At 62.4% G+C, this 55,595-nt stretch carries 61 protein-coding genes and 1 tRNA gene (1 of these 62 running past the window's edge); 32 read left to right on the top strand and 30 right to left on the bottom strand.

The window, feature by feature from the left end; all coding sequences use genetic code 11:
• Positions 1-332 precede the first annotated feature (332 nt).
• Genes HP556_RS02255 through HP556_RS02265 form a run of 3 tightly spaced genes read right to left on the bottom strand, consistent with a single transcriptional unit; the run spans position 333 to position 2,339 of the window.
• Positions 333-938, bottom strand: coding sequence for a hypothetical protein (locus HP556_RS02255; RefSeq protein ID WP_175365772.1), 606 nt, complete (start codon positions 936-938; stop codon positions 333-335).
• A 4-nt stretch (positions 939-942) separates the two neighbouring features.
• Positions 943-1,581, bottom strand: a complete 639-nt coding sequence (locus tag HP556_RS02260; RefSeq protein WP_175365773.1) for a hypothetical protein — start codon at positions 1,579-1,581, stop codon at positions 943-945.
• The gene (locus tag HP556_RS02265; RefSeq protein ID WP_338117521.1) at positions 1,578-2,339 is read right to left on the bottom strand and encodes a MotA/TolQ/ExbB proton channel family protein; all 762 of its coding nucleotides are present in this window, start codon (positions 2,337-2,339) and stop codon (positions 1,578-1,580) included. Before HP556_RS02265 ends, HP556_RS02260 begins: the two co-directional genes overlap by 4 nt.
• A gap of 194 nt (positions 2,340-2,533) precedes the next feature.
• Between HP556_RS02265 and HP556_RS02270 the strand changes: the two genes are divergently transcribed.
• Both HP556_RS02270 and HP556_RS02275 read left to right on the top strand, forming a co-directional pair.
• A complete protein-coding gene (locus HP556_RS02270) occupies positions 2,534-3,913 on the top strand; it encodes a sensor histidine kinase (RefSeq protein WP_175365775.1) in 1,380 nt (459 codons plus the stop codon).
• Complete coding sequence (locus HP556_RS02275) at positions 3,910-4,560, top strand: response regulator (RefSeq protein ID WP_068736182.1); 651 nt, start codon at positions 3,910-3,912, stop codon at positions 4,558-4,560. The genes HP556_RS02270 and HP556_RS02275 overlap by 4 nt, the downstream gene beginning before the upstream one ends.
• Before the next feature lie 78 nt (positions 4,561-4,638).
• Here HP556_RS02275 and HP556_RS02280 read toward each other — a convergent pair whose 3' ends face one another.
• From HP556_RS02280 to HP556_RS02295, 4 genes are all read right to left on the bottom strand, one after another.
• Positions 4,639-4,857, bottom strand: a complete 219-nt coding sequence (locus tag HP556_RS02280) for a DUF3126 family protein (RefSeq protein WP_068736180.1) — start codon at positions 4,855-4,857, stop codon at positions 4,639-4,641.
• Positions 4,858-5,031: 174 nt separating this feature from the next.
• Positions 5,032-5,859, bottom strand: a complete 828-nt coding sequence (cysE, locus tag HP556_RS02285; protein WP_068736178.1) for a serine O-acetyltransferase — start codon at positions 5,857-5,859, stop codon at positions 5,032-5,034.
• Between the two features lie 226 nt (positions 5,860-6,085).
• A complete protein-coding gene (locus tag HP556_RS02290; protein WP_175365776.1) occupies positions 6,086-6,838 on the bottom strand; it encodes an alpha/beta fold hydrolase in 753 nt (250 codons plus the stop codon).
• 69 nt (positions 6,839-6,907) lie between these two features.
• Positions 6,908-8,116: a hypothetical protein gene (locus HP556_RS02295; protein ID WP_246297348.1), complete on the bottom strand. Its 1,209-nt coding sequence runs from the start codon at positions 8,114-8,116 to the stop codon at positions 6,908-6,910.
• Between the two features lie 229 nt (positions 8,117-8,345).
• Between HP556_RS02295 and HP556_RS02300 the strand changes: the two genes are divergently transcribed.
• On the top strand, positions 8,346-8,591 hold the full coding sequence (locus tag HP556_RS02300) for a zinc-finger domain-containing protein (RefSeq protein ID WP_089265655.1): 246 nt from the start codon (positions 8,346-8,348) through the stop codon (positions 8,589-8,591).
• A gap of 9 nt (positions 8,592-8,600) precedes the next feature.
• Positions 8,601-9,767, top strand: coding sequence for an FAD-dependent monooxygenase (locus HP556_RS02305; RefSeq protein WP_175365777.1), 1,167 nt, complete (start codon positions 8,601-8,603; stop codon positions 9,765-9,767).
• 11 nt (positions 9,768-9,778) lie between these two features.
• Here HP556_RS02305 and HP556_RS02310 read toward each other — a convergent pair whose 3' ends face one another.
• Positions 9,779-10,195, bottom strand: coding sequence for a twin-arginine translocation pathway signal (locus tag HP556_RS02310; RefSeq protein ID WP_175365778.1), 417 nt, complete (start codon positions 10,193-10,195; stop codon positions 9,779-9,781).
• A gap of 148 nt (positions 10,196-10,343) precedes the next feature.
• Here HP556_RS02310 and HP556_RS02315 point away from each other — a divergent pair.
• Positions 10,344-10,429: transfer RNA gene (locus HP556_RS02315), tRNA-Leu, on the top strand.
• A gap of 4 nt (positions 10,430-10,433) precedes the next feature.
• On the opposite strand, the gene HP556_RS02320 is transcribed toward HP556_RS02315, so the two are convergent.
• From HP556_RS02320 to HP556_RS02355, 8 genes are all read right to left on the bottom strand, one after another.
• Positions 10,434-11,198 carry a DeoR/GlpR family DNA-binding transcription regulator gene (locus HP556_RS02320; RefSeq protein ID WP_120292610.1) on the bottom strand — a complete coding sequence of 255 codons (765 nt, stop codon included), beginning with the start codon at positions 11,196-11,198 and terminating at the stop codon, positions 10,434-10,436.
• 147 nt (positions 11,199-11,345) lie between these two features.
• On the bottom strand, positions 11,346-12,347 hold the full coding sequence (gene pdxA, locus HP556_RS02325; protein ID WP_120292612.1) for a 4-hydroxythreonine-4-phosphate dehydrogenase PdxA: 1,002 nt from the start codon (positions 12,345-12,347) through the stop codon (positions 11,346-11,348).
• A complete protein-coding gene (locus HP556_RS02330; RefSeq protein ID WP_120292614.1) occupies positions 12,344-13,606 on the bottom strand; it encodes a four-carbon acid sugar kinase family protein in 1,263 nt (420 codons plus the stop codon). The genes pdxA and HP556_RS02330 overlap by 4 nt, the downstream gene beginning before the upstream one ends.
• A 1-nt stretch (position 13,607) precedes the next feature.
• A complete protein-coding gene (locus HP556_RS02335; protein ID WP_120292616.1) occupies positions 13,608-14,636 on the bottom strand; it encodes a 2-keto-3-deoxygluconate permease in 1,029 nt (342 codons plus the stop codon).
• Positions 14,637-14,914: 278 nt separating this feature from the next.
• The gene (locus tag HP556_RS02340; RefSeq protein WP_120292618.1) at positions 14,915-15,871 is read right to left on the bottom strand and encodes a PDR/VanB family oxidoreductase; all 957 of its coding nucleotides are present in this window, start codon (positions 15,869-15,871) and stop codon (positions 14,915-14,917) included.
• The gene (locus tag HP556_RS02345; protein ID WP_120292620.1) at positions 15,868-16,389 is read right to left on the bottom strand and encodes an MOSC domain-containing protein; all 522 of its coding nucleotides are present in this window, start codon (positions 16,387-16,389) and stop codon (positions 15,868-15,870) included. The genes HP556_RS02340 and HP556_RS02345 overlap by 4 nt, the downstream gene beginning before the upstream one ends.
• A gap of 87 nt (positions 16,390-16,476) precedes the next feature.
• Positions 16,477-17,733 (bottom strand): MFS transporter, encoded by a 1,257-nt coding sequence (locus HP556_RS02350; RefSeq protein ID WP_374725737.1) that lies wholly within the window; start codon positions 17,731-17,733, stop codon positions 16,477-16,479.
• Positions 17,734-17,954: 221 nt separating this feature from the next.
• Positions 17,955-18,302 (bottom strand): RidA family protein, encoded by a 348-nt coding sequence (locus HP556_RS02355; RefSeq protein WP_093756398.1) that lies wholly within the window; start codon positions 18,300-18,302, stop codon positions 17,955-17,957.
• Between the two features lie 329 nt (positions 18,303-18,631).
• Between HP556_RS02355 and HP556_RS02360 the strand changes: the two genes are divergently transcribed.
• A complete protein-coding gene (locus HP556_RS02360; RefSeq protein WP_068736144.1) occupies positions 18,632-19,195 on the top strand; it encodes a helix-turn-helix domain-containing protein in 564 nt (187 codons plus the stop codon).
• 109 nt (positions 19,196-19,304) lie between these two features.
• Here HP556_RS02360 and HP556_RS02365 read toward each other — a convergent pair whose 3' ends face one another.
• Positions 19,305-20,930, bottom strand: coding sequence for an ABC transporter substrate-binding protein (locus tag HP556_RS02365; RefSeq protein WP_175365779.1), 1,626 nt, complete (start codon positions 20,928-20,930; stop codon positions 19,305-19,307).
• A 169-nt stretch (positions 20,931-21,099) separates the two neighbouring features.
• On the opposite strand from HP556_RS02365, the gene HP556_RS02370 reads away from it, so the two are divergent.
• Positions 21,100-21,330 (top strand): hypothetical protein, encoded by a 231-nt coding sequence (locus tag HP556_RS02370; RefSeq protein ID WP_175365780.1) that lies wholly within the window; start codon positions 21,100-21,102, stop codon positions 21,328-21,330.
• Here the strand turns inward: HP556_RS02370 and HP556_RS02375 are convergent.
• Complete coding sequence (locus HP556_RS02375) at positions 21,327-22,946, bottom strand: ABC transporter substrate-binding protein (protein WP_175365830.1); 1,620 nt, start codon at positions 22,944-22,946, stop codon at positions 21,327-21,329. The two genes, HP556_RS02370 and HP556_RS02375, sit on opposite strands and share 4 nt — an antisense overlap.
• Before the next feature lie 331 nt (positions 22,947-23,277).
• On the opposite strand from HP556_RS02375, the gene HP556_RS02380 reads away from it, so the two are divergent.
• The 8 genes from HP556_RS02380 (at position 23,278) to HP556_RS02415 (ending at position 32,751) form a co-directional block, all read left to right on the top strand.
• Positions 23,278-24,411, top strand: coding sequence for a M20/M25/M40 family metallo-hydrolase (locus HP556_RS02380; protein ID WP_175365781.1), 1,134 nt, complete (start codon positions 23,278-23,280; stop codon positions 24,409-24,411).
• A 246-nt stretch (positions 24,412-24,657) separates the two neighbouring features.
• Positions 24,658-25,599, top strand: a complete 942-nt coding sequence (locus tag HP556_RS02385; protein WP_089264942.1) for an ABC transporter permease — start codon at positions 24,658-24,660, stop codon at positions 25,597-25,599.
• Between the two features lie 13 nt (positions 25,600-25,612).
• Positions 25,613-26,497 carry an ABC transporter permease gene (locus HP556_RS02390; RefSeq protein ID WP_089264943.1) on the top strand — a complete coding sequence of 295 codons (885 nt, stop codon included), beginning with the start codon at positions 25,613-25,615 and terminating at the stop codon, positions 26,495-26,497.
• Positions 26,494-28,179, top strand: a complete 1,686-nt coding sequence (locus HP556_RS02395; RefSeq protein WP_420878637.1) for an ABC transporter ATP-binding protein — start codon at positions 26,494-26,496, stop codon at positions 28,177-28,179. Before HP556_RS02390 ends, HP556_RS02395 begins: the two co-directional genes overlap by 4 nt.
• Positions 28,180-28,209: 30 nt before the next feature.
• Positions 28,210-29,733 (top strand): M81 family metallopeptidase, encoded by a 1,524-nt coding sequence (locus tag HP556_RS02400; RefSeq protein ID WP_175365782.1) that lies wholly within the window; start codon positions 28,210-28,212, stop codon positions 29,731-29,733.
• A gap of 12 nt (positions 29,734-29,745) precedes the next feature.
• Positions 29,746-30,906: a M20 aminoacylase family protein gene (locus tag HP556_RS02405; RefSeq protein WP_089264945.1), complete on the top strand. Its 1,161-nt coding sequence runs from the start codon at positions 29,746-29,748 to the stop codon at positions 30,904-30,906.
• 274 nt (positions 30,907-31,180) lie between these two features.
• Entirely contained in the window at positions 31,181-32,071 is an 891-nt protein-coding gene (locus HP556_RS02410) for a crotonase/enoyl-CoA hydratase family protein (protein WP_175365783.1), read from the top strand.
• Between the two features lie 8 nt (positions 32,072-32,079).
• Positions 32,080-32,751 carry an alpha/beta fold hydrolase gene (locus HP556_RS02415; protein WP_175365784.1) on the top strand — a complete coding sequence of 224 codons (672 nt, stop codon included), beginning with the start codon at positions 32,080-32,082 and terminating at the stop codon, positions 32,749-32,751.
• 4 nt (positions 32,752-32,755) lie between these two features.
• On the opposite strand, the gene HP556_RS02420 is transcribed toward HP556_RS02415, so the two are convergent.
• The 3 genes from HP556_RS02420 to HP556_RS02430 form a co-directional block, all read right to left on the bottom strand.
• Positions 32,756-33,733 carry an NADPH:quinone oxidoreductase family protein gene (locus tag HP556_RS02420; RefSeq protein ID WP_175365785.1) on the bottom strand — a complete coding sequence of 326 codons (978 nt, stop codon included), beginning with the start codon at positions 33,731-33,733 and terminating at the stop codon, positions 32,756-32,758.
• Entirely contained in the window at positions 33,733-34,344 is a 612-nt protein-coding gene (locus HP556_RS02425; protein ID WP_175365786.1) for a 2-hydroxychromene-2-carboxylate isomerase, read from the bottom strand. Before HP556_RS02425 ends, HP556_RS02420 begins: the two co-directional genes overlap by 1 nt.
• 61 nt (positions 34,345-34,405) lie before the next feature.
• Positions 34,406-35,110, bottom strand: coding sequence for a glutathione S-transferase N-terminal domain-containing protein (locus HP556_RS02430; protein ID WP_175365787.1), 705 nt, complete (start codon positions 35,108-35,110; stop codon positions 34,406-34,408).
• Between the two features lie 134 nt (positions 35,111-35,244).
• On the opposite strand from HP556_RS02430, the gene HP556_RS02435 reads away from it, so the two are divergent.
• Entirely contained in the window at positions 35,245-36,267 is a 1,023-nt protein-coding gene (locus HP556_RS02435; RefSeq protein WP_175365788.1) for a methionine synthase, read from the top strand.
• Between the two features lie 57 nt (positions 36,268-36,324).
• Here HP556_RS02435 and HP556_RS02440 read toward each other — a convergent pair whose 3' ends face one another.
• The 3 genes from HP556_RS02440 to HP556_RS02450 all read right to left on the bottom strand — a co-directional run bounded on the left by HP556_RS02440 (position 36,325) and on the right by HP556_RS02450 (position 38,397).
• Positions 36,325-36,948 (bottom strand): hypothetical protein, encoded by a 624-nt coding sequence (locus HP556_RS02440; RefSeq protein ID WP_175365789.1) that lies wholly within the window; start codon positions 36,946-36,948, stop codon positions 36,325-36,327.
• 116 nt (positions 36,949-37,064) lie between these two features.
• Positions 37,065-37,589: a xanthine phosphoribosyltransferase gene (gpt, locus tag HP556_RS02445; protein WP_068736116.1), complete on the bottom strand. Its 525-nt coding sequence runs from the start codon at positions 37,587-37,589 to the stop codon at positions 37,065-37,067.
• A 73-nt stretch (positions 37,590-37,662) separates the two neighbouring features.
• Positions 37,663-38,397 carry a competence/damage-inducible protein A gene (locus tag HP556_RS02450; RefSeq protein ID WP_175365790.1) on the bottom strand — a complete coding sequence of 245 codons (735 nt, stop codon included), beginning with the start codon at positions 38,395-38,397 and terminating at the stop codon, positions 37,663-37,665.
• A gap of 221 nt (positions 38,398-38,618) precedes the next feature.
• Between HP556_RS02450 and HP556_RS02455 the strand changes: the two genes are divergently transcribed.
• From HP556_RS02455 to HP556_RS02485, 7 genes are all read left to right on the top strand, one after another.
• Positions 38,619-40,037, top strand: a complete 1,419-nt coding sequence (locus HP556_RS02455; protein WP_175365791.1) for a circularly permuted type 2 ATP-grasp protein — start codon at positions 38,619-38,621, stop codon at positions 40,035-40,037.
• 62 nt (positions 40,038-40,099) lie between these two features.
• A complete protein-coding gene (locus HP556_RS02460) occupies positions 40,100-41,044 on the top strand; it encodes an alpha-E domain-containing protein (protein WP_068736110.1) in 945 nt (314 codons plus the stop codon).
• Between the two features lie 40 nt (positions 41,045-41,084).
• Entirely contained in the window at positions 41,085-41,927 is an 843-nt protein-coding gene (locus HP556_RS02465; protein ID WP_175365792.1) for a transglutaminase family protein, read from the top strand.
• Between the two features lie 79 nt (positions 41,928-42,006).
• The gene (locus HP556_RS02470) at positions 42,007-42,753 is read left to right on the top strand and encodes a proteasome-type protease (protein ID WP_093756417.1); all 747 of its coding nucleotides are present in this window, start codon (positions 42,007-42,009) and stop codon (positions 42,751-42,753) included.
• 11 nt (positions 42,754-42,764) lie between these two features.
• Complete coding sequence (locus HP556_RS02475; protein ID WP_175365793.1) at positions 42,765-43,283, top strand: GNAT family N-acetyltransferase; 519 nt, start codon at positions 42,765-42,767, stop codon at positions 43,281-43,283.
• A gap of 22 nt (positions 43,284-43,305) precedes the next feature.
• Complete coding sequence (locus HP556_RS02480; RefSeq protein WP_175365794.1) at positions 43,306-44,064, top strand: SDR family oxidoreductase; 759 nt, start codon at positions 43,306-43,308, stop codon at positions 44,062-44,064.
• A gap of 80 nt (positions 44,065-44,144) precedes the next feature.
• Positions 44,145-45,395, top strand: a complete 1,251-nt coding sequence (locus tag HP556_RS02485; protein WP_175365795.1) for a NupC/NupG family nucleoside CNT transporter — start codon at positions 44,145-44,147, stop codon at positions 45,393-45,395.
• A 19-nt stretch (positions 45,396-45,414) separates the two neighbouring features.
• Here the strand turns inward: HP556_RS02485 and HP556_RS02490 are convergent, their stop codons facing one another.
• The 3 genes from HP556_RS02490 to HP556_RS02500 all read right to left on the bottom strand — a co-directional run bounded on the left by HP556_RS02490 (position 45,415) and on the right by HP556_RS02500 (position 47,518).
• Positions 45,415-46,476 carry a dipeptidase gene (locus HP556_RS02490; protein WP_175365796.1) on the bottom strand — a complete coding sequence of 354 codons (1,062 nt, stop codon included), beginning with the start codon at positions 46,474-46,476 and terminating at the stop codon, positions 45,415-45,417.
• Between the two features lie 101 nt (positions 46,477-46,577).
• A complete protein-coding gene (locus tag HP556_RS02495) occupies positions 46,578-47,126 on the bottom strand; it encodes a cupin domain-containing protein (RefSeq protein ID WP_175365797.1) in 549 nt (182 codons plus the stop codon).
• A 107-nt stretch (positions 47,127-47,233) separates the two neighbouring features.
• Positions 47,234-47,518, bottom strand: a complete 285-nt coding sequence (locus HP556_RS02500; RefSeq protein WP_089265658.1) for an usg protein — start codon at positions 47,516-47,518, stop codon at positions 47,234-47,236.
• Positions 47,519-47,937: 419 nt separating this feature from the next.
• On the opposite strand from HP556_RS02500, the gene HP556_RS02505 reads away from it, so the two are divergent.
• The 3 genes from HP556_RS02505 to HP556_RS02515 all read left to right on the top strand — a co-directional run bounded on the left by HP556_RS02505 (position 47,938) and on the right by HP556_RS02515 (position 50,718).
• Positions 47,938-48,255, top strand: a complete 318-nt coding sequence (locus HP556_RS02505; RefSeq protein ID WP_089264960.1) for a co-chaperone GroES — start codon at positions 47,938-47,940, stop codon at positions 48,253-48,255.
• Positions 48,256-48,296: 41 nt separating this feature from the next.
• The gene (groL, locus tag HP556_RS02510; RefSeq protein WP_093756421.1) at positions 48,297-49,940 is read left to right on the top strand and encodes a chaperonin GroEL; all 1,644 of its coding nucleotides are present in this window, start codon (positions 48,297-48,299) and stop codon (positions 49,938-49,940) included.
• A gap of 382 nt (positions 49,941-50,322) precedes the next feature.
• Positions 50,323-50,718, top strand: a complete 396-nt coding sequence (locus HP556_RS02515; protein ID WP_210269036.1) for a RidA family protein — start codon at positions 50,323-50,325, stop codon at positions 50,716-50,718.
• Here the strand turns inward: HP556_RS02515 and HP556_RS02520 are convergent.
• Entirely contained in the window at positions 50,715-51,029 is a 315-nt protein-coding gene (locus HP556_RS02520) for an ArsR/SmtB family transcription factor (RefSeq protein ID WP_116664309.1), read from the bottom strand. The genes HP556_RS02515 and HP556_RS02520 overlap by 4 nt on opposite strands.
• A gap of 83 nt (positions 51,030-51,112) precedes the next feature.
• On the opposite strand from HP556_RS02520, the gene HP556_RS02525 reads away from it, so the two are divergent.
• The gene (locus HP556_RS02525) at positions 51,113-51,865 is read left to right on the top strand and encodes an SDR family NAD(P)-dependent oxidoreductase (RefSeq protein WP_175365798.1); all 753 of its coding nucleotides are present in this window, start codon (positions 51,113-51,115) and stop codon (positions 51,863-51,865) included.
• Between the two features lie 98 nt (positions 51,866-51,963).
• Here the strand turns inward: HP556_RS02525 and HP556_RS02530 are convergent, their stop codons facing one another.
• Together HP556_RS02530 and HP556_RS02535 are read right to left on the bottom strand one after the other, a co-directional pair.
• Positions 51,964-52,317, bottom strand: coding sequence for a hypothetical protein (locus HP556_RS02530; RefSeq protein WP_175365771.1), 354 nt, complete (start codon positions 52,315-52,317; stop codon positions 51,964-51,966).
• A gap of 127 nt (positions 52,318-52,444) precedes the next feature.
• Positions 52,445-53,272: a transglutaminase domain-containing protein gene (locus tag HP556_RS02535; RefSeq protein ID WP_175365799.1), complete on the bottom strand. Its 828-nt coding sequence runs from the start codon at positions 53,270-53,272 to the stop codon at positions 52,445-52,447.
• A 278-nt stretch (positions 53,273-53,550) separates the two neighbouring features.
• Between HP556_RS02535 and HP556_RS02540 the strand changes: the two genes are divergently transcribed.
• The 5 genes from HP556_RS02540 to HP556_RS02560 all read left to right on the top strand — a co-directional run.
• Positions 53,551-53,814: a hypothetical protein gene (locus HP556_RS02540; RefSeq protein ID WP_068736091.1), complete on the top strand. Its 264-nt coding sequence runs from the start codon at positions 53,551-53,553 to the stop codon at positions 53,812-53,814.
• The gene (locus HP556_RS02545) at positions 53,811-54,107 is read left to right on the top strand and encodes a hypothetical protein (protein WP_068736086.1); all 297 of its coding nucleotides are present in this window, start codon (positions 53,811-53,813) and stop codon (positions 54,105-54,107) included. The genes HP556_RS02540 and HP556_RS02545 overlap by 4 nt, the downstream gene beginning before the upstream one ends.
• A gap of 62 nt (positions 54,108-54,169) precedes the next feature.
• Entirely contained in the window at positions 54,170-54,349 is a 180-nt protein-coding gene (locus HP556_RS02550; RefSeq protein WP_093756428.1) for a hypothetical protein, read from the top strand.
• Between the two features lie 15 nt (positions 54,350-54,364).
• Positions 54,365-54,640 (top strand): DUF1488 family protein, encoded by a 276-nt coding sequence (locus tag HP556_RS02555; protein WP_175365800.1) that lies wholly within the window; start codon positions 54,365-54,367, stop codon positions 54,638-54,640.
• A 69-nt stretch (positions 54,641-54,709) separates the two neighbouring features.
• Positions 54,710-55,595, top strand: partial view of a tetratricopeptide repeat protein gene (locus HP556_RS02560; protein ID WP_175365801.1) — the 5' portion only. 29 nt of this gene lie beyond the right edge of the window; the window shows 886 of its 915 coding nt (coding positions 1-886); it begins with the start codon at positions 54,710-54,712; its stop codon lies beyond the right edge, outside the window.

A 55,595-nucleotide genomic window follows, 5' to 3' on the forward strand; every position in this document is an offset into this window, starting at 1 on the left:
CCGAACGCGTTTCGATTTGGTCGTCCGTCACACTGTCCAGGGTCTGTCCATCCGAAGGCCGGCCGTCTCCTTGCCAGTGGCAGTGCTGGCGCAGATCCGTCCTGCCCGAAGACAGACGTCCCCCGTGAACCGCGTGACGCCGCATCTCCGGCGTCCACCGCATCCCACCCCGCGAACGTGACGATCGCGATCGCCCCTCTCGGTGGGGCAGGACGGAGGGGAATATAAACCTGATAGGGATGCTGTCAACGGGAGATAGGAAAAAATGTTTGATGGCTGCATCACCGCCCTACCCCGTCACCCCAAGCGGACCTTCGCGACAGCCATCGTCGCTACGGCACATCTTTGGCTGGCAGGACGGGCACGGGCAGCGGGGCGAATGTGATGGACTGGGAGTCGCCGCGCATGAAAGCGGGGTCCAGCAGACCACCGCCGGATGGATCGCCGCCCGGTTCGCCGCTGGCGAACAACGCACCTGGCGGTCCCCCTGGTGGCAACTCGCCCTCGCCGGATCCGAATTGCGCGGCGCGGCCACCTTGCGGATGCCCCGCGGCGATCTCAGTGCGCGCACGCTCAGCCTTGCGCGCGAGCGCAGTGGAGTAAGGCCGCCGATAGGCCCGCGGCGCCCCGCTCGGGAGATTGTCGTCGTCGAGGGCCTCGACCCACATGTGGATGGCACCGGGCTCGCCCTGGGCGATGTTGGGCTCGACGCTGCGCACCCACAACAACTGGAAGTTCGGCGGCAGCGGATCGTCCGCCGACCAGCCGAGCAGGCCCTGGGTGCGGAAGAACACCAGCACGTAAAACGCCGAAGTCACCGCCACCGCGCCGGCCTTCACCGGCCACGGCAGCCGCGTCCGCACCACCGCCAGCAACAGCAACAGGCCGAGCAGCGCGTAGCCGAATGACAGACCGAGAATGCTGGCTTGCAGGCTCATCGCTTCATCCGGCCTTGCGCTCCCTGTACCGCTTGTTCAGCATCCGCACGAGCGATGTCTGGTCGTGATTGACCTCCGTCACGTTGCCGGCCTTGTCCATGATGAAGCGCACCGCGGTTGTCTCGGCGCCGCCATGATCGACATTGACGGTGTCGTAGTGCACCACCTGTACTTTCGGATTCAACTTCTCGACCTTGACCGTCACTGGCACTGGCTGTCCGGTCAGCGCCGCGAAATGGTAGATGTTGACGATGTATTCGCCGGCCACGATGCCGCGCAGGCTGACGATCTCCTGCCGGATCGGCGAGAGCACCTTCTGGCCATTGACCATGATGAAATCGTTGAGCCCGCCGCGATCATCGCGGTCGAGCACCATGAAGCCGGTCTCGCGCCGCCGGTACCACACGATATTGCCGATCGGGTCCTGCACGAACATGTCGATGTCGTCCGGGTGCTTGTCGGGCCAACTCACCGTGATCAAAAACTCCAGCTTGGGATCGACCTTGCCTTCGTCGTCCTTGGTCTTGATCGCCAGCAGCGCGATGAAGAACAGGAACGCGATCACCTGCAGCGCCTTGAACAGCATGACGCCAAGCGGATCGAACGGCGCTTCCTTGTCAGCGAATTCGAACTCGTCGATCACCTCGCGTGCTCCGCTTCGCGTTCGAGCAGCGACACGGCGTGGACGTCGATGACGCCGACGGCAAAGGCGAACAGTTTGGCCGTTGCGTCCTCCAGCATGTAATACTGGATGCGGATCAGGATCGAACCGATCAGTCCCGCCAGCGTGGTGTACATCGCCACCGCCATACCCTCGCTCATCAGGTTCATGGAGGCCTTGATGGCGCCCTGATTGCCGGTGTCGAGGCCGGCGATCGGCGCCAGCATCATGATGAAGCCAACGATCGTGCCGATCAGGCCGAGTTTCATCAGCGTATCTCCGGCAAAGCCGCCGAAGCCGTTGGAGCCGCGCAGATTGCCGGCGAGACGACGCAGCAGCAGCGTCTGGTCGAGCCGTCGCTCACTTTGCAGCGCGGACTTCACGGCGAGGTCGCGGATATGCGACGCCATCAGGCCTTTCGGCAATGCGCCCACACCATCGATCGCGACACCGTCGCCAGCCACGACGATGCGTTGGCCGCCTTGCGCGAATAGCTGCGCTGCTCCCCGCGCCGCGTCGGCTTCGCGCGACACTGCGATCAGGCGCCACAGGCAATGCAGCGACGCACCGAAATAGAGCAGTACGATCACTGACGAGATATAGGTGCGATCGACGGCAAGCATCTGCCGCACCAGGCCATAGTGCCAGAGCAGAACCCCGGCGAACAGACAGAGCCCGGTAAAGATCAACCAGTGCAGTAGCGGCGCGCGATCCGCCGGATCGAGATGATGCCGGCTCACCACATGTCCCTCCTGCTGGTTGTTTCACCGATCACGATCGGCGGTTGGCTTCAATCTGCCGCCTGTACGACTGAGCCTCCAAGGGCATCGCACCCGCCACATACCGGGCAAATTGCCCAAACGATGCAGAACCGCTTGCCAGACCGCGATGCGTGCCGCTTTAATATCAATGTCTCACCGCGGGGAATGCGATCATGCGCCTGCTGATACATCTCGTTCTTCGTCTCGTCGCCGTGGTGCTGCTCTGTCTGGCCTGTACGATCGGATGGATTCTGGTCGATGCGCACCGCACCATCGAGGCCGACACCGCCGCCTCCGCCGACCGCGTCGCGACAACCCTGCAGAACCTGTACTGGCGCGAATTGCTGTGGCGCGATGGCACTTACCGCGATGCACTGCTGCCGCTGCCGGACTGGAAATCCATTGCTACCATGAAGGTGATCGCGCCAGGCGTGTGCATTGACTTCCGGCTCGGCAGCGCGCCGCCTTTCGTCCTGTGCAGCCAGACCGAAGATATCGGCAGCCCGGCGCCGTCATGGTTCGTCAGTCTCTACGGCGGGCTGTTCGGGCCACATGCCACGGAGACGCGGCCGCTTACCGTGCGGCAGCGCGATGCCGGCACCGTGCAAGCCCGTGTCGAACCTGTCGCCGCCGTGCGTCAGGCATGGCGGCAGGTGACCGTGATGGTCAGCATCGCCGCGGCGATGGCGCTAGGCATCAGTCTGCTCGCGATCCTCCTGATCGGCCATGCGCTGATGCCGGCCCGGAGCATCGTACGCGGCCTGCGCCGCCTCGAACACGGTGACCACCGCCATCGCCTGCCCGCTTTCGGCGCCACCGAATTCAGCCATATCGCCCGCGCCGTCAACGATCTCGCCGGCCGTCTCGCGGCCACCACTGCCGAACGCGTCGCGCTGACCAAGCGACTGTTTCAGGTACAGGAAGAAGAACGCCGCGCACTGGCGCGCGATCTGCACGACGAGTTCGGCCAGTGCCTCACCGCCACCGCGGCGCTCGCCGCAGCCATAGAGACCGGCGCCACGCCCTCCCGTCCCGATCTGGCCGACGATGCCCGCGCAATCGCCCGCATCACCGGCCAGATGATGACGACGCTGCGCAGCGCGCTGGCGCGGCTGCGCTCGCAGGATCTCGAGGAACTGGGATTGCAGGCCAGCCTTGTGCAACTGGTGGCGCAGTGGAATGCGAGCGCAACGCGGCGCGCGGTGTTTCATCTCGACGTAACCGGCGATCTCACCGCCGTCCCCGCAGAAGCCGCCGTCAACATCTACCGCATCGCGCAGGAGTGCCTCACCAACGCCGCACGCCACGGCCGGCCGCAGCACGTTCATCTCCGCGTCAACCATGGGGAAGAGGTCCGCGACGCCATCGCCGTCAGTGTCGAGGATGACGGCGGCGGCGACGCCACGCAGGCCCACACCGCCTCCGGTCACGGCATTCTCGGCATCCGCGAACGCATCGCAGCGCTTGGCGGCAGCCTGTCGATCGGCCCGGCGGCACACGGTATCCGCGTGGCCGCGGTGATTCCGCTGCTGCCGCGACAAGCGGCGGCATGACCGCCGTCAGCATCCTGCTGGTCGACGACCATCCGGTCGTGCGCGAAGGTTATCGCCGGCTACTGGAGCGGCAGGTCGGTTTTCGCGTGAGCGCGGAGGCCGAGGATGCCGCTGCGGCCTATCGCGCCTATCAGGCAGAGCGCCCGGACGTGGTGGTCATGGATCTGTCGCTGCCCGGCCCCGGCGGGCTGGAAGCGATCCGGCATATCCGGCAATGGGATCGCACCGCGCGCCTGCTGGTGTTCACCATGCATGCAAGCGCTGCGTTCGCTCTGAAAGCGTTCGAGGCTGGCGCCTGCGGCTACATCACAAAGAGCAGCGCGCCGCACGAACTGGTGCGCGCCATCGCCACCGTCGCCCGCGGCGGACGTGCATTGAGCGAAGACATCGCGCGCGAAATCGCCAGCGAGCGGCTCGGCAACGAACGGTCGCTGGTGGAAGATCTCGGGCCGCGCGAAACGGAAATCCTGCGGCTGGTGGCGTCAGGCTGGACCACGGAGCAGATCGCGACATCGCTCAATCTGAGCACCAAGACCGTGCAGAATTATCACTACCAGATCAAATCGAAGATCGGCGCGCGCACCGACGCGCACCTGGTCTGGCTTGCCACCGCCGCCGGCCTGGTCGCGCCGGACAACGCGGCCTAGCGTGTGATGCGCAGAGCGCGGGGCCTGCGCAGCGCTTGCGTGACCTCGCCGCCGCCAAGCCGGAGGCGAGGCGCAGCCTCAGCCGTTATCGACGAGGTCTTCTTCGAGGATCGCCATCTGGAACTGGAACGAGCGATCGTCGTCTTCGTCATCGACGAACAGCACGCCGATGAATTCTTCGCCGATATAGACTTCGGCGGAGTCGTCCTTCTTCGGGCGCGGCACCACGCGGAGCTTCTGGTTGCCGAACACGCGCTTGAGATAGGCGTCGAGCTTTCTGACTTCCTGAACGTCCACAGGTGTCTCCAATGCAGTTGATGTCTGTTGAGCTGATGGAGAGAAGCTTTAATGCGAGATGACGGCCACGGCTAGGCCGTTTCTCGAAAAATCACGCCATCCCACAAGTGAACGAAAACGCGTGCAATATCAGCGCTTGCAAATCGCAAGCCCAGAAGTCTCAGCCCCTGAAAATCAGAGCCCGATCGCGTTCAGCATCTGGTTCATGGTGCGCGACGGCTCCGAACAGCCGGCTTCGCCGACGATCTTCGCCGGCACGCCGGCCACGGTGACGTTGTGCGGCACAGGCTTGACGACAACGGAACCCGCGGCAATGCGCGCGCAATGGCCGACCTCGATATTGCCGAGAATCTTGGCGCCGGCGCCGATCAGCACGCCGTGGCGAATCTTCGGATGGCGGTCCTCGTTTTCCTTGCCGGTGCCGCCGAGCGTCACGCCGTGCAGGATCGACACGTCGTCTTCGATCACAGCGGTCTCGCCAACGACAAAGCCGGTCGCGTGATCGAGAAAGATTCCGCGGCCGATCTTGGCGGCGGGATTGATGTCGGTCTGGAAGGCCGCCGACGAGCGGCTCTGCAGATACCACGCAAAGTCCTTGCGGCCCTTTTTGTGGAGCCAATGCGCAAGACGATGCGCCTGGATGGCATGAAAGCCCTTGAAGTATAGCAGCGGATCGATGAAGCGCGTGGTGGCGGGATCGCGGTCGAACACGGCGACAAGATCGGCGCGGAACGCATTGCCAAGATCCGGCTCGTCGCGCAGCGCTTCGTCGAAGGTCTGGCGGATCAGGTCGCCGGACAGCGCTGCGTGATCGAGACGTTCCGCAACGCGGTGCACCACCGAATCTTCCAGACGGTTGTGATGCAGCACGGTCGAATAGATGAAGGATGCGAGTTCAGGCTCGCGATGGACGATGTCTTCCGCCTCGGAACGGATGCGATCCCAGATTGGATCCAGCGTTGCGAGTTTTGAGTTCTGCGGATTGATGCTCTGCACGGCCATGGCGGACTCGCAATTTCCTGAATACGGCGTCGATTATAGCACAAGGCGCATCGCTGTCGCGACACGGCTCCTGCCATCGTGAACGGTGGCTTACCCGGAAATCACCTGCCAACACGTTGAAAGCGCAGGCATTTCCGGTGGAAGCCCCGTCCGCCCAAAAACCGGGCGTGCATCAGAAGTGGGCGCTCGTGTGATCAAAACAAGGTGCGCCCCTCGCCAATTGTCATCACGGGCGGCGGGACAGGAAATCCAGCACGCCTTCCTTGTAGACGCGATCGCCAACCGCCCGCATGTGATCGCGGTTCGGAATATCCAGCACTTCAGAGCCGGCGATGACCTTCTGCAACTCCTGCGCGGAGCCGCTGATCTCGTCCGTCGTTCCCACCGCGATCAGCAGCGGCACCTTGATGGCGGCGGCTTCCTCATTCGTCATCAGCCGGCGCGAACCGCGCAGACAGGCTGCGAGCGCGCGGCGATCCGAACGGGTCTGATCGGCGAAAGCGCGGAACGTGCGGCCCACGGGATCGGTGACGTCGTCGAGCGAGTCCGCCTCGAGCGCGAGGGCGACATTCTCGCCGGGACCACCGCCCTTGATGAGGCCGATGCCGAGACCGCCGAAGATCGCGCTGCGGATCAATTCGGGATGGCTGTAGGCGATATAGGCAGTGATGCGCGCGCCCATCGAATAACCCATCATGTCGGTGCGCCCGATGCCAAGATGCGCGAGCAGCGCGCGCACGTCAGCGGCCATCGCACCAATGCTGTATTGTTCGGAATCGTAGAGCTTGCTGGAATCGCCATGGCCGCGATTGTCGAGCGCGATGACGCGGCGATTGTGCTTCTTCAATTCCGACACCCAGGTCGGATAGACCCAGTTGACGTTCTTGCTCGATGCAAAGCCGTGCACGAGAACGATCGGATCGCCCTCGCCTTCATCGAGATAAGCAATTTCGACAGCGCCGTTGTGAAAGCTCGGCATCCAGAATTCCGTTACGATTGAGAGATGGGTGATTGAGAGAATGAATGGTGGTGGTGGGAAGCGCGCAGTTTACCCGTGGACGAGCACCGGCGCCAGTGAGTGAGCCGGCGCGGGATGGCGGAGAGCCATGTCCCTGAGTAATGCGTCCTTGCGTGAGATCTCCTGCAGCAGCGCATCCTGACGCACCGCCAGTTCCCGGCGCGCGCGCCTCGCCTTGGAGCGCTGCAGCCACGACCACGTGATGCGCTCGGTGGTTGCCTTGATCGACACGACAAATCCAAGCAGCGCGAACAATGCCCAGAACACCCACATCGAAAGATTGAACGCGCCAGCCGCCAGCAGCAGCGCGCCCCGGCCGAACATCTTCATGATCGCGCGGGTCTGGCCGCCCTTGACCGTGGCCAGACGCGCTGCGCGCGTAACATCCTTGGGGCTCTGGGCGATACGCAACGTATCGAGCGCGCCGCGCGTGCCGGCTTTCTCGCCGACGCGGCCAACATCCCCGGCGAGACGCACGATGCCGCCGGCCTTCTCGGTGCGGAACGCCGCCTTCACCGCGGTGATGGTCTGGCCCGGACGCAGCAGCGAGGCATCGGCCACCGCAGCCCGCAACATCGGCCCGTCCACCACGCCGCGCGCCGAGCGCGCCGCCCAGGTGGTGAGCCCCTCGCCGATCCGTCCGACCTTGCGCGCATCCTTCACCAGCGTGAGGCCCGCGCGCACCGGCGCGACGCCGCCGACGCTGACATAGGTCGCGGCGGTCACAGCGAGACCTGCAGCAGCAAGGCCGAGAATGAGGTGATCGGTGTCCTCACCCATCGCCATGTGCTTGCTCTCGCGCACCACGTCGCGGATATCGCCGAACACAAAGAGATCGCCGGCGACGGTACCCGACAGGCTGCCGAGATCGTCGGCAGTGCCGGTGACAAAGCCAGTCGCAAAGCGGCTGGCGAAATGGGAGGCGGAATTCTCGTCCGCAACCGCCTCGGTCACGCGCCGGGCGAGGTCGTCCGGCAGTTGAACATTTCTGGCAGCCGCAACGTCGGCAAAACTCTTGGCAAGGTCCGCATCCCTGGCCGCGAGCGCGTCCTCGATATTGCGGGCGAGCACCGCGGGATCCTTCCGCAATGCAGAGCTGAGTTGCGCATCGGCCAGAGCGACCGGGTCATCCTGGGCGGTCAGCACCGCGCCGGCGTCGCGCGCATGCGGCAGCAACAGCAGGCCGGCGGTCGCGCAGACCGCTACCCCCGTCAAAGCTGTATCAAGCCGGAACCACATGGCGGGAAACCCTATCCTTGCACCTCTTTAGAAATGGTGCGTCACATCGTGGACACAACTGCCCCGACGAAAGAAGGGCTATTCGGAGACACCCGAATTGTGTCGAATTTGTACGAATGAATGACCCCTGCGCGGTCTAGGAATCATGGTTCCGGACCAGTATGGTGCGACGCACTGAATGGCGCGCCGGTTCATACGCCCGCGGCTGTTGCGAGCAAAGGTAGAGAAGATGTCCGACCACGTGGTTCCGCACTTTCACAATGACGCCGGCGTTCCGATCATCGAGATCGGCTCGCAGGAATTCATGTGCGTGGGTGCCAATCCGCCGTTCGATCATCCGCACGTCTTCCTCGACCTCGGCAACGACAACGAGATCATCTGCCCGTATTGCTCGACCCTGTATCGCTTTGCCGCCGATCTCGGCGCCGGCCAGTCACGTCCGCCGGAATGCGTGGTGAAAGACAAGGTTGCCTGATTTCCGGCCGTGACGGCGCCGCGCACCATCGTCATCGCTGGTGCGGGCATCGGCGGACTGACGGCTGCGCTGGCGCTCGCTGCCAAAGGGTTTCGTGTCCTCATCCTTGAGAAGACCGGACGGCTCGAAGAGGCCGGCGCCGGACTGCAGCTCTCGCCCAATGCGACCCGCATACTGATCGGCCTCGGCCTGCAACCGCGCCTTGCGCCCCATGTCACGACGCCCGCCAGTGTGAGCATCATGACCGCGCGCAGCGGCGGCGAAGTGATCCGCCTGCCACTCGGCAGCGCCCGCGATGACGCACCCTACTGGCTGGTGCATCGCGCCGATCTGCAATCGGCCTTGCTTGGCGCGGTCACCGCGCATCCCGACATTGAACTGCGCCTCGGTTGTCCCGTGGACAACCTCCGCGCCACGCCCGCCGGTATCATCGTCAACGGCGAGTCGGCGCTGGCCTTGATCGGCGCCGATGGCGCGTGGTCTTTCGTGCGACGGCAACTGTTTCCCGAAACGCAGCCGCACTTCTCCGGCCTGATCGCCTGGCGTGGGACGCTGGAAACGAGCCGGCTGAAAAGCGACCTGGTCCCCCATGGCGTCCAGCTCTGGATGGGGCCGAAAGGCCATCTCGTTGTCTATCCGGTGTCATCGGGCGAGCGGATCAACATGGTCGCGATCATGCCCGGCGCCGCGATACAGCCGGGCGGCAGCGATGCTGGCGACGCCAGCGAGATCCGCCAACATTTTGCAGCGTCGCGCTGGCCCGCCAATGCACGTGCCATGATCGAGAGCGTCGATAACTGGCGGCGCTGGCCGCTGTTCACGATGCCGGACGGCGGCATGTGGCATGAAGGGTCCGTGGCGCTACTGGGCGATGCCGCCCATGCGATGCTGCCTTTCGCCGCGCAGGGCGCAGGCATGGCCATCGAGGATGCGGCGGTGCTGGCGGAGTGCCTTGCCGCCGCTGGCCACGATGCCGCAGCGATCGCGCCCGCATTGGCGCGCTACGCCGCGCTACGCCAGCCACGCGTCGGCCTGATACAGCGCACCGCCCGACAATCCGGCCAGATTTATCATCTGCGTGGCCCCATGGCGCTGGCGCGCGACCTCGCCATGCGCGCGCTCGGTGCAGAGCGTCTACAGGCGCGGCAGGATTGGATCTATGACTGGAAACTCTGATCCTGACAGGCTCAGGAGCGGGCGCCAGCCCGCTTGCGCGGCGTAATGGGTTCTGATGCCGCCGGCGCTTTCGGCGCACTCGCCACACACTTGCTCTTCTGCCAGTTCTCTTCCGCCAGCTTGGCCTGCGCACGCGTCGAGATGTAATCGTTGCGATAGGCGAGTTCGCTGACCACCGCGCCGCCCGTGCCGGTCTGCGCCTTGTCGATCAGTCCCTGCAATTCGGCCGTCCGCGTCGCAAGCATCTTGCGCTCGGTCTCAAGCTGCGGACAGTCATAGAGGTCATATTTCGCAGGATCGACAAAGGCGCCCGACACCATGCCATCGCCCATGCTGGCGCAGCCGCCGAGATAGCCGGCCAGAACGAGCAACGACGCCATCGCGGCAGCGCGCAGCGGCAGGCGGAAACGGGACGGAGAAACGATCATCGGGACTTTCTAGCCGGGTACTATTGAAGTTGCGTAAAGCAGCCGCCGGTGGCCGGATTGAGGCCGAAGCTGCGCCCCCGCCCGCCATTTGCCTGATCTCGCAAGCGATTTGGCGACTGGCGATTTTAAAGGTAAGGAAGCGCGGCCTGCCCCCTTGATGGAATTGGTAGACATACAAGACTTAAAATCTTGAGTCCTCTGGGCGTGCCGGTTCGAGTCCGGCAGGGGGCACCAGCGGCTAGACGCCAGCCACCACGATTCGCGCCCCTGCACTCTCCATCAGCCTGCGCTGCTCCGCAGGCGCACCGGCGCCCGTCACCAGCGTCCAGCGCGGCGGCAGCGGCGCCCAGGCGTCTTGTTCGGCGCGGCCAAGCTTGCCGGCGTCGGCGAGCACGATGACCTCCTTGGCCTGCTGCATCATCAGGGACTTCAAGGCGACCTGATCCAGATCCGCTTCGCAGAGGCCACGACCACTGACGACACCGTCGGCGCTCATGATGGCGCGGTCGGCCGTGAGCCGGCGCAGTCCCTCGCTGGCCAGAGGTCCCATGGTGCTCATGCTGGTCGAGCGCAGCGCGCCGCCCAGCACCACGAGTTCGATGCTTGGCGCCTTGGCGAGAAACGGCAGCAGCGCGATATTGTTGGTGATGATGCGCAGGCGGCGCTGCAGCAGCAGCTTGCCGAAAGCGGCGACCGTCGATCCGGCATCGAGGATCAGCGTATCGCCGTCCTCGATCAGGTCGATCGCGGCGCGCGCGATGGCCTGTTTTTCCTTGCCCTGGACCGCGAAGCGCTGGTCGAGCGTGGTCTCTGCGACATGGCCGGTGAGAATCGCGCCACCGTAAGTGCGGCGAACCGCGTTGTTCTTCGAGAGATGCTGCAGGTCGCGCCGCACGGTGGACCCGGACACACCGAAGCGCCGTGCGAGATCGTCGACATCGATCTCGCCGGCGTTCAGGGCGTCCAACAGGCGGGCGTGCCGCTCCTTGCTGCGCATCGACATCGAACCTCAGCCAATCAAGCTGGTATTTACCAGCGTTTCGTCATGCCGGGCAGCGCGAAGCAAGCTTCGCTTGACGTCCCGGCCGTCCACGTCTTCGAAGTAACAAGACGTGGATGCCCGGCACAAGGCCGGGCATGACGGAGATTGTCAGGCCGCCTTGGCGCCCGGTGCGAGATCCACCGCCTGCCGCAATGCCTCCAGAAGGCTCCGCTCATCGGCGATGCCCTTGCCGGCGATGTCGAAGGCGGTGCCGTGATCGACCGAGGTGCGGATGACAGGAAGGCCAACCGTGATGTTCACGCCGGATTCCAGACCCAACACCTTGATCGGACCATGGCCCTGATCGTGATACATCGCGACCACCATGTCGTAGTCGCCGCGGCCGGCGAGGAAGAACAGCGTATCGGCCGGCAGCGGACCGCGGACGTCCCAGCCCTTCTTCTGGCAGACTTCGACGGCCGGCGTGATCTTCTCGGCTTCCTCGCCATAGCCGAACAGGCCGTTCTCGCCGGCATGCGGGTTGATGGCGCAAACGCCGATCTTCGGATTCTTGATACCGGCCTTCACCAGCACTTCATGGCCACGCGTGATGACGCGTTCGACCAGGCCGGGCTCGATCTTCTTGATGGCGTCGATCAGGCCGATATGCGTCGTCACGTGAATCACGCGCAGCTTCGGCGATACCAGCATCATCGACACTTCCGGCGTGCCGGTCAGATGCGCGAGCAGTTCGGTATGGCCGGGATATTTGTGGCCGGCGGCATGCAATGCTTCCTTGGAGAGCGGCGCGGTGCAGATGCCCTGCGCAAAGCCGGACTGCACCACTTCAACAGCCTTCTCGATGTAGCGATAGGCCGCCTCGCCCGCGATGGGCGACATCTGGCCGAATGGAAGATCATCCGGAACGATCTTCAGATCCACGCATTGGACGTTCTTCGACGCGAAATTCGCAGCCTTTGCATCACTGAGCGAGTCAACGCCAATCCTGGCGCCGACAATCTCGCCGGCCTTGCGCAGGCGATTGGCATCGCCGATCACCAGCGGATTGCACATCGCAAGCATTTCCGGATGGGCGAAGGCCTTCATGATGACCTCAGGCCCGATACCTGCGGGATCGCCCATGGTGATCGCAATGGTCGGACGGGTCATGTGAAGATTCCTTGGGTTCGGACGGTGTGAAGACGTTCGTGAATTTTGATCAGACTGTTCTCGTCGCCAAAGGCGCCGGCCTTGGTTGCAATCGGAACGGACAATGCGCCAAGTGTCAGCCCGAGCGAAACGCCGGGCTCGATCTCGTCGGCCAGACGGATGCCGTTGACGCCGAAGCGCGACAGCAATGCCGCCGCGGTCTCGCCGCCGGTTGCGGCAAAGGCGCCGATGCTGGACGCCACGGGCATGAGGGCATCGGCGAGATTCTGCGCGAGCTGCGGACCGAGCGACATTTTCGGATTGTCATCCATCACGATCTCGACCAGCACATCACCGCCCGCCAACAGTCCTTCGGTCACGCGGGTGGCCAGTGCCGCCTGCCCGGCTTTGTCGCCGAGCAGAACTTCCGGCGTAACCGGCAGATGGGTCACGGTGCCGCTCGCGACCAGTTTGCGCGCTGCGGAGCGCGATGCACCGGCGAGCGATCCGACAACAATCAGGGTGCCATATGTGCTAGTCGGAATTTCGAGCTTCTCGGCAGAGCTGGCGTCATCGAGCTCAGCCAGTGCATGCGCGAGGCCGGCACTGCCGATGAACAGCGTCGCCGGTGAAATCTTCAGACTGGCTTCCGCAATCAGATGCAGGTCTTGCTCGGTCTCCGCATCGCAGATCGCAACAACGCTGTCAGCGGATGCAATACGCGCAAGGCGAGCCTTGAGATCGCCGCCGCGGATGGTTTCGAGCAGCACCTTCTCGCTGCGCACACCGGCCGAGGCCAGCACATCGGCGATATCGGCGTTGTCGTAGGTGTGATCGCGCTTCCAGACCTCGGCTTCTTCCAGCGGACGACCGCCAACGACGACGCGGCCATTGATCGTGGTGCGGTTCGTCGCGGGAAAGGCCGGCGCGAAGATGCCGAAGGCCGAACCCGACTGCGCCTTGAGATGCGCCAGCGCAGCGGCCGTCTCGGAAGCCGGCTGGCCGCGCAGCGTCGAGTCGATCTTCTTGAACAGGAGCCGACCGGGCTCCATCAACTGTTGCAATATCTCGGCGTGCCGACGCGCAGCGGCCTCAGCCGTAAGGCCGCGGCTCGCTGCATCATAGGAGAGAACCGGATGCTGGCGATCCCCGGCACTTACCCCGGCGCCTGCGATCTCGCCCCAGGTCACGGCAGCCGCAAGGCCCCGACGACCGAAGGCGATGGCGCAGTCCGCTGCACCGGTAAGATCGTCAGCGAGGATCAGCCAGCGACCCGTCATCTTAGCGCCCAGCCACTGGTGCGGGTGATGCGACGCTTGGCGCAGCAGGCGTCGTCGCCTCCGCTTCCGGCTCGACATCACGGCCGACGATGCCGGCAACCCATGAGGTGAGGATCGGCGTCAGGATCGCCGTCACGACCACGCAGGCCGCGATGAGGATGGTCGCCGGGCCGGCAGCAGCCGCATAGGCCGGATTGGCCGCAGCGACGATCGCAGGCACAGCCGCCGCATTGCCGGCGGTCGACGCCGCAGCAACACCCGCAACGCCGTTGCCGCCGGTGAGACGATCAACGAAGAACAGCGGGATGCCGGTCACGATGACGACGGCAACGCCCATGCCGACGCCGAGCAGACCAGCCTGCCAGACCTGGGTCAGGTTCAGGCCGGTGCCGAGCGCGAAGGCGAAGAACGGAATCATCACAGGCACGGCCTTGCTGAGGAAGTCGCGCAACTCGCGATCGAGATTACCAAGGATCATGCCGGCAACCAGCGGCAGGATCGCGCCGACGAGCGCGGGCCACTGGAACGACGACAGACCGGCAACGCCGAGCGTCACCATGGTGAGGAACGGACCGCTTTCCAGCGTCATAATGCTGTAGGCACCGACGTCACGCGGACGACCATACTGGCCCATCAGCGCCATGTAGAGGCCGCCATTGGTGTCGTTCATTGCGGCGACGATCGCCAGCGTCGAGACGCCTGCGAAGATGCCGGCCGTGATCGGCGCTTCGCCGAGCAGGCGGCCGAAGATCAGGCCGAGGACGATGGCGGTACCGACCTTCACGATCATCAGGGCGCCGCCCTTCTTCACGATGTAAGGCGTCGCCTTGAAGTCGATGCTCGCGCCCATGCACACATAGAACACGGCGAGAATGCTGAGAGCGCCGCCGGAGAACAGCGCGCCGGTGAACGAGCCGAAGAATTTCGGGGTGTTGGGGGCAAAGGTCGCGAACAGCGCGCCGATCAGCAGCGGCACCGTCATCATGCCGCCCGGCACCTTCTCAATCGCCCGCTTAATTGGAATCTGCATGGTCTATTTCCTTCCCGCATCCTGCGCGTCACTGATTATTCTGCGCAATTTCCCTCAGGAGCCCCTGCGCACGCCGCCCAATATGCGCAAATTGCGCATCCATCAAACACTTTTTGCGCAAATTGCGCAATTTCTAAAAATTAGTTAAACCATCAAGGTATGTTTGTAAGCCATCCAAAGCGGGCGTTTCGCTGACCGGAAGGTCGCGCCCCTCGATTGAACGCAAACAGGCGGCAACGGATGACCGTTGCCGCCTGTTGGGCCGTCAGATCAGGACGTCAGAGATCGAGAACCAGACGATCCCCAGCGGAACCCGCCACGCAGACCAGGAGGCTGCGTTCGCGCTCCGCCGGCGACAGCACGCGGTCGCGATGCACGGGCTGCCCTTCCAGCCAGTCCACCTTGCAGGAGCCGCAGATGCCGCCGCAGCAGGATGCGGGCACGTCGATTCCGATATCTGTCAGCGCCGACAGCATGGTCTGCCCTGCGGCCACGGTGATTTCCCGGTTCGATTTTGCGAGCGCGAGCACATAGGGCTTCGCGTCGGGGTCGACCGGCAGCGGCGGCGGCACGAAGCGCTCGATATGAACGCGATGGGCGGGCCAGTCGCGCGACGCCTGTTCGAAGTCGTCGATCATGCCGTCGGGACCGCAGCAGGCGAGCGCGACGTCCGACAGCGGCCGGCCGACCAGTGCCGCGATATCCGGGCGTTGCCCGCTCGACGTGTCGTGAATCACCACATGACCGGACTTGCGCAGCGGCGCGAGCAGATCGGCGAGTGGCGGCTCGCCGCGCGCAATCATGTGCAGCGTGAATTTCGAACGGCCGGTGCGCTTGAGCCAGACCGCCGCCGACAGGAACGGCGTGACGCCGATGCCGCCGCCGATGAAGGTGAAGCGCGTCACATCCGCAGATAGATCGAGCCCGCCGCGCGGCAGCGTCACGCCGATGGTGTCGCCGACCTTGACCGCGTCATGCAGCACGATCGAACCGCCCCGCCCTTCGGCCTCGCGCTTCACTGCCACGACATAGCGCTTGTCGTCGGCCGGATCGTTGCAGAGCGAATAAGTCCGCACCAATCCACCGGGCAGATGCAGATCGATATGCGCACCCGGCCGAAATGGCGGCAGCTCCCAGTGATCGGGATCGACCAGCGAGAACAGTTTGATGCCCGGGCCCCCGTCCTCGATCTGCTCGACGATCGTCCTGACTTTGGTGATCGGCACCGCGGTCATTGCACATTCCGCACGGCATCGCCGACGCGCACGGTGCCACCCTGCAGGATCTTGCAGTTGAGGCCAGAGCGGTTGATCAGCGGATCGAAGATCGCCTTGCCGGTGATCTCCTCGATATGCCGGCACGGGATCGACAAACGCGTCGATTCCAGCAGCGTTTCGCCGAGCCAGAACTGGCGACCGACCAGATGCGTCAGCGGCACGCCGGATACGGTGACATTGCGCCGATGTTCCTCGGGACCCAGATCGATATTGTGATCGCGCTTGAGCGCTACCAGCGTCTCATATTCGAACAGCGTGACCTGGCGCCCTTCTTCAGGCTTGTGCGAATAGAAGCCCTCCTCGCGGCCGATCATGTAGCGATCGCCCTCGATGCCCTTGCCGGCGACCAGCGTGAGCTCAGGCATTTCGCGCATCGGCAGGAATGCGCGCGGCGTGATGTGGAGATAGCGCACCACGCCGGTCCATGACGGGACCACGGAGCCGGGTGCAGGTTTGGCAGTCAACGTATCGAGCATCGCTCATATCCCTTCTGCGGAAATCATCATCGCAGTCATTGATAGGCAGGCATATGGGGCGGCAGCCGTACTGCCGCCCCGTTGCCGTCAGGTCAGTTCCTTGTTCGCCATTTCCGGCGCAAAGGACGTCGCGATGGCGGTGATGCAGGCGCAGAAGATCAGGAACACCGACACCGGCCAGGTCGCACCGGCCCACGTCATGAGCGACGCCGCGATGAGTGGGCTGAGACCGCCCGAGATGGCCGCACCGACCTGGAAGCCGAGCGACGCACCGCTATAGCGCAGCTTCGCGGTGAACAGCTCCGAGTACCAGGGCGCGCCGATGCCGAACATCACCATCTGGCCGAACGAGATCGCGACAACGATGGTGAGGATCACGATGGTCGGATCGCGCGTATCCAGCAGCCAGAACATCGGGAATGCGAAAGCCGCGCAAAAGAGGCAGCTCGCATAGAACATCGCCTTGCGCCCGACCTTGTCCGACAGCCAGCCGAAGAACGGGATCGAGAACAGTGCAACGAAGGATGCGATGAAGGCGCCGTTCAGCACCAGCCCGCGCGACAGGCCGAGCTTCGACGTCGCATAGGACATGATGAACACGCCGGCGATCGAGGCATAAGCGATCTCCGAGATCTTCAGACCGACGGCCGTGAAGAACGGACGGCGGTGATACTTGAAGATGTCCACGATCGGCATCTTGGCGACTTCGTTCTTCGCCTTGAGCGCGCGAAACGCCGGGGTCTCTTCCATGCTCATGCGGATCCAGAGGCCGACGCCGACCAGTAGGATCGAGATCAGGAACGGAATGCGCCAGCCATAGCTCATGAAGTCTTCTTCAGGCAGTTGCGACACCAGCGCGAACATGCCGATAGCCGCGAGATTGCCGACGGGATTGCCGACCTGCACCATGCTGCCGAGGAAGCCGCGTTTATGTGTCGGACAGTTCTCGACCACCATCAGCACCGCACCGCCCCACTCGCCGCCAAGGCCGATGCCCTGCAGGAAACGCAGTGCGATGAGCAGGATCGGCGCTGCGATGCCGATCTGTGCGTAGGTCGGCAGCAGGCCGATGGCGAATGTGCCGAGGCCCATCACCATGATCGTAATGGCGAGCATCGCCTTGCGGCCGACACGGTCGCCATAGTGACCGAAGATCGCCGCGCCGAGCGGACGCGCGAGGAAGCCGACAGCATAGGTGCCGAAGGCTGCAATGGTCGCGAGCGCCGGATCGCCGGCCGCGAAGAACACCTTGTTGAACACCAGCGCGGTCGCTGCGCCGTAGATCAGGAAGTCATACCACTCGACGGCGGTGCCGATCACGCTCGACCAGACGATCTTGCGCATGGCCGCATCGTCGGGATTCTCCGCCGTGGCGGTGACTGTATTGAATTCTTCTGCGACGGTCATGTTCACTCCTTCAAAAGACATGTTCAGTTTCAGGCGCGTGGGCTCGTTCCGTGCCACGACATCTCGCGGCGCAGTCCGGGTCTTCTCGTGAACTTTCGCTGTTGCTTCAGTCGCCTCAGCGCAGGCGTCGGCGATGCTTAAGGAATGGCAGCGATTCCCTAGAGAATCGCAGCGATGGCTGCGATCTCGACTCTGATCGAGGGATTGGCGAGCCGCGCTTCGACACAGGCGCGTGCAGGCGATGCGCCTGCCGGCACCCACTCATCCCAGACCGTATTGAAAGCCGCGAAATCCGCGATGTTGGGCAGCCACACCGTGGCGCTCAGGATCGATGACTTGTCCGTGCCGGCTTCGCCGAGCAGTGCATCGATCTTGGCGAGCACTTCGGCGGCCTGCGCTTCGACACCGACAGACAGATCGTCCGGCACTTGCCCAGCGAGATAAACGAGACCACCATGAACAGTAGCCATGCTGAGCCGCTTACCGGGCTTCAAACGCTTGATCATATATCTGCCTTCGTGTCGTTTTCTGAGGACATATTCCCGTCATCAAAATCCAACATGTTTACTGACAGAAATCAACGTCACGAAAATCGGCATCTGATGCCTAAATCGGCAAAAGGCAGCCGATGCACATAACGCAGGCTAAAAATCGGCATTCTCCGGCACTTTTGCCTAAATTATCCTTGCCCGTGCTGGAAATATCTGCAGCAATGTTTTCCTGTAGAAACACTCCGGCATCGCTCTGGAGCTCTTTCAAAGAGATCAGCGAGACGGCCCTTCCACCATCGCCGCGCGCCCTCTAAAAGAACAGGTACCTCATCAGGAGATCGACGTTGCTCGACGTCAGCAAGAATGCGGTTGGTTTCAACCTGCGCCAGCTACGCACCACCAAGGGACTGACGCTGGATCAGCTCGCCACCCAGAGCGAGTTGACGCGCGGCTATATCTCCCTCGTCGAGCGCGGTCTGAAAACGCCGTCGGTCAATGCGCTGCTGCGCCTCGCCGCGGCGCTCGATGTCAACGTCACCTATCTGTTCGACCCCAACCCGACGCCCGCCCCGCGCTACACGCTGTTCCGGCAGGATGAACAGCAAACGCCCATGCAGGACGACGGCGTCGATCTGCTGGCGCTGGCTGCGGGACGCACACGCAAGATGATGGAGCCGTTCCTGATCCGGCCGCCGCTGAAATTCGCGCCGCGCGCGTCGCATGCGGGCGAGGAATTCCTGTTCGTCATATCAGGCAAGATGGCGATCAAGATCGAGGACGAAGAGATCGTCCTGAAGAAAGGCGACTGCCTGTACTTTTCCGGCGAGACGCCGCACTGGGTGCGCAGCATCGGCAAACCCAAGGCCGACGTGCTGCTCGTGGTATCGGCGGCATCGCCCGAGCGGTAGTACCGGCCCATCCCCGTCATTACGAGGTCATTCGCAAAAACAAAGACGCCGGCCTGATCACTCAGGCCGGCGCTCTCTTATTCAAACCTGCCCGCCGCAGCGGCGTCGGTTATTCCGTCTTGTCGATGTTCCAGAACACCGGAGTGGCGGCGCCCGGCAGCACGCCGGTCAGCGACTTCCGCCATATGCTGGGGATCCGGTATTCGCCAAGCGGCAGATACGCGACCTGCTCGAGCGCACGGGCCTGGACTTCCGCAGCGGCAGCCTTTTGTTCCGCAGGCGTCGCTGCGCGCGCATACTTGTCGCGCAGTTCTTCGATCTTGGCGTCCTCGAACCATCCGAACCAGCCGCCATTCTTGCCGCGGCCCGACGTCGAGACGTTGGAAACCGGGTTAAGAATATCAGCAGCGACCCAATTGGTGAAGAACATGTTCCAACCGCCCTCCTTGACGGGCTTCTGGCTGGCGCGGCGCGTCACCACGGTCTGCCAGTCGGTGGCTTGCACTTCGACCTTGAAGCCGGCATCGCGCAGAAGCTGCGCTGCAACGATCGGCTGCGCCTTCAGCGACGACACATCGGTGGGCGCCATGATGACCACGGGCGTGCCATCATAACCGGATTCGGCCAGCGCCTTCTTGGCTTCCGCCATGCCGCTGCCCTTGACCATGGTTTCCGAACCGACGTCGGTATCATTCGGCGTGCCGCAGCCGAACATGGCACCGCAGATCTTCATGTAGTCGGGATTACCGACCAGCGCATCGAGCACCGGCTTCTGGTTCATCGCGAGGAATGCCGCGCGGCGAACCTTGACGTTGTCGAAGGGAGGCAACAGGAAGTTCATACGGCCCAGCGTCTGGTAACCGAGCTCGTTCAGAACCTCGATCTTGAGGTCCTTGTCCTTGACGAGAATCGGCAGCAGGTCGTAGGGACCGTTCTCCATGAAATCGATGTCGCCGGACTGCAGTGCGTTCACCGCCGTCTGCGCATCGGGCATCGTGACCCATTCGACGCGGTCGACCTTGACGACCTTGCCACCGGCCGCCCAGCTCGCAGGCTCGGAGCGCGGCACGTAGTCCTTGTTCTTCTCATAGACCGCCTTCACGCCCGGCTGGAATTCAGCCTGCACGAACTTGAACGGACCCGAACCGATCTGCTCTGGAATGGCCTTGCCGGCGGGCGTCTCGGCGAGACGCTTCGGCATCATGAACGGCACCAGCGACGATGGCTTGGCAATCGAGTCGAGCACGAGGCCGTAGGGCTCTTTGAGCGTCAGCACGATGGTCTTGGCGTCTGGCGCCTCGATGCTCTTGGTGAAGTCCATGAGCTTCTGGCCCATGCCGTCGTTACGACCCCAGCGTTGCAGCGATGCGGCGCAATCTTCCGCGGTCACCGGCTTGCCGTCGTGCCACTTCAGGCCATCGCGTAGCGTGAAGGTGTAGACCATCTTGTCATCGGAGACTTTGTACTCCGCCATCTGCGGCTGGACTTTGAAGTTTGCGTCCATCGCCAGCAACGTGTCGTAAACCATGTAACCGTGATCGCGCACGATATAGGCCGTGGTGATGCCCGGATCGAGCACGCGCAGATCCGAGTGCATCACTGCGGTGATGGTCTTGCCGGCAGCATGCGCGGGCGACGCCAGCACCGGCAGCGCGAGCGCAACGGCTACCGCCAGACCTGGTAGCGTCAATTTCGTGAAGGCCGCAGAACGCTGCCAACGTGACATGTAGGACATTCGATCTCTCCTGACTTGAAACTGACCATCGGTCGATGATTGCTTGTGCAACGCGATAGAAATTTAGGCGCCACCACGCGTTGGCTTTATCTTTTAGACATCAAAGACTTGCATCAAGCGTGATGCGCGTCAATCGCGTTTTCCACGCGCTACATCCACATGCTGCAGAATGCATTCCAATGCACATCGTCAATTTGCAAAGGAGATTGCCTGCTGCTGCCAAGTCACGCACGCAGTCAACGGCATGCTCGCCCCCGCTGCACGCGACATGGCAATCATGGGTGCGACCATCGAACGCATCGCTCGTGGAGAGGTCATTCGCAAAAACAAGAACGCCGGCCTGATCACTCAGGCCGGCGTTCTGTTACTTCACACGAACCGCGACAGCGGCGCCGGTTAGTCCTTCTTGTCGATGTTCCAGAACATCGGAATGGCAGCGCCCTGGGTGACGCCGGTCAGCGAGGTGCGCCAGATGCTCGGCACCTTGTATTCGCCGAGCGGGATGTAGATGACCTTGTCATAGATCTCCTTCTGGATCTCGGCGGCGAGCTTCTTCTGCTCTTCCGGCGTGGTCGCGCGTGCGTATTTGTCGCGCAGCACTTCCAGCTCGGCATCTTCGCTCCAGCCGAACCAGCCGCCATTGCTCTTGCCGCGGCCGGAGGTCGCGACATTGCTGATGGGGTTGAGAATGTCGGCGCCGACCCAGTTGGAGAAGAACATGTTCCAGCCGCCTTCCTTGATGGGCTTCTGGCTCGGACGACGGCTGAGCACCGTCTGCCAATCGGTGGCCTGCACTTCGACCTTGAAGCCGGCATTGCGGAGCAGTTGCGCCGCAACGATCGGCTGCGCCTTCAACGTGGTCACGTCGGTCGGCGCCATGATCACCACCGGCGTGCCGTCATAACCGGCCTCGGCGAGCAGCTTCTTGGCTTCCTCGACGCCATTGCCCTTCACAAGGCTTTCCGAACCGACATCCGTCGCATTCGGCGTGTCGCAACCGAACACCGCGCCGCAGACCTTGTAATATTTGGGATCGCCAACCAGCGCATCCAGCACCGGCTTCTGGCTCATTGCCAAAAACGCGGCACGGCGAATCTTCGGATTGTCGAAGGGCGGGTTAAGGAAGTTCATGCGGCCAAAGGTCTGGAAGCCCAGAGGGTTGAGCACTTCGATCTTAAGCTCCGGATCCTTCGCCAGGACCGGCAGCAGGTCGTAGGGACCATTTTCCATGAAGTCGATGTCACCCGACTGCAGCGCATTCACCGCGGTCTGTGCATCGGGCATGGTGATCCATTCGACGCGATCGACCTTCACCACCTTGCCGCCGGCCTGCCAGTCGGTCGGCTCGGAGCGCGGCTTGTACTCCTTGAACTTCTCGTAGACGGCCTTCACGCCGGGCTGGAATTCCGACTGCACGAATTTGAACGGACCCGAGCCGACCTGCTCGGCGATCGCCTTGCCGGCGGGCGTCTCAGCCAGACGCTTCGGCATCATGAACGGCACCAGCGACGATGGCTTGGCGATCGAATCCAGAACGAGGCCGTAGGGTTCCTTCAGCGTCAGCACGATGGTCTTGGCGTCGGGCGCCTCGATGCTCTTGGTGAAGTCCATGAGCTTCTGGCCCATGCCGTCATTGCGGCCCCAGCGCTGCAGCGACGCGGCGCAGTCTTCGGCCGTGACCGGCTTGCCGTCATGCCACAGCAGGCCGTCGCGCAGGGTAAATGTATAGACAAGCTTGTCGTCGGAGACCTTCCAGTCGGCCATCTGCGGCTTGATCTCGTATTTCGAGTTCATGCCGAGCAGCGTGTCGTAAACCATGTAGCCGTGGTCGCGGACGATATAACCGGTGGTGATACCGGGATCGATCACACGCAGATCGGAATGCATCACTGCAGTGATGGTCTTACCTGCAGCATGCGCGGGCGACGACAGCACCGGCAGCGCGAGCGCAACGGCGACCGCCAGACCGGGCAGCGCAAATTTCGTGAAGGCCGCAGAATGCTGCCAACGTGACATGTAGGACACTCAATCTCTCCTGACTGGAATCTGACCATCGATCGATGATCGATTATGCAACGCGATAGAATTTTAGGCGCCTTCGCGTATTGCCTTTATCATTTAGGCTTCAAGGACTTGGCATCAAGCGTGATGCGCGTCAATCGCGTTTTCCACGCGATACATCCACACGGTGTAGAATGCATTGCAATGCACATCGTCGATTTGCAAAGGCGATTGCGCTGCTGCTAAGTCATGCGCGAACTCTCGCCGACAAACTCTCGCAATTGTGCGCAGGCACGGAGCGCCTCGATCATCCGTGACGAAATTCTCATCCAAGAGGAATGACTTGATGAACCCCGCCGAACTCCCGTTTGATCTCGAGAATATGCTGCAGGGCCTGCGCGTCTGGGTCGAATGCGAGAGCCCCACATGGGACGCGAATGCGGTCAACAGGATGCTCGACCTCGCTGCACGCGACATGGCAATCATGGGTGCGACCATCGAGCGCATCGCGGGACGTCAGGGATTCGGCGGCTGCATCCGCGCCCGTTTTCCACATCCGAAATTCGGCGAACCCGGCATCCTGATCGCGGGCCACATGGATACCGTTCACCCGGTTGGCACCATCGAAAAGCTGAAGTGGCGCCGCGATGGCGAGCGCTGCTACGGCCCGGCGATCTGCGACATGAAGGGCGGTAATTATCTATCACTGGAAGCCATCCGCCAGCTCGCACGTATCTCCTATACGACGCCGCTACCCATCACCGTACTGTTCACGCCCGATGAGGAAGTCGGCACGCCATCGACCCGCGACATCATCGAAGCTGAAGCCGCGCGGAACAAATACGTGCTGGTGCCGGAGCCCGGTAGTGCGGGCAACGGTGTCACCACTGGCCGCTATGCGATCGCCCGCTTCAATCTCGAAACCATCGGCCGGCCCAGCCATTCGGGCGCGACGCTGTCGAACGGCCGCTCCGCGATTCGCGAAATGGCGAAGAAGATCGTGCAGATCGACGAGATGACTGGACCGGACTGCACGTTCAGCGTCGGCATCGTGCATGGCGGACAATGGGTCAACTGCGTTGCCTCGTCATGCACCGGCGAAGCGCTGAGCATGGCCAAGCGTCAGGAAGATCTCGATGCCGGCGTCCAGCGCATGCTCGCTCTCTCAGGTACCGAGAATGACGTGACCTTCAACGTCACCCGCGGCGTCACCCGCCCGGTGTGGGAACCGAACGCGGCGACCATGGCGCTGTTCGAGAAAGCCAAGGCCATCAATGGTCGCCTCGGCCTGCCCGAACTGACCCATGGCAGCAAGGGCGGCGGTTCGGATGGTAATTTTACCGGCGCGATGGGCATCCCGACCCTCGACGGGCTCGGCGTTCATGGCGCCGATATGCACACGCTCAACGAATATATCGTCGCGCAGAGCCTTGTTGATCGTGGCCGCCTGATGGCGGGATTGCTGGCAACCCTCGATTGATGCAACGTCGTCCGGTTTGCACATGCATCGCATGGCGCAAATCGGGCGGTGGCACAGGACTTGCTACCTTTACGTTTAAGTTTAGCGAACTTCGGGTTGAGGCAAGTTGCGACAGTGAACCATTGTTTCTCGAAAAATCTGTGTTTCTCGCGGACAATGACGACCAAGAGCAGCGAGCCCGTGACGTTTCCGGTTGACCGACGCGGTCCAGTTACGTTCGATCAACACCACCACTAGGAAAGCGCCATGCTCGGATACCTCATTCGCCGGATTCTTGCGGCCATACCCGTTATGGGTGTGGTGGCCCTGTTTGTCTTCCTGCTGCTTCGGCTGACGCCCGGCGATCCTGCCGCGATCATCGCCGGCGATAACGCGACGGCCGAGCAGCTCGACCGCATCCGGACGCAGCTCGGTCTCAACGAACCGCTCTACACGCAGTTTTTCAGCTGGGTCTGGCGGCTGCTGCACGGTGACTTCGGCACCTCGCTGATCTCCAACGTGCCTGTGCTGCAGATGGTCAACCAGCGCATCGAGCCCTCTTTGAGCATTGCATTGAGCGTGATGCTGGTTTCGATCCTTGTTGCGATCCCGCTCGGCGTCATCGCCGCATGGAAACACGGCACATGGATCGACCGTTTCGTGATGGCGCTGTCAGTGATCGGCTTCTCCGTGCCGGTGTTCGTGATCGGTTACGTGCTGGTCCAGGTGTTCGCGATCGAACTGCGCTGGTTTCCGGTGCAGGGTTTCCGCAGCATCTCGCGTGGCTTCGGGCCGTTCTTTGAGCGCATCACGCTGCCGACCGTCGCGCTGTCCTTTGTCTATGTCGCGCTAATCGCGCGCATGACCCGCGCGGCGATGCTCGGAGTGCTCGGCGAAGACTATGTCCGCACCGCGCGCGCCAAGGGCATCAACGAGAGCGGTGTGCTGTTCCGCCACGCGCTGCGTAACGCCGCCGTGCCGGTCATCACGGTGATCGGTACCGGCTTCGCACTGCTGATCTCCGGCGTCGTCGTCACCGAAAGCGTGTTCAACCTGCCCGGCATCGGTCGCTTGACGGTCGACGCCGTGCTGGCGCGGGATTTTCCCGTGATCCAGGCCATGATCCTTTTGACCTCGGGCGTTTATGTCGGGGTCAATTTGCTTATCGACCTTGCCTACGCACTGCTCGATCCCAGAATTCGTTACTAGGAATCTGTATCTGATGGCGATCGAATCCCTTCCCAACCCGGCCCTCCCCTCCCGCAGCGGTCCGTCGCTCGGCTTTCTCACCGCGACGCCGATTATCGCCTTGGCGACGATTTGCCTGACGCTGGTGATCCTGTCGGCGATTTTCGCACCGTGGCTGACGTCGCACGATCCGCAATTGCTGGCACCCGCCTTGCGGCTGAAGCCGGCCAGTTCGGAATATCTGCTCGGCACCGACGCTTACGGCCGCGACGTGCTGGCGCGCATCCTCTATGGCGGTCGCATCTCGCTCCTGATCGGCCTCGGCGCCGCCGTCACCAGTATTGTCATCGGCCTCTTCATCGGCCTGTTCTCGGGCTTTTTCAAATTGGCCGACGCTGTGATGATGCGTGTCATGGACGGCCTGATGGCAATGCCCGGCGTGCTGCTGGCCATCGCCGTCGTGTCGCTGTCAGGCGCCACCCTGACGACGGTGCTGATTGCGATCACTATTCCGGAAATCCCCCGTGTCGCGCGACTGGTGCGTTCCGTGGTGCTGTCGGCACGTGAGGAGCCCTATGTGGAGGCGGCGATCTCGCTCGGCTCCAGCATGCCGAAGATCATGTTGAAGCATCTGATGCCCAACACGGTGGCGCCGCTGATCGTCCAGGGCACCTTCATCGCCGCATCCGCCATTCTCACCGAGGCGATCCTGTCGTTCCTCGGCGCCGGCATCAGCCCGGAAACCCCCACCTGGGGGAATATCATGGCCGAGGGTCGCGCCTTCTTCCAGGTCAAGCCATCGCTGATCTTCTGGCCGGGATTACTGCTCTCGATTGCCATCCTCTCCGTCAATCTGATCGGCGACGCTGCCCGCGATGCGCTCGATCCCCGCATGAAACAGCGTGAGGCCGGCAAGTGAGTGAACTCGTGAACCCCACCGTGAATACCCGCCCCATCGCACTGGAAATTGAAAACCTCGTCGTCGGCGTCGGCAAGAGCGGCACCGGCAAGAAGATCATCGACGGCATTTCTCTCCAGGTGCGCCAGGGCGAAACGCTCTGTGTGGTCGGCGAAAGTGGTTCCGGCAAGTCGGTTACCTCGCTCTCCACCATGGGCCTGCTGCCGCGAGATTCACTCAAAGCCATCGGCGGCAGCATTAAGTTGGTCGGCGAAGATGTGCTGCAAGCCAGCGACCGGCGGCTGCGCGAGCTCCGCGCCACCACCATGGCGATGATCTTCCAGGAACCGATGACGGCGCTCAATCCAGTCGTCCCCGTTGGCAAGCAGATCGACGAAGTACTACGCACCCACACCAGTCTCGGCGCCAGCGCCCGCCGTGCGCGCATTCTCGACATGATGGAGCAAGTGCGGCTTCCCGATGTGAAGCGCATCTTCGCGTCCTATCCGCACCGCCTGTCGGGCGGCCAGCGCCAGCGCATCATGATCGCCATGGCGCTCGTGCTGGAGCCGAAACTGCTGATCGCCGATGAGCCAACGACAGCGCTCGACGTCACCACCCAGGCGCAGATCCTCAAGCTGATGCGCGACCTTCAGAAGGATCACGGCACCGCCGTGCTGTTCATCACTCACGACATGGGCGTGGTGGCCGACATCGCCGACCGCGTCGCCGTGATGCGTAATGGACGCCTGGTGGAAACCGGAGCATTGAAGGATATTCTGAGCGCGCCCACGCAGGACTATACTCGTAACCTGCTGTCGTCGGTGCCGAGCCTCATTCCCCGCGCGGCCCGCGAGGAAGCAGGCTTCAATCCAGTCGTGCTCGAGGCCAATGAGCTCGGCAAGGTCTATCGCGAACGTTCCATGTTCGGGAAACCACGCGAAGTCCACGCAGCCCAGGACGTCACGCTGACACTGCGCAAGGGCCGCACGCTCGGCATCGTCGGCGAAAGCGGCTCCGGCAAATCGACCGTGGCGCGCTGTATCGTCCGACTGATCGATCCCACCTCGGGCGGCATCCGTCTCGCCGGACGCGAAATCTCCGACCTGTCACGTCACGCGTTGCAGCCGCACCGCAAGAAGATACAGATCGTCTTTCAGGACCCCTATCGTTCGCTCAATCCGCGCATCACCATCGGCGAGTCCATTTGTGAAGGTCCGATCAATTTCGGCACCAAGCATTCGGTGGCAATGGCCAGGGCGCGTGAACTGCTCGAACTGGTCGGTCTTCCACCTGACGCAGTCTCGCGCTATCCGCACCAGTTCTCCGGCGGCCAGCGCCAGCGCATCGCCATTGCGCGCGCGCTTGCCCTCGATCCGGAAGTTCTGGTGGCCGACGAGGCCGTCTCGGCCCTCGACGTCTCGGTGCAGGCCCAGGTGCTGCGGCTGCTCGACGACATCCAGACCCGGCTCGGCATCGCCATCCTGTTCATCACCCACGATCTGCGCGTCGCCGCCCAGATTTGCGACGACGTTGCCGTAATGCAGCATGGCCGGGTGGTGGAACAGGGCCCGGCAGCGGAAGTCCTCGCAAATCCGCAACAGCCCTATACGCGCCAGCTGCTTGACGCGGCGCCCGGACGAGGATGGGATTTCGCCAACTTCCGCGCGGTCGATGGCAGCACCACCGTGCCGGCGGCCTGAGCCCATACCGAAACTGACCCTGGATTCTGAATGACCCGTATCGCTGTCGGCGGCTTTCTGCACGAGACGAACACGTTTGCGCCGACCAAGGCGACCTATGAGGCCTTTGTACATGGCGGCGGCTGGCCGTCGATGACGCATGGCGCCGACGTCCTCAAGGTGATGCGTGGCATCAATGTCGGCCTCGCCGGCTTTATCGAGGAAGCCGAGACACGCGGCTGGGAGCTGATCCCGACCATCGCCTGCGGCGCAAGCCCTTCGGCCCATGTCACCAGGGACGCGTTCGAGCGCATCGTCGGCGAGATGATTGACGGCATCAGGGCAGCGCTGCCCCTCGATGCGATCTATCTCGATCTGCATGGCGCCATGGTCACCGAACATCTCGACGACGGCGAAGGCGAAATCGCGCGGCGCGTGCGCGAGGTGATCGGGCCGGACATTCCGTTCGTGGTCAGCCTCGACCTGCATGGCAACATCTCGCCGGAGACGGTCGAATACACCGACGCGCTGATCGCCTATCGCACCTATCCCCATGTGGACATGGCCGACACCGGCCGCGCCTGTGCACGCCACATGGACTTGCTGCTCGCCGGCAACCGCTTCGCCAAGGCATTCCGGCAATTGCCGTTCCTGATTCCGATCAGCTGGCAATGCACCAATGACGAGCCGACCAAGAGCATCTATCTGAAGCTGGCCGCGCTGGAACATGACCAGGTGCCGACGCTGTCGTTCTGCCCGGGCTTTCCTGCCGCCGATTTCCCGCATTGCTGCCCGAGCGTGTTCGCCTATGGCGTGACGCAGGCTGATGCCGACGCTGCAGCGGACACCATCGTCAAGCTGGTGATGGGCCACGAGGATGATTTCAACGGCAAGATCTACAGGCCGGACGAAGGCGTGCTGCATGCCATGGAGCTGGCGAAGACCCTCACCAAGCCGGTCGTTATCGCCGACACCCAGGACAATCCCGGCGCCGGCGGCGACAGCGACACCACCGGCATGCTGCGCGCGCTGGTGAAGAACAAGGCGATCAAGGCCGCCCATGGCGTGATCTACGATCCCGCTGCAGCGAAGGCTGCCCATCAGGCCGGCGAAGGCGCTACGGTCAAACTCTCCATCGGCGGCAAGTCGGGCATCCCCGGCGATGCGCCTTACGAGAACACGTTCGTGGTCGAGAAACTGTCGGACGGCAAGTTCGTCGCCAACGGCCCCTATTATGGCGATCGCGACATGGATATGGGCCTCTCGGCCTGTCTGCGTATCGACGACGTCCGCGTCGTCATCTCCTCGCACAAGGCCCAGCTCGCCGACCAGTCGATGTATCGCTATGTCGGTATCGAGCCGACTGAGCAGAACATTCTCGTCAACAAGAGCTCGGTGCATTTCCGCGCCGACTTCGAGCCGATCGCCGGCAAGCTGCTGATCTGCGCCGCGCCCGGCGCGATGCCGGCGGATACGTCCGTGCTGCCCTGGAAGCATTTGCGCCCGGGCATCCGGCTGAAGCCGAATGGCGAACCATTTACGCCCCAGACCTCATCACCTGCCCTCGTGCCGTGAACGGATAGACCCATGCCCACACTCGAACGTATCGACGCCTTCGCCGACGAACTCACCGCCATCCGCCGCGACCTGCACGCGCATCCGGAAATCGGCTTCGAGGAAGTCCGCACCTCCGGCATCGTCGCCGACAAGCTGACCTCCTGGGGTGTCGAAGTGCATCGCGGCTTAGGGGGTACCGGCGTCGTCGGCGTGCTGAAGGGCAAAGGCTCGGGCACCAAGCGCATCGGCCTGCGCGCCGACATGGACGCGCTGCCGATGGAAGAAAACACCAATCTCGCCTGGCGCTCCACCATTCCGGGCCGTTTTCACGGCTGCGGTCATGATGGCCACACCACCATGCTGCTCGGCACCGCTCGCTATCTCGCCGAGACCCGCAATTTCGACGGCACCGTGCATTTCATCTTCCAGCCCGCCGAAGAAGGCCTCGGCGGTGCGCGCGCGATGATCAAGGACGGTCTGTTCAAGCAGTTTCCCTGCGATGAAATCTATGGTCTGCACAATGCACCGGACATGAATCACGGCGAAGTCGGCATCTTCCCGGGCCCTGCAATGGCCGCCGCTGATTTCTTCGACATCACCATCCGGGGCTACGGCGCGCATGGCGCGATGCCGGAGCGCTCCAAGGATCCTGTCGTGATCGCGATGTCGCTCGGTCAGGCGATGCAGTCGATCGTCAGCCGCAACGTCAATCCGTTCGAATCCGCGGTGCTGTCGATCACCCAGATCCATTCCGGCTCGGCCTATAACGTCATCCCGGATGATGCGAAGCTCTGCGGCACCGTGCGCTGTTTCTCCGAGAAGGTCCGGATGCAGATCCGCGAGCGGATGCATGCGCTCGCTGCCGGCATGGCGACGGCATTCGATTGCGAGATCAAGGTCGATATCCGCGACGGCTTCAGCGTGCTGGTCAATCAGGAAGAGCATTCCAAGGCCGTCGAGGACGTTGCACGCACGATCGTCGGCGACGCCAATGTGATCACCCGCGCGAAGCCGAAAATGGGCTCCGAAGATTTCGCCGACATGCTGCATGCCGTGCCCGGCGCCTATTTCTGGGTCGGCCAAGAAGGCTCGGTGCCGGTGCACAATCCCGGCTATTATCTCGACGATAAGATCCTGCCCATCGGCGCCAGCATGTTCGCCCGCATCGTCGAAACCCGGCTGCCGGCGTAAGAAGCGGCAGCCAACGCTGTCGGCATAATTCCGCAGGATGGGTTGAGAGCAGCGAAACCCGTCACGCTTGTGTGCGAAGGATGGGTTTCACAAGAGCCCTACCCATCCTACAATCCTGCACCTAGCACGTCATTCCGGGGCGCGCGCATCTTCGCGCGCGAACCCGGAATCCAGTAGTAATGAAAACACGTCGGGATTCCGGGTTCGCGCCAAGTGGCGCGCCCCGGAATGACGATTTCAACGACAACAAAAAATAAACAGGGAAGAAACCACCATGGCCTATGAGACCATCCTCTACAGCGTCGAAGACCAGATCCTCACCATCACGCTGAACCGCCCTGAAAAGCTCAATGCCTATAACGCTACGATGCAGGCCGAGTTGATCGATGCCTTCGACAAGGCCGATGCGGACGACAATGTGCGCGCGATCATCGTGACCGGTGCCGGACGTGGTTTCTGCGCGGGTGCGGATCTCTCCTCGGGCGCCGACACATTCGACCGCGACGCGCGGCGCGGCCCGGTGAAGCGCCTCGCCAGCGGCGATGTCGATTACAGCGATCCGATGGTGCGCGACGGCGGCGGTCAGGTGACCCTGCGGATCTTCAAATGCCTCAAGCCGGTCATCGCCGCGGTGAACGGCCCGGCCGTTGGCATCGGCGCCACCATGCAGCTCGCGATGGACATCCGCATCGCCTCGGAAGCTGCACGCTTCGGCTTCGTGTTCTCCCAGCGCGGCATCGTGCCGGAAGCCGCGTCGAGCTGGTTCCTGCCGCGCCTCGTCGGCATCTCGCAGGCGCTGGAATGGTGCTACTCCGGCCGCGTGTTCCCGGCGCAGGAGGCCCTCGCCGGCCGACTTGTCAGCAAGGTCGTGCCGCCCGAGGAGCTACTGCCGACCGCACGCGCGCTGGCCAAGACCTTCATCGACAAGACGGCGCCGGTGTCTGTCGCGCTGATCCGCCAGATGATGTGGCGCATGATGGGCGCCGACGATCCGATGGAAGCGCACAAAATCGACAGCCGCGGCATCTATACGCGCGGTCGCTCCGAGGACGTCAAGGAAGGCGTCGTGGCCTTTCTCGAGAAGCGCCCGGCAGCATTCAAGAACAAGGTCAGCACGGACATGCCGAGCTATTTCCCGTGGTGGGACGAGCGCGACTACAAATAGGACGACGAATGAATCCGACGCCCTCTGGTCGTCCACTCGAGGGCGTCATTTTCCTGCACGGCATCAGCCGGTCGTTCCGATCTTTCATCAAGATGCAGCAGGCGGTCGAAGCCGCAGGCTTCGCCACGCGGAACATTGGCTATCCCAGCCGGCGCAAGACGCTGTCTGCACTGGCCGATGACATCCACCCCGCCATCGCGCCGTTTGCTGAAGCCAACGAAGGCTGCACGCATTTCGTCTGCCATTCGATGGGGGGCCTGCTGGCGCGTGTCTATCTGGCGCGCCACCGTCCATCACGTCTGGGCCGCGTGGTGATGCTGGGCACGCCGAATGGCGGCAGCGAAATCGCCGATCTGTTCAAGAACTGGCTGCCCTATCGCCAGTATTTCGGTCCGGCGGGGCAACAACTCGTTACGATGCGGGATGACGTAACTGAGGCGATGCTTCCTCCAGTTGACTATCCGGTCGGCATCATCGCCGGCGATCGCACGCTCGATCCGATCGCTTCGCGCTTGATGTTGCGTGGCCCGAATGATGGTCGTGTCACCGTCGCGCGCACAAAACTTGAAGGCATGACTGACCACCTCGTCATCCACGCGTCACATGCGATGATGATCCGGAACAGGGAAGCGATCGATCAGGCGATAGCCTTCCTGAAGGACGGCCGGTTTCGGCGCTGAGCGCTCAGCCCATGGTCAGCGCCACACGCCCGATCGCCTTGCGCTCCGTCAGTAGCCGCATGGCAGCTGCGACATCCGCCAGCGGCAGGCGATGCGAAACATTTGGCCTGATCTTTCCTGCCTCTGCCCATGCGAGGAGCTGCGCGATGCGGGCTTCGCCGATCTTCGGATCGCGCCGCGCCGCCTCGCCGGCGCGGACGCCGAGCACGCTGGCGCCTTTGATGAGCACGAGATTGGTTTTCGCCACGCCGATGCCGCCGGTGAAGCCGATCACCAGCAGGCGGGCGCCCCAATTGATGCAGCGCAGGCTCTGCTCGAAGATATCGCCGCCGACCGGGTCGAACACCACATCGGCACCCTTGCCATCGGTGATGCGTTTCACGGCATCGCGGAACGGCTCCGCGCCATACAGCACGCCATGATCCGCGCCGCGCGCACGCGCGACGGCGAGCTTCTCTTCTGACGACGCGGCAGCGATCACGGTGGCGCCCAGCAGCTTGCCAATCTCCACCGCTGCCAAACCGACGCCGCCGCCGGCACCATGCACCAGCTGCGTTTCGCCCGGCTTGATCTGGCCGCGATCGACCAGCGCATGATGCGCGGTGCCATGCGCGGCGAGAAACGTCGCCCCCTCCGCGTAGTCGAATGTCGATGGCAGTGGGGTGAGTTGCGCCGGCGTCACCACGACCTCGTCGGCGTAGCCGCCATGACGCAGCTTGACGATAACGCGGTCCCCAACCGCGACGCCCGGCACATCGCCGGCGACTTCGCTGACGTCGCCGGCCGCTTCCATACCCGGCGTGAATGGCAGCTCGGGCTTGAGCTGATATTCGCCAGCCGCCATCAGAATATCCGGGAAGTTGATCCCCGCGGCGCGCACGGCAACGCGGACCTGCCCCGGCTTTAGCGCCTTTGACTCGAATTGTTCGAGGCGCAGACTTTCCGGCGCTCCTAGCTCACGGCAGACAATCGCTTTCGGCATCAGGCAGCGCTCGCCTTGCGGCGCTGTAGCGCCTCACGCATCAGCGGCAGGCGGTCATTGCCGAAATACATGTCGGTCTTGTCGAGATAGATGGTCGGCGAGCCGAAGCCGCCCCGTGCGATCACGTCATCCGTATTGACCTTGAGCTGGTCCTTGATCGCCTGATCGCCGATGCCCGCGAAGAAATTCGCGGGATCGATGCCGGTGCGCGTGCAGATCTCGGTCAGGACGTCATCCCTGGAGATATCCATGTCTTCGCCCCAATAGGCTTCGAACACCGCGCGCGCAAACGGCACCATCGCATCGTTTCCAAGCCAGATGCAGCCGCGCATCGCCTTGACGCTGTTCACCGGAAACACCGTCGGCGGCATCTTGATCGCCAGGCCGGCCGAGCGCGCCCAGTCGCCGAGGTCCTTCTTCATGTAGCGCGCTTTGGCCGGCACCGGCGTCTTGCGCGATTCATAGACGCTGGGATTGATCGAATTGAAGATGCCGCCGACCAGAATGGGCCGCCACGAGATTTCCTCGCCGAACTCCTTCGCCAGCGGCTGGATGTTGTGGAAGGCGAGATAGGTCCAGGGGCTGGAACAGTCGAAGAAGAATTCGATCATGGGTGTTTCCTCGTTTTGTTATTATTTTCTTCGTCATGCGCGCGCCCCGGAATGACGAGCTCTATTGCTGAGCCTGCGCATGTGCCGGCGCATCGACACCGAACATGATCTTCCTCGCCTGCTCATCCATCGGCTTCTTCTCCTGCTTACCGACGGCAAGCCCCACCTGTACCTGCGGCCGCGCGCGGACCAGCGCAAACCAGCGCTTCACGTTCGGGAAATCATCCAGCGTCAGGCCCTGCGCCTTATGGGTCATGATCCACGGAAAGCACGCCATGTCGGCGATGGAGTAGTCGCCGGCGATGTAATCGCGGCCTTCCCCGAGATGCGCATCGAGTACGCCGTACAGGCGCTTGGCTTCGCGGGTATAGCGATCCATCGCATAGGGAATCTTCTCGGGGGCATAGAGCAGGAAATGTCCATTCTGGCCGAGCATCGGACCAAGCCCGCTCATCTGCCACATCAGCCACTGCATGACGTCGAAACGCTTGCGCATCTCGGCCGGCATGAAACGGCCGGACTTCTCCGCGAGATAGATCAGGATTGCGCCGCTCTCGAAGATCGACACCGGCGCGCCGCCATCGGCAGGCGCATGATCGACGATGGCCGGCATGCGGCCGTTGGGGCTGAGTTTCAGAAACTCCGGCTGGTGCTGGTCGCCGCGACCGAGTTGCATCGGGACGACCGTATAGGGGAGCCCGCATTCTTCCAGCATAATCGAGATTTTCCAGCCATTCGGCGTCGGTGCGTAATGCAGGTCGATCATGTAATTTTCCCGGCGTCCTCGATACGTTTTGGGCGATCCTAGCCCTCCCTTATGGATGCGCCAATCCCATATACGGAGGGTCAGGAACGTGGCAGATAGGCCTCCGCAAAACACAATTTCCGGGGAGCGAACAAATGCTGTTTCCAACCACCATCGCCGGCTCGCTGCCGAAGCCCGAATGGCTCGCCGAGCCGAACAAGCTGTGGCCAACCTGGCGCTCCTCCGGCGACGAACTGGTACGCGCCAAGCGCGACGCGACGCTGCTGGCGGTGAAAGTGCAGGAAGATGCCGGCGTCGATATCGTCACCGAAGGCGAACAGGCGCGGCAGCATTTCGTCCATGGCTTTCTGGAAAAGGTCGACGGCATCGACTTCGTCCACAAGGTCGAGATGGGCATCCGCAAGGATCGCTATAAAGCGATGGTGCCGCAGGTGATCGCGCCGCTGCAGCTCAAGGGCCGCGTTCACGCCTTCGAGGCGCAGGCTGCCCGCGCGCATACGACGAACAAGCTCAAGTTCACACTGCCCGGTCCGATGACCATTATCGACACCCTGTCGGACAGCTATTACGGCGACCGCGTCAAGATGGCCTTTGCTTTCGCCGAACTGCTGAACCAGGAAGCGCTCGCGCTGCAGGCCGACGGCGTCGACATGATCCAGTTCGACGAGCCGGCCTTCAACGTCTTCATGGACGAAGCCGCCGACTGGGGCGTCAAGGCGCTCGAGCGCGCCGCACAGGGCCTCACTTGCGCGACAGCCGTTCACATCTGCTACGGCTACGGCATCAAGGCCAATACCGACTGGAAGGAAACCCTCGGCAGCGAGTGGCGACAGTATGAAGAGATCTTCCCGGCCATCGACGCCAGCCCGATCCAGCAGGTCGCCATCGAATGCCGGAACTCCCGCGTGCCACTGGAATTGCTGGGACTGCTGAAGAACAAGGTCGTGCAGGCCGGCGTGATCGATGTCGCGAGTGACACTGTCGAGACGCCGGAGGATGTTGTCGCCACCATCGAGGCCGTGATGAAACACGTGCCGAAGGACAAGATCGTGCCGACGACCAATTGCGGCATGGCGCCGATGCAGCGCGATATCGCGGAAGCGAAGCTGCGGGCGCTGGGTGCAGGTGCGAAGCTGGCAAGGCAGAAGCTGGGATAAGACGTTCCCCGCAACAAACGCCGTCATGCCCGGCCTTGTTGCCGGGCATGACGAATTCTAGTTTCCCGCGGCAGCACTCGCGTGCAGCACCGGACGATAGCCGGCGCGAAATGCATTCAGCGTCGATGGTGGCGTCAGCAGCTGCGCGTCGACGAGCTCGACATCCGCCGCGCGATAGCCCGCAAACGACCACTGCAGCGCCTGCCCCTGCGCGACCAGATAGCTCTCACCACCCGCCTGCACCATCGCCCCATCCGGCAATGCCTCGATAGGCCCATCCACCGGATACGATCGCTTCTTCCTGTTATCCAGCCGCTCACGATGCAGCACCGCATCGATCTCCGTCGCCCGCACACGCACGACGCCATTGCCCTCCTCCCATGCCGCGCGAAAGCGGTTCGCGTCATCGCGGCGGCAATAGAAGCACGGGCGGTGACCGGCGGCGAAGGATGTGGCCTCGTCGAGGAAGAACAGCTCGGTCCAGCTACGTGTCGCCATCACATCGCGGCGACGCCCGCGAAACTCGCAGACACAGGTGATCCAGGCCGGATTCGACCAGCGCCTGTTCAGGAGCGTTTTGGTCGAAGGATCGTGGATGATGCCACGATTGCCGGTGAACGTCCCGTGCTCCGGTGTCGCGACGATGTCGCCTGTCGGCGTGACACGATTTTGCAGCGGCATATCCCTGTCCTCTCCACGTCATTGCGAGCGCAGCGAAGCAATCCAGAAGCAACAAGCCAAGACGGGATTGCTTCGTCGCAAGTGCTCCTCGCAATGACGGCTGAAGAGCTGGTGCCCTAGCCTGCGCCTTCGCGCATCGGCGGCTGGAACGACAGGCCGAGATCCCACGGAAAGAAGATCCAAGTGTCCTGCGACACTTCGGTGATGTACGTATCCACCAGCGGCCGGCCCATGGGCTTGGCATAGACAGTCGCAAAGTGCGCTTTCGGCAGCATGTCGCGAACGATACGCGCCGTCTTGCCGGTATCGACGAGGTCGTCGATGATCAGGAGGCCCTTGCCGTCGCCGCCACCGAGTTTCAAAGCATCGGCCGACAGCCCCTTCAGTACCTGCAACTCGCCGCGCTTGTTGTGCTCATAGCTGGCGATGCACACCGTATCGATGACGCGGACGCCGAGTTCGCGCGCCACGATCGCCGCCGGCACAAGCCCGCCGCGGGTAATGGCGATGATCGCGTGAAATGGACCGGCGCTGTTCAGCCGCCAGGTCAGCGCGCGGCAATCGCGATGGAATTGATCCCAGGACACCGGGAATGCCTTCCCGGCGCGCTCCTCAGCACTCAATTCCGGATGATCGGCCATGTTCGTCTCCTCACATCGGTCGCCCTCAGGCGGCCGGACTTATGTTGATCCACTCGTTAGTTCACTCTCAATTTCACTTGGGCGCGTTGATTGTCGCCAACATCGCCTTGACGGCCTCCATTGCCGCATTGAGCTTATCCTGATCGCGCGAACGCACCACCAGATTGGTGTTCGGCTTGCCCTGTTCGTCCATGAACGGATAGCTGCCGATGATCGTATCCGGATGCGCCTGCGCGATATCGCGCAGCGGACCACCGACGTCGCCCTCCCGCGCATTGGCCTTCACCGTATCGGATAGCATCCGCAAACCAGATTTCAGCTTCGGCGACACGATGTCCATCATCGCCTGCATGATCGTCGGCACGCCGGCCATCACGATCACATTGTCGATCTTGAAGCCGGGCGCCAGGATGGTCGCGCTCTGGATCAGGTCGGCGCCGTCGGGAATACGGGCCATCCGCAGCCGGGCTTCGTTCAGGTCGGCGCCGAAGCGCTCCTGGAAACGCGCGACCACCTCGGGATGATGATCGATCTTGACGCCGAACGCCTTGGCGACCGCATCGGCGGTGATGTCATCGTGGGTGGGGCCGATGCCGCCAGTGGTAAAAACGTAGGTGTAGCGTTTACGCAGCGCATCGAGCGCAGCAATGATGTCCGGCTCATCGTCAGAGACGACGCGGACTTCTTTGAGATCGATGCCGATATTGGTGAGGTACTCGGCAATGAATCCGATGTTCTTGTCCTTGGTCCGACCTGACAGAATCTCGTCGCCGATCACCAGGATGCCCGCGGTCACAATCTCGGTCATTTGTCGTTCCCTACCATTCCCGGGACCATGCGCAGGCAAAGTCCTGATGTCACGGGGTTTTGCTGCCGAAACGAGCAGCGTCCAGCCGTTTTTTCAGGCAGCTTTACACGCATCTCATACGAATTGCTCTTGTTGAATGCATATCGTGCTGGCCCGCCCCTTGCTACCATCCCTTTCAGTCGTGCAATCTCCGTACGGCCTCGAAACAACAGTCAGGGTACATGGCAGTCGCGTTCGACGAAATGAACGGGCCCCAAGGCGAACTCCGCCCGGCCTATGAAGAACTCTCCCGCTGGCTCAAGGAGACGCCTCCGGACGCTTTGGAACATCGCCGCCAGGAAGCGGAGCTGCTGTTCCGCCGGATCGGCATCACCTTCGCGGTTTACGGCGACTCCGAATCCACCGAACGGCTGATCCCCTTCGACGTCATTCCGCGGATCATTTCCGGCAAGGAATGGACCCTGCTGGAAAAGGGCCTGAAGCAGCGCACCCGCGCCATCAACATGTTCCTCAAGGACATCTATCACGGCCGCGAAATTCTCCGCGCCGGCCTGATCCCCGATGACCTGATCTTCCAGAACCCGGTGTTCCGTCCGGAGATGAACGGTCAGGACGTCCCCCACGATGTCTATGTGCACATCGCCGGGATCGACATTGTCCGCACCAATCCGGACGAATTCTTCGTTCTCGAAGACAATGCCCGCACGCCCTCCGGCGTCTCCTACATGCTGGAGAACCGCGAGATCATGATGCGGCTTTTCCCCGACCTGTTCGCGCGACATCGCGTCGCGCCGGTCGAGAAATATCCAGACGAGCTGCTGTCCTGCCTGCGCTCCGTCGCACCGCGCTCGGCCTCGACGGAGCCCACCGTCGCACTGATGACACCCGGCGTCTACAACTCGGCCTATTACGAACACTCGTTCCTGGCCGACAAGCTCGGCGTCGAACTGGTCGAGGGCCGCGACCTCATCGTCAAGAACGATGAAGTCTTCATGCGCACCACCGAAGGCCTCAAACGCGTCGACGTGATCTATCGCCGCGTCGATGACGATTTCCTCGATCCCCTCACCTTCCGCCCGGATTCAGCGCTCGGCGTCCCCGGCCTGATGTCCGCCTATATGGCCGGCAACGTCACGCTGGCTAATGCAGTCGGCACCGGCATCGCCGACGACAAGGCGATCTACAGCTACATGCCGGAAGTGGTGAAGTTCTATCTCGGCGAAGAGCCGATCCTGAAGAATGTGCCGACTTGGCGCTGCCGCGAACCTGGCGATCTCGCTTACGTGCTCGATCACCTCGGCGAACTCGTCGTCAAGGAAGTCCACGGCTCCGGCGGTTACGGCATGCTGATCGGCCCTGCCGCGACCAAGGCGACCATCGAGGCGTTCCGCGACAAGCTGAAGCGCGAGCCGGAAGGCTTCATCGCGCAGCCGACGCTGGCGCTGTCGACTTGCCCGACCTGCACCGAGTCAGGCCTCGCGCCGCGGCATGTCGATCTTCGCCCCTTCGTGCTCACCGGCAGCAAGAACGTCTCCATCGTCGCAGGCGGTCTGACCCGCGTCGCGCTGAAGGAAGGCTCGCTGGTGGTGAATTCCAGCCAGGGCGGCGGCACCAAGGATACATGGATACTGGACGAATAACTCTCGATATAGGCAACCGGACTTCGACCGACGACCCACTTTTCAAAGAGTAACATCCCCGCATGCTGTCGCGCACCGCCGAGAACCTTTACTGGCTAGCCCGCTATGTCGAACGCGCCGAATATCTCGCGCGCACGATCGAGGCGACACTGCGCGTCACCGCGCTGCCGAATACCTATATCGGCCAGACCAACGAATGGGATTCGGCGCTACTAACCGCAGGCGTCAGCGCGGCCTTTTACGAGATCTACGAGGAAGCCAACGAGACCAATGTCGTTGAATATCTCTCGTTCTCGACAGCCAATCCCTCCTCGATCCGCAACTGCATCGAGGCGGCGCGGCTGAATTCGCGCTCGGTCCGCACCGCGCTGACTGGCGAGATGTGGGACACGATCAACAGCGCTTGGCTGGAATTGCAATCCGCCTGGAGCGGCGGTGCCAAGACACGCGAGCAGCTGGCGAATTTCTTGCGCTTTGTGCAGGAGACATCGCTGCGCTTCGACGGCTCAGCCTACCGCACCATGCTGCGCAACGACGCCTACTGGTTCTCGCGGCTCGGGCTGCATCTGGAGCGCGCCGACAACACTGCGCGCATTCTGGATGTGAAATATCATCTGCTGCTGCCCGAGGATGAACATGTCGGCGGCCCGCTCGATTACTATCAGTGGACTTCGATCCTGCGCTCGGTCTCGGCGCTGACGGCCTATCACTGGGTCTATCGCGAGACGCTGAAGCCGTGGCTGATCGCGGATCTGCTGATCCTCAACGACACGCTGCCGCGCTCGCTGGCGAGCTGCTACGGCAATCTCGTCCGCAATCTCGACCAGATCGGCGTGTCCTATGGCCGTCAGGGCGCAGCGCAGCGCCACGCCCGCGGCGTCCGAAACCGCCTCGAACACAGCAACATGCAGGATATTTTCCAGCATGGGTTGCATGAATTCATCCAGGAATTCATTGCAGATAACAGCCGTCTGGGCGACATCATTGCCAAACAATACCTGATTTGAGCTAGCGTCCCGGCTCATCTGCAGATTCGGACACGTTGCCATGCGCCTGCGTATCGCCCATTCGACCACCTATCGCTACGAGCCGCCGGCTTCGGGCGTGATCCAGATTCTGCGGATGACCCCGGGCAGCCATGACGGCCAGTATGTCGCCGAGTGGCAGATCGACGTTTCCACGGATTCGCGCCTCGATCTGCATGAGGATGCATTCGGCAATGTCACCCATGTGCTGACCCACGGGCCCATCGCGGACCTCACGGTCACCGTCGAAGGCCTGATCGACACCCAGGACACCGGGGGCGTGCTGAAGGGCACCGATGAGCGGTTTCCGCCGAGCTTCTTCCTGCGCCAGACCGACCTGACCGACGCCAGCGCGGCGATGCAGTCCTTCGCCAAGGACCTTGCGCCAAGCGCGGAAACTGACGTGCTCGGCTTCCTGCACGCGTTGATGATGGCCATCAACGAGCACATGACCTTCGACGTCGATCCAACCAGCACCGGCACTTCGGCCAGCGAGGCCTTCATCGGCAAGCGTGGCGTCTGCCAGGATTACGCGCATATCTTCATCGCCTGTGCCCGGTCGGCCGGCGTTCCTGCCCGCTTCGTCTCCGGCCATTTCTGGCGCGCCGACGGCGAGACCAACCAGCAGGCCGGCCATGCCTGGGCCGAGGCCTATGTCCCGGATCTCGGCTGGGTCGGCTTCGACCCCGCCAATGCCATCTGCACCACCGACGCCCATGCCCGCGTTGCCATCGGCCTGGATTACCTCGGCGCAGCCCCCGTCCGCGGCACCCGCTATGGCGGCGGCACGGAAACCCTGACGGTCGCCGTCAAGGTCGATCAGGCCAATGGCCGCGGCCAGTCGCAGTCGCAGAGCCAGTCCTGAACAACCTTCAAACTGGCTTTCCGAGGTTGCCCGGTCGATACCCACCGCGTAAGACGCTTCCCTGACCAAGGGACCGACGATGACCTATTGCTGCGGAATTCTCGTCAAGGACGGCCTGGTGATGATCGCGGACACGCGCACCAATGCCGGGCTCGACAACATCTCGACCTTCCGCAAGCTGCATATCTTCAACCAGCCCGGCGACCGCATCATGGCGGTGGCATCCGCAGGCAATCTCGCCATCAGCCAATCGGTGCTCTCCACCCTGAGCGAGGGGCTGGAGAACCCGACCACCGGTGAGCTGGAGACCCTGCTGAACGCACCTACGATGTTTCAGGCTGCGCAGCGCATCGGCCGCGCCATCCGGCACGTCAACGCCACCGAGGGCAAGGCGCTGGAGGCCGAGGATATCAATTTCGACGTCTCGTTCCTGTTCGGCGGCCAGATCAAGGGCGCCAAGATGCGGCTGTTCATGATCTACCCGGCCGGCAATTTCATCGAATGCACGGTGGACACGCCCTATCTGCAGATCGGAGAGCACAAATACGGCAAGCCGGTGCTCGACCGCGCGATGCATTACGACGTCGAACTCTATGAGGCACTCAAGACCGGCCTGATCTCGATGGACTCGACCATGCGCTCCAATATCGGCGTCGGCCTGCCGATCGATGTGCTGGTGGTGCGCACCGATGTCTGCGACGCCGACCTCAATCACCGTATTGAAGCCGGCGAGCCCTATTTCCACGACCTGCGCTCGCGCTGGTCGGCAGCACTGCGCGCGGCACATCAAAACATTCCGCGCCCGCCCTACAAGAAAGACAATTGAGCGCGGCCGCGATGACCGCAGCCCCGATGAAATGGCGCATCATGACGGAGGCAGACCTGTCGTCCGTCCTCGCCATCGCCGATGCCGTTCATCCCGATTTCCCCGAAGATGAGGTCGTGTTCGCGAACCGCCTGGCGCTCGATCCAAACGGTTGCGCCGTGCTCGAAGCCCAGGACGGGATCAAGGGTTATCTCGTCAGCCATCCCTGGCAATTCAGGGGGCCGCCGTCGCTGAACAGCCTGCTGACAATGCCCGCAGCGCCGTCGACCTTCTACATTCACGATCTCGCATTGCTGCCCGAAACCCGCAGATCCGGCGCGGCGACCGTGGCCGTCGATATGATGGCGGCACGCGCCAGGCTGATGCAACTGCCCAACATGACGCTTGTTGCCGTCAACAATTCAGTTCATTTTTGGCAGCGGCACGATTTCACCATCATCCGCGATTCCGAATTGGATCAGAAACTGCAAAGCTACGGCGACAACGCACGTTTCATGGTTCGGGACCTCACTCAAAAAGACCTCTCGTAAAAAGAAAACAGGGACGAAACAGATGACCAACAAGATCGCACTCGTGACCGGAGCTGGCACCGGCGTCGGCCGTGCCGCATCGCTTGCGCTGATGAATGCCGGTTTCACCGTCGTGCTCGCCGGTCGCCGGCTCGAACTACTGCAAGAGACCCAGAAGCTCGGCGCGGCCAATGGCGGCAAGAGCCTCCCCGTGAGCGCTGACATGGCCGCCCCCGCCTCCATCGCCGCGCTATTCGCCAGGATCATGCAGGAATTCGGCCGGCTCGACGTGCTGTTCAACAACGCCGGCATGGGCGCGCCCGCGATTCCGTTCGAAGACCTCGGCCTCGAACAGTGGCAGGCTGTGGTGAACACCAATCTCACCGCACCGTTCCTGTGCACGCAGCACGCCTTCCGCATCATGAAGGATCAGACGCCCCGCGGCGGCCGCATCATCAATAACGGCTCGATCTCAGCGCATGCGCCGCGCCCGTTCTCCGCCGCCTACACGTCGACCAAACACGCCATCACCGGCTTGACCAAGGCCAGCAATCTCGACGGCCGCGCCTATGACATCGCCGTCGGCCAGGTCGATATCGGCAATGCCGCCACCCCCATGACCGACCGCATGGTCAACGGCCCCGGCGTGCTGCAGCCCGACGGCACCTCGAAGCAAGAGCCACGCATGGACGCCAAAGCCGTCGGCGACGCTGTCGCCTATATGGCCGGCCTGCCGCTCGACGCCAATGTGCTGACCATGACGGTCATGGCGACGAAGATGCCGTTCGTCGGACGCGGCTAAAACGTAATCCGCCTCAGCGGCATTGCGATTGCATGACATGGGGAGCCGCGGCATCATCGCGCCGCGACTTCGGGGGATTTATGCTTCAGCTACAATCGGCGTTCGGCGTCATCGCGCTTTTGGGGATCGCCTGGGCGCTCGGTGAAAACCGCAGCAGGGTGTCGCTGAGACAGGCCGCGATCGGTCTCGCATTGACGATCGTCGCTGCCGTGATCCTGCTGAAGCTTCCCGTCGTGACGCGCGCCTTCAGCAGCATCAACGATGCTGTCAGCACCATCGCCGCAGCGTCGCGCGCCGGCACCTCCTTCGTGTTCGGTTATCTCGGCGGCGGCGCATTGCCGTTCGATCTCAAGAATCCCGGCGCGGATTTCGTGCTCGCACTGCAGGCACTCCCCGTGGTGCTGGTCATCAGCGTGCTGACCAGCCTGCTCTTCTACTGGCGTATCCTGCCGCCGATCGTACGCGGCATGGCGTGGCTGCTCGAACGCACACTCGGCATCGGCGGCGCGGTCGGGCTGTCAACGGCCGCGAACATCTTTCTGGGCATGGTCGAGGCCCCGCTGTTTATTCGCCCTTACCTCGCACAGCTCACGCGCAGCGAACTGTTTCTGGTGATGACGGGCGGCATGGCGGGGATCGCCGGTACCGTGCTGGTGCTCTACGCCACTTTCATGGCGCCACTGATCCCCGATGCGTCGGCGCATTTCGTGATTGCTTCCGTGCTCTCGGCGCCAGCTGCGATCCTTGTCAGCCTGATCATGGTGCCTGAGACGGAGGATCGTCGCACCGGCGGCTTGCTCGCCAATCCGGACGCATCGGCCACGAGCACGATAGATGCGATCGTCAAGGGCACGAGTGCAGGCATGGAACTGCTCGTCAACATCATCGCCCTGCTGCTGGTCTTCGTGGCGCTGATGTATCTCATGAACGCGATCCTCATGATGATGCCGACCGTGGGAGGCAACACGCTGTCCGTGCAGCGCATGCTGGGTTACGTGATGGCACCGGTGTGCTGGCTGATGGGCCTGCCGTGGGACCAGGCGCTGACCGCAGGCTCGCTGATGGGCGTCAAGACGATCCTCAACGAGTTGATCGCCTATGTTCAATTGGCGAAGCTCGGTCCCGATGCGCTGGATGCACGCTCGCGCCTCATCATGCTTTATGCGCTGTGCGGATTTGCAAATTTTGCCAGCCTCGGAATTATGATCGGAGGCCTGGGCACCATGGCGCCGGAACGTCGTAACGAAATCAACGCGCTCGGTGTGAAGTCGATCGTCTCGGGGACGCTGACGACCTGCCTGATGGGCGCGATCGTCGGCATGCTCACCTGAGACACGCCGCCAGCGCCGGTCAGCCGATCGTCCGCTGCAGCAGATCGAGCCAGTTGCGCGCGCCGAGCTTGCCGAGCAGCGTCTCGGAATAGCCCTTGTCGCGCAAGGCCACGAACAGCGCCTGCAGGCCCGCGGCGGAGTCGATGGCCTCGGGCACCACCGCGCCGTCGAAATCCGATCCCAGCCCGACGTGATCCTCGCCCAGCTTCTCCAGCAGATAGTCGATCTGCTGCACCATCAGCTCGATGCCGGTGTCGGGCCGCATGCTGCCGTCGGGGCGCAGGAAGCAGGTCGCGAAATTCAGGCCGACCATGCCGCCGGTGTCGCGGATCGCGGCGAGCTGCTTGTCGGTGAGATTGCGCGGCGACGGGCACAGCGCATGGGCATTGGAATGGGTCGCCACCAGCGGCGCCTTCGACAGCCGCGCCACGTCCCAAAAACCCTTCTCGGTGATGTGTGACAGGTCGACCAGAATCTTCAGGTCATTGCAGGCGCCGATCAACCGCTCGCCGGCCGCGGTGAGACCGTCGCCGAGATCGGGCCCGGACGGGAAGTGAAACGGCACGCCATGGCCGAAGATGTTGGTCCGGCTCCACACCGGCCCGATCGACCGCAACCCCGCCGCATAGAGAACGTCGAGGAATCTGAGCTCGGCGTCGATGGCCTCCGCGCCTTCCAGATGGACCACCACGGCCAGCGCCTTGCGCTCAATGGCGGACCGGATTTCGGCGGTGGTGGTGCAGATCGCCACCGCGCCTGCGGAAGCACGTTCGAGCTGCAGCAGGATGGCCAGTTCGGCGACGACGGAATTGCGCGCCTCGTCCATCGTCAGCGGCTCGGGAAGCGGCACGGCGTAGCGTCCGCCCGTCATCTGCGCCATGAATCCCGATGACGCCTGAGCCGCCGGCGAATACAGCGCGAACAGCCCGCCGACGAACGCGCCGGCCTTCGCCTTCGGCAGGTCGATGTGACCGGCGGCTTCCCCGGTCAGGAAGTCGGATACCGGATCGTGCGATTGCGATTTGTACAGCCGCAGCAGCACATCGTTGTGACCGTCGAAAACCGGAACGGATGCAGTCATGAGATACTCGTTGAGGGCCAGGGCAGCGACGGGCTCAGCATAGCTGATTCAATGCCACTGCGACGCGCGAACAAGGCACGCGTCGCATTTCCGCACGCGAACTACCGGACTTCCACCGTCTTGAATTCCGCCGGCAGGATTACTTCAAGCAATTCGCAATTGTCGGAGTAATCGCGGATCAGGTGCCTGATGCGCGGCGGCTGGGTCCAGCATGACCCCTGACGCATGGTCATCTCGCCCTCGCCTTCCATATAGGCCTTCACCCAGCCATTCAGCACATAGACCAGCTGAAACTCGGCATCGTGATAGTGAAGCTTGGAGACCTCTTTCGGATCGCAAGGTCCGATCAGCCGGATGACATGCGCATGCGCCAAACCGCCGGTCGCAGCGGCAACGCCGAGATCGCGATACTTCGCGTAGGCACGCAGGCCGTCGCCGAGAAATGCTTCTTCCTGATAGTGGCTGATCGCGACGCGCTGCTTGCGGCGCGGGCCGGGTTTCGCCGCGGCCTTGGCGACAGCTTTTGTACTCGCCTTGGCCGGCTTGCCAACAGCGAGCTTTTTTGCTGCTTTCGCTACCACCTGTGTCGCAGGCTTCTTCGTCCCAGCCGTTTTCGCCGCGCTCTTTGACGTTCGCTTCAGCTTCGCCATGTCGTGTTTCCCACCCGGCGCAATGCCTAACAAACGGCCAGCGCGTCCGGGAACCTAGCTGTAGTTCAGCACAGCGGCAATTCATCCGGCGCGTTGAGAGGCGCGGACTAGTGCAACCGGAAGACGCCATCCACGGCACGAAGCTCGGCCGGCTTGATCAGTTTCGAATGCGCGACGGTGACCGCAAAGAGCGGGCCATCGAGCTTCTCCTGCCAGAAATCAAGGAAATCCTTCAGCGCGGGAAACTTCGGAAACAAATCATAGTTCTGCCAGACATAGGTCTGCAGCAGCGAGGGATGGTCGGGCATGCGGTAGAGGATCTGTGCCGTCGTCAGCCCGTAGCCAAGCACCTGCTTTCTGAAATCGTCAGAAACTGCATTTCTCGAGACCATGTTCAACCTCCATGGACAGAGCGCATTCGGCTAAGTGGATTCCGGTTTGACGTCGAACTTCGCTCTGCTCTCCTGTGACCGTGCTGACTGCAGCGAACCGGCTTCCACTTCGCCCGTGACAACACGATGCATGAAATGTGACGCAAGCAACGTCTTCATCACAAGCTTAAAAGTTTAATAATGTATTGAAAGCCGAGTGTTAGCAGCCACTTACCGTGGATGCTAACGGATTCGAGGACCGGTATCGGAGGGTCTTAACCAATTCTGGCACCCGTCATATTTGAGTGCCAAAATATTTGATACAGACCCTTGCCGGTGGGGAACGTTCGGCCTATGTCCGGACCAGCTGCGCTGGCACTTGTTGGCTCAGACTGCCAATTTAAATTTCTCAAGCATCTACAGAAACTTAGGAGGACTGCATGAAATTCCGTCCGCTTCACGATCGCGTTGTGGTCAAGCGTATCGACGCCGAAGAGAAGTCCGCTGGCGGCATCATCATTCCGGATAGCGCCAAAGAGAAGCCCTCCCAGGGCGAGATCGTCTCCGTCGGCCCGGGCGGCCGCGACGAAGCCGGCAAGCTGATCCCGATCGATCTGAAGGTCGGCGAGCGCGTGCTGTTCGGCAAGTGGTCGGGCACCGAGGTCAAGATCGACGGTCAGGACCTTCTGATCATGAAGGAAAGCGACATCATGGGCGTTCTCGAAGGCGCCGCTCCCGCCAAGAAGAAGGCCGCTTAAGCGCCTTTCCTCTCTCCCCTTAATTTTCAAGGAAGCAAAACATGTCAGCCAAAGAAGTGAAATTCGGCGTTGATGCCCGCGACAAGATGCTGCGCGGCGTCGACATTCTCGCCAACGCCGTGAAGGTGACGCTCGGTCCGAAGGGCCGTAACGTCGTTATCGACAAGTCGTTCGGCGCGCCCCGCATTACCAAGGACGGCGTCACCGTCGCCAAGGAAATCGAGCTCGACGACAAGTTCGAGAACATGGGCGCCCAGATGGTGCGCGAAGTGGCCTCGAAGTCGGCCGACGCAGCCGGCGACGGCACCACCACTGCTACCGTGCTCGCCCAGGCGATCGTCCGTGAAGGCGCCAAGTCGGTTGCTGCCGGCATGAACCCGATGGATCTGAAGCGCGGCATCGACCTGGCTGTGGAAGCCGTGGTTGCTGACCTCGTCAAGAACTCCAAGAAGGTCACCTCGAACGACGAAATCGCCCAGGTCGGCACCATCTCGGCCAACGGCGACGCGGAAATCGGCAAGTTCCTCGCAGATGCGATGAAGAAGGTCGGCAACGAGGGCGTCATCACGGTTGAAGAAGCCAAGTCGCTCGAAACCGAACTCGACGTCGTCGAAGGCATGCAGTTCGACCGCGGCTACATCTCGCCCTACTTCGTCACCAACGCCGACAAGATGCGCGTTGAATTCGACGACGCCTACATCCTGATCAACGAGAAGAAGCTCTCCTCGCTGAACGAGATGCTGCCGCTGCTCGAAGCCGTCGTGCAGACCGGCAAGCCGCTCGTCATCGTCGCGGAAGACGTCGAAGGCGAAGCCCTCGCCACCCTCGTCGTCAACCGCCTGCGTGGCGGCCTCAAGGTTGCTGCCGTCAAGGCACCGGGCTTCGGCGATCGCCGCAAGGCCATGCTGCAGGACATCGCGATCCTGACCGGCGGCCAGGCGATCTCGGAAGATCTCGGCATCAAGCTCGAGAACGTGACGCTCGCCATGCTCGGTCGCGCCAAGAAGGTGATGATCGACAAGGAAAACTCCACCATCGTCAACGGCGCCGGCAAGAAGGCCGACATCGAAGCACGCGTGGCGCAGATCAAGGCGCAGATCGAAGAGACCACTTCGGACTACGACCGTGAGAAGTTGCAGGAGCGTCTCGCCAAGCTGGCTGGCGGCGTTGCCGTCATCCGCGTCGGCGGCGCGACCGAAGTCGAAGTGAAGGAGCGCAAGGACCGAGTTGATGACGCGATGCATGCGACCCGCGCTGCGGTTGAAGAAGGCATCGTCCCCGGCGGCGGCGTCGCTCTGCTCCGCGCTTCGGAACAGCTGAAGAAGATCAAGACCGCGAACGACGACCAGAAGACCGGCGTCGAGATCGTCCGCAAGGCCCTGTCGGCTCCGGCTCGCCAGATCGCCATCAACGCAGGCGAAGACGGTTCGGTCATCGTCGGCAAGGTCCTCGAGACCGCGACCTACAGCTACGGCTTCGACTCGCAGACCGGCACCTACGGCGACATGCTCAAGAAGGGCATTATCGATCCGACCAAGGTTGTCCGTGCAGCGATCCAGAACGCAGCTTCGGTTGCCGGCCTGCTGATCACCACGGAAGCTATGGTTGCCGAGCTGCCCAAGAAGGGCGGCGCAGGCGCAGGCGGCATGCCTCCGGGCGGCGGCATGGGCGGCATGGACTTCTAAGTCCAACGCTTCAAGCAACTATCAGAATGCAGAACCCCGGCAGCGATGCCGGGGTTTTTGTTTGGCTGATACTCAAGTCTTTTGAATTTCATGTCTGATAAAGTTAGACTCTTTCACTTTTCGTCGGCAGTTTTTCCAGTACAGCTTCGAGAAGCTCTTGAAGGCTCGTGATTTGATTGATTAGTTCGACGGCCTCTCGCCTATTAATCCCCTGACAATTATCTCGCTGCCAAAGCACACCGGCCCGAGGATTTCCTTGAACCCATCGCAATCCGAAAGATGGGTATCGCTGCGCTCACCCATCCGACACACTTCGACCTCCGCCGAAACATCGCCGTTGGCGATCCTGTACGACGTGACCATCGCCTAGGGAGCATGGATCATGAAACAGGTTATCCGCATCGAGCCGCTATCGACCTACATGGAGCGGCGGCGGGCGCCGGTGTCCGCCGTGACCCGCCACGGCGACACGCTCTATGTGTCGGGTTTTCCGCCGTTCGATCCAGCCACGGGTGAGATCGTCGTCGGCGCGTCGGTGGAGCGCCAGACCGAGATCGTGCTTGATCAGCTGAAACTTTGCGTCGAGACCGCGGGCTCATCGCTGGACCAGGTGCTCAAATGCAACGTCTATTGCACCTCGGCCGAACACTTCCCCGCCGTGAACGCGATCTACGCGCGTTATTTTCCCAACGACCCGCCTGCCCGCATCTTCGTCTGCGTGCCGACATGGTTCGCCGATTTCGATATCGAAATCGATTGCATCGCGGCGATCGGCTAACCCGCCTCCGCGTGCGTCAGGATCAGCTTCAGCAATCCCGGAAACCGCGCGTCAATGTCGGCCTCGCGGACAACGTTGCGATGCTCGACGCCGCGCTTGGTGGTCTGCACCACGCCAGCCTCGCGCAGGATGCGAAAGTGATTGGAGACCGTCGACTTGGCCATGGTGCAGGGTGCCGCCGCCGCGCACGACATGCAGTCGTGCTGGCCGATCATCGCCTTGACCATCTGCAACCTCGCCGGATCGGCCAACGCCGAGAGCACGCCGGCCAGCGTGATGTCCTTGGTCGCGGGGTGAACGAACTGAACCATGAAAAAGATATAGGCGCCCCCTTGCGCTCGTTCAATAGTCCCATACTTCCGAACTATTGAAGCATCCAAGAGGGATCACGACCATGACCAAGACATTCGAAGGCAAAGTTGCGCTGGTGACCGGCGGCTCAAAGGGCATCGGCGCTGAAATCGCCATCCAGCTCGCCGCCGGAGGCGCTGCCGTCGCCGTCAATTACGCATCCAGCAAGAGGGGCGCCGACGAGGTCGTCGCGAAGATCACAGCCAAGGGCGGCAAGGCCATCGCGGTGCACGGCAATCTCGCCGAGCCGGACGGCGCCAAATCCGTGGTGGCCGAGACCGTCAAGGCGTTCGGACCGATCGACATTCTCGTCAACAATGCGGGCGTCTATGAATTCGCCCCTCTCGACAGCATCACGCCGGAGCACTTTCACAGGCATTTCGATCTGAACGTGCTCGGGCTGCTGCTCGCTTCGCAGGAAGCGGCCAGACACTTCAACCCCAATGGCGGCAGCATCGTCAACATCTCATCGGGCGTCTCTACGATCACCCCACCGGGTTCAGCGGTCTACACCGCGACCAAGGCTTCCGTCGATGCGATCACGTCGGTACTGGCGAAGGAGCTCGCGCCGCGCAAGATCCGCGTCAACGCCGTCAATCCCGGCATGATCGCGACCGAGGGCGTGGTGTCAGCCGGATTCCATGAAGGCGACATGCGCAAGTGGATCGAATCCGCCACGCCGATGGGCCGCATCGGCAAGGTCGAGGAAATCGCTTCCGTCGTCGCATTCCTCGCTTCTGATGCTGCATCTTACGTGACGGGCGAAACGCTGCACGCCACCGGCGGCTTCAGGTAACCCACGCGCTCTGCTCAACAGTCTATCCGACATAGGCCAAGGGCGGTGCAATCAGCACCGCCTTTGCTTGTTATCGCGAGGCCAAATCTCTCCTTGCCTCAATCATCATCACCGCCGGCCGCCGGCATCTGCGGCATCGACGGTGTCTGCATGCGATCCGCCGCTGATGGCTTCATGCGTTCGCGTGACGGAGCTTGCCCACGCATCATCTGAGCCTGATCGTGCTCGACCTGCGGAAAGAACACATCGTAGCAAGCGCGGCTCAAGCGCGGTCCTGCGCTGCGCAGACAGTTTTCCACGCGCCCCTCGTCCGGCATCGCGGATGTACAGAGGCGAAACGCATCGGGCGTGCAGGCTTCGCGCTGTGCGTCGGTGCCGCTGGCCAAAGCCGCGGCGCTGAAACCCGCGATCAACGCCATGGCGGTCGTCAGGCTTGTCAGAGTGTTTGCCATCGGTCCTGTCCTTACGAAGTTATGACAGGTGAAATTCTCAGTGGCGCGCTCGGTTCCTTCCTGGCCGCTCACATGCTGCTGAAAATGCAGGCTTAAGCGAGTGTAACGACAGAGCCCACAAAGCGAGTCAGTTGACCGCCTGCGTGCTTTCGTCGATCTCGTCGGTCCACACCTTGAAACTCACCAGCGTGTTCGGCCCAAAAGTTTGCGTGATCGGCACATCCGCGGCATCGCGGCCCTGCGCGATCAACACGCGTCCGATCCGCGGGATGTTGTTGCGGGCGTCAAACGTATACCAGCGGCCGCCGATATAGGCTTCGAACCAGCCAGCGAAATCGCCGTCGGCCCATGGCTTCGGCATACCGATGTCACCGAGATAGCCGGTGCAGTAGCGCGCTGGAATATTCATGCAGCGACAGAAGGTGATGGCCAGATGTGCATAGTCGCGGCAAACGCCCTTCCCCTCGTTGTAAGCGTCCCAGGCGGTCTTGGTCGCGCGTGCGTGCTCGTAACCGAACTGGATATGGTTATGCACGAAATCGCAGATTGCCTGCACGCGCGCCCAGCCAGGCACAGTCTTCTCGAACAACTGCCAGGCGACGTCCGACAGCCGATCCGTCTCGCAGTAACGGCTACCGAGCAGATAGACGATCGTCTCGGCCGGCAGATCCTCCACTGCGTGCTGCACAGCGGACGGCACGATGATATCCGGCTTGCCGCTATCGTTGACGATACCGTCGGCTTTGAACGTGATGCGGCCCGTCGGCGCAACAATGCGGCTGCACCAGTTGCCAAAGCCATCGCGATACGGCGTGATCGGAACTGAGGGATTTATCGTGAGATAGTCCGGCACCACCACGTCGGAGGCACGCGTGAAGTGCATGCCCATCACGATCATGACAGGCGTCGGCTGCGGGAAATCATAGATCATCTCGTAGCCAACACGGATCTTCATGCAAAACACCTCATCCCGGCAAATCGTTGATTTCAAAAGCGAGACATCGCAAGCGTTGCACATTGCGCGACGATCTTGCGAGAAAAACTCAGCGCAAGCGTCCGGCCAGAATGTCATCGATGTCAGATACATCCTCGAAATGGCGACAAAACGTCCAATAACAAGACAATCATAGCGAAATTCGACGAAACACCGGATCGCTCAAAGAAATCGGTGGCTAATATCTGTGAATAGGCGCACGCTGAACGGATGCCGGATCTCAGCAGCGACATGCGCGCGTGACCACGAGATCGCGCCGTGAGACCGTTACTTTCAAGCATCCTTTCCAGTTGAAGGGCCTTGGTCGTTTGATCCCGGCAGGGTCGTATGACGTCATCACCGATGAGGAGATGATCGAGGGACTGTCCTTCGCCAGCTACCGGCGCACGGCGACCATGATGATCGTGCCCGGAGCACCACCTCATACAAGTTCCATGGAGATGATCTCCATTGGGTCGCTTGAGCTGGCAGATGTGCAGCGCATCGATGCGAGCGCACCATGACCGACACTCCCGTCGAGCTGGATAGCCGCCGCGGCATGGCGGCACAGAAAGCCACCGATATCCGGCGCAGTCTCGCCGAAGTGGAATCCAATGCCGCAGCGCTGCGTGAGCGGCAGCTGGCACTCGAAGAGCAGTTACTGACCACGCCGGCCACCACATGGCCTGAGGCTGCAGCAAAGGCGCGCTACGTCCTCAATCTCTACGGCGCATCGCTCAGCGCACAGGATACCCAGCACCGCGATCTGATCGCGATCGTGCTGGACGACTTCACGCGGCTTGCCGCCAACGACTGATCCCATCATTACGCAGGTCGCAGCGATCCCGCAGCAGCCAGCGCTCAACCGAAAGCATCCTCATGCAGAACCTCTTGCACCGTCACGTTCAAGTCGCAGAATCTCTCCGCCTCGGCGTCGAGTCCGGCTGGTACAGCACCAAGATCAGCGGAACCTTTGTTACGGGCCCACATCCCACCGAGGCCGAATGCTTGCGCAAGATCGCTGAACTCAACCCTGTCGTACCGAAGCGCAAGGTCTAACGCGGGAAGACGACGATGGCGCTTACACACGGTGTTTTCCAAAGCTTCGAATATAATCGCATGGTCGTCCTGTTCTCGATGATGAATGACACGACCGAAGTGACCTGCGCGATCAGCACCAGTGCGATGGACGAGCTTGAAAAGGCGAAACGCACCAAGCCCGAACAACGCGAGGAGCAATTCGTCCGGTTGCGCGATCGCATCGAGGCCTGCGCAGCGCGCAAATTCGCGAACGCCGAATTTGAGGGCAAGCCGCCCGGTATCGTGCTGCGCAGCATCGATTTCCGGTAGCCTCTCCCACCATTGAACCCTTCCTCCTCGCGGTGTGACCAACGCCTGTCACACGCGAGAGGTCGAACCATGCGCCACTTTCCAAGCCTGAACCGTTGCGCCATCCGCGTCCTGTTCGCTGCCATGCTGGCGAGCGCAGCAATGCCGATCGCGCAAGCTGCTGCCGACGATGCACAGCAATGTACCGATGCCTCCGGCGTCCTGGCGATCGCGGCCTGCGACCGCGCCATCGCGTCGGGCAATTACCGCGGCCGCCAGCTTGCTGAGCTGCATTTCAACCGCGCCTTCGAATATCACGAGCGGCACGAGAGCGGCCCTGCCATGGCTGCCTTCGACGAAGCCATCCGCCTGAACCCGGATTATGCCCGCGCCTATTTCATGCGCGGCAATCTCTGGCTCGCCCGCGGCGACAACGACCGCGCCATCAGCGACTTCAGCGTAGCGCTCGATCTCGATCCCAACAATACCGATGCCTATGTCAATCGCGGTGTCGCCTGGTACGCCAAGGACGATAACGACCGCGCTATTGCCGACTACGACATGGCGATCCGTCTCAATCCGCAGGAAGGCGGCGCCTATAGCAATCGCGGCGGCGCCTGGCTTGTGAAGGGCGATCATGCGCGCGCCATCGCCGATTTCGGCGAAGCAATCCGGATCAATCCGAACGACCCCTGCCCGGTGTTCAACCGCGGCTTCGCCTTCAGCCTGAAGGGGGACAACGATCGTGCTATCGCCGACTACAACGAGGCGATCCGCATCGCACCGACCTATGTGGCGGCGCTGACCAATCGTGGCGGCGTGTGGTCCGACAAGGGTGACAACGACCGCGCCATGGCGGATTTCAATGAGGCGCTGCGCATCAATCCGAAATACGCCAAGGCGCTCTATCTGCGCGGCATGACACGGCTTGAAATGGGCGACAGTACGGGCGGCGCGGCAGATGTCGCCAGCGCAC

The sequence above is a fragment of the Tardiphaga robiniae genome (genome assembly GCF_013359755.1).
Lineage (GTDB): Bacteria > Pseudomonadota > Alphaproteobacteria > Rhizobiales > Xanthobacteraceae > Tardiphaga > Tardiphaga robiniae.

Bases quoted from the DNA above. Each gene is read 5' to 3' on its own strand.
- HP556_RS02320 (WP_120292610.1), bottom strand. From the start codon at position 11,198: ATGTCGATGCGCAGCAAGGAGCGGCACGCCCGCCTGTTGGACGCCCTG.
- HP556_RS02385 (WP_089264942.1), top strand. From the start codon at position 24,658: ATGCTCGGATACCTCATTCGCCGGATTCTTGCGGCCATACCCGTTATG.
- HP556_RS02460 (WP_068736110.1), top strand. From the start codon at position 40,100: ATGCTGTCGCGCACCGCCGAGAACCTTTACTGGCTAGCCCGCTATGTC.
- HP556_RS02485 (WP_175365795.1), top strand. From the start codon at position 44,145: ATGCTTCAGCTACAATCGGCGTTCGGCGTCATCGCGCTTTTGGGGATC.
- HP556_RS02470 (WP_093756417.1), top strand. From the start codon at position 42,007: ATGACCTATTGCTGCGGAATTCTCGTCAAGGACGGCCTGGTGATGATC.
- HP556_RS02430 (WP_175365787.1), bottom strand. From the start codon at position 35,110: ATGATCGACCTGCATTACGCACCGACGCCGAATGGCTGGAAAATCTCG.
- HP556_RS02425 (WP_175365786.1), bottom strand. From the start codon at position 34,344: ATGATCGAATTCTTCTTCGACTGTTCCAGCCCCTGGACCTATCTCGCC.
- HP556_RS02495 (WP_175365797.1), bottom strand. From the start codon at position 47,126: ATGGCGAAGCTGAAGCGAACGTCAAAGAGCGCGGCGAAAACGGCTGGG.
- HP556_RS02380 (WP_175365781.1), top strand. From the start codon at position 23,278: ATGAACCCCGCCGAACTCCCGTTTGATCTCGAGAATATGCTGCAGGGC.
- HP556_RS02355 (WP_093756398.1), bottom strand. From the start codon at position 18,302: ATGATCAAGCGTTTGAAGCCCGGTAAGCGGCTCAGCATGGCTACTGTT.
- HP556_RS02440 (WP_175365789.1), bottom strand. From the start codon at position 36,948: ATGCCGCTGCAAAATCGTGTCACGCCGACAGGCGACATCGTCGCGACA.
- HP556_RS02335 (WP_120292616.1), bottom strand. From the start codon at position 14,636: ATGCAGATTCCAATTAAGCGGGCGATTGAGAAGGTGCCGGGCGGCATG.
- HP556_RS02525 (WP_175365798.1), top strand. From the start codon at position 51,113: ATGACCAAGACATTCGAAGGCAAAGTTGCGCTGGTGACCGGCGGCTCA.
- HP556_RS02390 (WP_089264943.1), top strand. From the start codon at position 25,613: ATGGCGATCGAATCCCTTCCCAACCCGGCCCTCCCCTCCCGCAGCGGT.
- HP556_RS02505 (WP_089264960.1), top strand. From the start codon at position 47,938: ATGAAATTCCGTCCGCTTCACGATCGCGTTGTGGTCAAGCGTATCGAC.
- HP556_RS02270 (WP_175365775.1), top strand. From the start codon at position 2,534: ATGCGCCTGCTGATACATCTCGTTCTTCGTCTCGTCGCCGTGGTGCTG.
- HP556_RS02500 (WP_089265658.1), bottom strand. From the start codon at position 47,518: ATGGTCTCGAGAAATGCAGTTTCTGACGATTTCAGAAAGCAGGTGCTT.
- HP556_RS02275 (WP_068736182.1), top strand. From the start codon at position 3,910: ATGACCGCCGTCAGCATCCTGCTGGTCGACGACCATCCGGTCGTGCGC.
- HP556_RS02435 (WP_175365788.1), top strand. From the start codon at position 35,245: ATGCTGTTTCCAACCACCATCGCCGGCTCGCTGCCGAAGCCCGAATGG.
- HP556_RS02550 (WP_093756428.1), top strand. From the start codon at position 54,170: ATGCAGAACCTCTTGCACCGTCACGTTCAAGTCGCAGAATCTCTCCGC.
- HP556_RS02465 (WP_175365792.1), top strand. From the start codon at position 41,085: ATGCGCCTGCGTATCGCCCATTCGACCACCTATCGCTACGAGCCGCCG.
- HP556_RS02420 (WP_175365785.1), bottom strand. From the start codon at position 33,733: ATGCCGAAAGCGATTGTCTGCCGTGAGCTAGGAGCGCCGGAAAGTCTG.
- HP556_RS02455 (WP_175365791.1), top strand. From the start codon at position 38,619: ATGGCAGTCGCGTTCGACGAAATGAACGGGCCCCAAGGCGAACTCCGC.
- HP556_RS02450 (WP_175365790.1), bottom strand. From the start codon at position 38,397: ATGACCGAGATTGTGACCGCGGGCATCCTGGTGATCGGCGACGAGATT.
- HP556_RS02310 (WP_175365778.1), bottom strand. From the start codon at position 10,195: ATGATCGTTTCTCCGTCCCGTTTCCGCCTGCCGCTGCGCGCTGCCGCG.
- pdxA (WP_120292612.1), bottom strand. From the start codon at position 12,347: ATGACCCGTCCGACCATTGCGATCACCATGGGCGATCCCGCAGGTATC.
- HP556_RS02400 (WP_175365782.1), top strand. From the start codon at position 28,210: ATGACCCGTATCGCTGTCGGCGGCTTTCTGCACGAGACGAACACGTTT.
- HP556_RS02490 (WP_175365796.1), bottom strand. From the start codon at position 46,476: ATGACTGCATCCGTTCCGGTTTTCGACGGTCACAACGATGTGCTGCTG.
- groL (WP_093756421.1), top strand. From the start codon at position 48,297: ATGTCAGCCAAAGAAGTGAAATTCGGCGTTGATGCCCGCGACAAGATG.
- HP556_RS02520 (WP_116664309.1), bottom strand. From the start codon at position 51,029: ATGGTTCAGTTCGTTCACCCCGCGACCAAGGACATCACGCTGGCCGGC.
- HP556_RS02555 (WP_175365800.1), top strand. From the start codon at position 54,365: ATGGCGCTTACACACGGTGTTTTCCAAAGCTTCGAATATAATCGCATG.
- HP556_RS02370 (WP_175365780.1), top strand. From the start codon at position 21,100: ATGCATTCCAATGCACATCGTCAATTTGCAAAGGAGATTGCCTGCTGC.
- HP556_RS02350 (WP_374725737.1), bottom strand. From the start codon at position 17,733: ATGCGCAAGATCGTCTGGTCGAGCGTGATCGGCACCGCCGTCGAGTGG.
- HP556_RS02345 (WP_120292620.1), bottom strand. From the start codon at position 16,389: ATGCTCGATACGTTGACTGCCAAACCTGCACCCGGCTCCGTGGTCCCG.
- HP556_RS02340 (WP_120292618.1), bottom strand. From the start codon at position 15,871: ATGACCGCGGTGCCGATCACCAAAGTCAGGACGATCGTCGAGCAGATC.
- HP556_RS02530 (WP_175365771.1), bottom strand. From the start codon at position 52,317: ATGGCAAACACTCTGACAAGCCTGACGACCGCCATGGCGTTGATCGCG.
- HP556_RS02480 (WP_175365794.1), top strand. From the start codon at position 43,306: ATGACCAACAAGATCGCACTCGTGACCGGAGCTGGCACCGGCGTCGGC.
- HP556_RS02410 (WP_175365783.1), top strand. From the start codon at position 31,181: ATGGCCTATGAGACCATCCTCTACAGCGTCGAAGACCAGATCCTCACC.
- HP556_RS02255 (WP_175365772.1), bottom strand. From the start codon at position 938: ATGAGCCTGCAAGCCAGCATTCTCGGTCTGTCATTCGGCTACGCGCTG.
- gpt (WP_068736116.1), bottom strand. From the start codon at position 37,589: ATGGCCGATCATCCGGAATTGAGTGCTGAGGAGCGCGCCGGGAAGGCA.
- HP556_RS02415 (WP_175365784.1), top strand. From the start codon at position 32,080: ATGAATCCGACGCCCTCTGGTCGTCCACTCGAGGGCGTCATTTTCCTG.
- HP556_RS02535 (WP_175365799.1), bottom strand. From the start codon at position 53,272: ATGAAGATCCGTGTTGGCTACGAGATGATCTATGATTTCCCGCAGCCG.
- HP556_RS02545 (WP_068736086.1), top strand. From the start codon at position 53,811: ATGACCGACACTCCCGTCGAGCTGGATAGCCGCCGCGGCATGGCGGCA.
- HP556_RS02300 (WP_089265655.1), top strand. From the start codon at position 8,346: ATGTCCGACCACGTGGTTCCGCACTTTCACAATGACGCCGGCGTTCCG.
- HP556_RS02330 (WP_120292614.1), bottom strand. From the start codon at position 13,606: ATGACGGGTCGCTGGCTGATCCTCGCTGACGATCTTACCGGTGCAGCG.
- HP556_RS02365 (WP_175365779.1), bottom strand. From the start codon at position 20,930: ATGTCCTACATGTCACGTTGGCAGCGTTCTGCGGCCTTCACGAAATTG.
- HP556_RS02405 (WP_089264945.1), top strand. From the start codon at position 29,746: ATGCCCACACTCGAACGTATCGACGCCTTCGCCGACGAACTCACCGCC.
- HP556_RS02375 (WP_175365830.1), bottom strand. From the start codon at position 22,946: ATGTCACGTTGGCAGCATTCTGCGGCCTTCACGAAATTTGCGCTGCCC.
- cysE (WP_068736178.1), bottom strand. From the start codon at position 5,859: ATGGCCGTGCAGAGCATCAATCCGCAGAACTCAAAACTCGCAACGCTG.
- HP556_RS02475 (WP_175365793.1), top strand. From the start codon at position 42,765: ATGACCGCAGCCCCGATGAAATGGCGCATCATGACGGAGGCAGACCTG.
- HP556_RS02295 (WP_246297348.1), bottom strand. From the start codon at position 8,116: ATGTGGTTCCGGCTTGATACAGCTTTGACGGGGGTAGCGGTCTGCGCG.
- HP556_RS02290 (WP_175365776.1), bottom strand. From the start codon at position 6,838: ATGCCGAGCTTTCACAACGGCGCTGTCGAAATTGCTTATCTCGATGAA.
- HP556_RS02515 (WP_210269036.1), top strand. From the start codon at position 50,323: ATGAAACAGGTTATCCGCATCGAGCCGCTATCGACCTACATGGAGCGG.